We start from the raw sequence: 55,713 nt of genomic DNA, 5'->3' as shown, positions 1-55,713 counted from the left end.
CGCATAGCGCGAGGCCCGTGCCGATCACCAGCGGAAACACGTTGGGGCCGACCGGCTGCCCCGGCACCGGCGGCAGGATGTAGCCGCCATAGGCGGCGGCCGCGCCAAGCACGACGAGAAACGATCCCGTGACGGAGTCGGGAAGACGCATGGAAAGGGGTCCTATGAGAAATGCACTTCCTCTCCCCGCGCGCGGGGAGAGGCGATCAGAGCATCGCAGGCGCAGATCACGCCTTGCTCAGTCCTGCGGCCTTCATCGCTTCGCCCATCTGGGCGTCGCCCTTGTCCATGAAGCCCGCGAACTGGCCAGCATCGCCCCACACCGTGCCGAAGCCGCGGTTGCTCATGAAGTCCTTGAACTCGGCGGAGTCGTAGACCTTCTTCAGCGCCGCGGTGAGCTTGGCTGCGATCTCCGGCGGCAGGTTCTTCGGTGCGCCGATGCCGCGCCAGGCGCCGGTGGCGTAGTCGATGCCCATCGCCTCCTTCAGCGTCGGCACGTCCTTGAAGATCGGGTTGCGCGCCGGCGCCATGATGGCGAGGCTCCTGGCCTTGCCGGCCTCGATGATCGCGCGGGCTTCCGGCACCGAGCATGTGGTGAGGTCGAGGCCGCCGGCGGCCAGATCCTGCATCGCGGGGGCCGCGCCGTTCGACGGGACCCAGGCGACCTGGTTGGCGGGCAGGCCCATTGCCTGCATCCAGCCGACCAGCGCCAGATGCCAGATGCCGCCCTGGCCGGTGCCGGAGGCCTTGAACTTGCCGGGAGGGGCCGCCTTGATCGCCTCGGCAAGCTCCTTGACCGTCTTGTAGGGCGAGGACGACGAAACCTGGATACCCGGCGGATCTTCATTCATCAGGGCGAGCGGGGTGTAGCTCTTCGGCGTCAGATCGGTGAGGCCCTGCCAATGCATCATCGAGATTTCGACGGTGAGCATGCCGATGGTGTAGCCGTCGGGCTGCGCGGTCGCGATCGCGCTATGGCCGACCACGCCGGAGCCGCCGGTGCGGTTGACCACGTTGAAGGGCTGGCCGAGATCTTTTTCGAGCAGGGCTGCGACAATGCGCGCGGTTGCGTCGGTGCCGCCGCCAGCGCCCCAGGGCACGATCACCGTGACGGGGCGCGCCGGATAGGCCTGCGCAAGTGCCGGCTTGAAGCCGAATGCGGCGGATGCTGCAATTGCAGCGGTGGAGGCCGCAAACGTGCGGCGCGAAATCTTGGACATCAATGCCTCCCAGCGGCGCCCGTGACACCGGGCGCTCTTGTCAATGGCGGCATTCTAGTCGGCTTTGCAGCACGGCTGCAAGGTAGCGCTACCAACGCCTTGTGAGCAACGTTGGCGGGGCAAGACAGGCTTACTGCCCATCGTCCTCGTCGCCCTTCGGCCGCTTGCCGCCGAAGATCCGCAGCCCTTCGGGCGTGAGATAGGGCTTTAGTGTCTCCCACGGCACAAAACCGACATATGCGCCCTCGGCATAGGCACCGACGGCGTAGGGCGGATAGTGGAAGGTGAGGCCAGAGCTCTTCCCGGCCTCGGTCGACGGGGCGAGCGTCACCGCGCCGATCTTCAGGAGACTTGGCTTGAGATCCTTGTAGGGCTCGTCGGCCGGCGTGTCGGTCACATCGCGCTTTTTCTTTTCGATCTTGAGCGAGGCGATCACGGCTTTCAATATCGCCTTCATCGCCGGGCCGTCGTCGGCAGTCTCAATGAAGAATGGACGGATCGAGATGCGTTTGTTCTCGGTCTTGTCCCACAGGATCGTGTTGACGTCGGAATTGGGATGCGCGCCGTGGGTGTCCGTGTAGTCGTTGCGGAGCACGCTGATATAGCGGTCGGCGACGACCGAGCGGATTGAATATTTGCGCTCGAAGTCCCAGCCCCCATCCCTGAAGAGGATCGGGTCGGTCTTGCGCGTGGCTGCCGCTTCCGCCGCGCTTTTCTCGAGCCACTTTCTCCCTTCTGCGAGAGAATCGGCCGCGAGCGCCGCTTCCGCCTTGATCGGGTCGTCGAGCAGGACCCGTGCCTCGATGTTCTTGTTCTTGAGAACCGCATCGGGCTTCCGATCGGCGGCGAGGGAAGGAGAGGCGAAGGAGATGATTGTGATGGCCGAAAGGACGGCGATGGTGCGCAGGGCCAGGCTGGCGCGCGCGCTTGCACGATATCTCACTTCAGTACCCCCGCATTTCCATTTCGATCTGCCGACAGGTCACGCCGGCACGTAATCATAAGCACACAAGATGAACCGGCGCCGAACGCGGAACGCGAACACCGGGTCGCAAGATTGGTCGCGGCAGCATGCCTGCCGGTTTGATGGCTGAAAGCGCCTAAGCGGCGGCGGGTTTACTCCGCCGCCTCGCTATGCCCGAGCCGCGCGTTGAGCTTGCGGATCAGCTCCTCGGCCGCGTCTGCGATCACGGTGCCGGGCGGGAAGATCGCCTCGGCGCCGGCCGCGTAGAGCGCGTCGTAGTCCTGCGGCGGCACCACGCCGCCAACGATGATCATGATGTCGTCGCGGCCCTGCTTCTTCAGCGCGGCCTTGAGCTCGGGCACCGCGGTGAGGTGGGCAGCGGCGAGCGAGGAGACACCGAGGATGTGCACGTCGTTCTCGACCGCCTGCCGCGCGGCCTCATCGGCGGTCGCAAACAGTGGCCCGATGTCGACGTCAAAGCCGATATCGGCAAATGCCGAGGCGATTACCTTCTGGCCGCGGTCGTGGCCGTCCTGGCCGATCTTGGCGACCAGGATGCGCGGGCGGCGACCTTCGGCCTCCTCGAACGCATCGATCAGCGCCTGAACCTTCTCGACCTGGTTGCCCATGCTGGACGCCTCCCGCTTGTAGACGCCGGTGATGGATTTGATCTCGGCGCGGTGGCGGCCGAACACCTTCTCCATCGCGTTCGAAATTTCGCCGACGGTCGCCTTGGCGCGCGCCGCGTCGATCGCGAGCGCCAGCAGATTGCCGTTGCCTTCGCCGGCCGAACGCGTGATCGCGGCGAGCGCGGCATCGACGTCCGTCTGGTTGCGCTCGCTCTTCAGTCGCGTCAGCTTGTCGATCTGCAGCCGGCGGACATTGGTGTTGTCCACCTTGAGGATGTCGATCGGTGCCTCGTCGGTCGGCTTGTACTTGTTGACGCCGATCACCGCCTGCTTGCCGGCGTCGATGCGGGCCTGGGTCTTGGCCGAGGCCTCCTCGATGCGCAGTTTTGGCACGCCGGCCTCGATGGCCTTGGCCATGCCGCCGAGTTCCTCGACCTCCTGGATGTGGCCCCAGGCCTTGGCGGCGAGGTCGCGCGTCAGCCGCTCGACGTAATACGAGCCGCCCCAGGGATCGATGATCCGGGTGGTGCCGCTCTCCTGCTGCAGGAACAGCTGGGTGTTGCGGGCGATGCGCGCCGAGAAATCCGTCGGCAGCGCCAGCGCCTCGTCGAGCGCGTTGGTGTGCAGCGACTGGGTGTGGCCTTGCGTCGCCGCCATCGCCTCCACCGTCGTGCGCATCACGTTGTTGAAGACGTCCTGCGCGGTCAGCGACCAGCCCGAGGTTTGGCTGTGCGTGCGCAGCGATAGCGAGCGCGGGTCTTTCGGATTGAACGGCTTGAGCAGCTTCGCCCACAACAGGCGCGCCGCGCGCATCTTGGCGACTTCCATGAAGAAGTTCATGCCGATCGCCCAGAAGAACGACAGCCGCGGCGCGAAGCGGTCGACGTCGAGGCCCGCGGCAAGACCGGCGCGCAGATATTCGACACCGTCGGCGAGCGTATAAGCGAGCTCGAGGTCCTGCGTCGCACCGGCCTCCTGCATGTGATAGCCGGAGATCGAGATCGAATTGTATTTCGGCATCTTCTGCGAGGTGTAAGCGAAGATGTCCGAGATGATCCGCATCGAGGGCGCGGGCGGATAGATATAGGTGTTGCGCACCATGAACTCTTTCAGAATGTCGTTCTGAATGGTGCCTGAGAGTTTCTCCGGCGGCACGCCCTGTTCCTCGGCGGCCGCAACATAGAGCGCGAGGATCGGCAGCACCGCGCCGTTCATGGTCATCGACACGCTCATCTGATCGAGCGGGATCCCCGCGAACAGCGTGCGCATGTCGTAGATGGAATCGATGGCCACGCCGGCCATGCCGACGTCGCCGCCGACGCGCGGATGGTCGCTGTCATAGCCGCGATGGGTGGCGAGATCGAAGGCGACCGAGAGGCCCTTCTGTCCCGCAGCCAAGTTGCGGCGGTAGAACGCGTTGGAATCCTCCGCCGTGGAGAAGCCGGCATATTGCCGGACCGTCCAGGGCTGGTTGACATACATGGTCGGGTAGGGGCCGCGCAGATACGGCGCGATGCCCGGATAGGTCTCGAGGAAATCGAGCCCGGCCAGATCCGCCTCGCCATAGGCGGGCTTCACCAGAATGCCCTCAGGCGTCAGCCACGGCTCGGCGCTGCCTGACGGCGCGGTGGTTGCGGTCCGCTCGAAGGCGACGTTTGCGAAATTGGGAATGCGGCTCATGGCTTCAACCATATCATCAATCATGGTCCGGATGCTGATGGCTGACGATGGTCGCCATCTTCTCCGGCCCGTAATTCTGCTGCGTGGTCTGGCTCGGCAGGTTGGCGATGCCGACCACCCAGCCGAGGCGGGATTCCGTTCCGTACTGCCGTGTCGGCACCACGTGGTCAGGGCGATCGAAGGCGCCGGTCATGATCTCGATCCGCTCGCCGTCGATGCGGCCGAAGCTCAGCGGCGTGCCGCAGGCCGCGCAGTAGCCGCGATCGGCGATCGAGGAGGAGCGGAAGAACGACGGTTGGCCCTTGGTCCAGGCGAAGTCGGTTCGGTTGATATCGGCAAAGGAGGCGAACGGCGCGCCGCTCGCCTTCTGGCACATCCGGCAATGGCAGATCGAAATCTTGTTCGGTGTCGCCGTCAGCGCAAAGCGGATCGCGCCGCATTGGCAGCCGCCGGTGAGCACGGGTTTGCTGGCTTCGGTCATGCCTGTTCCATCCGTCGATAAGCGTCCTGCAACGTGGCAAGCGCATCGCCCCCGGCGAAGACAAAACCCGTGACGCCGGCGGCCCGCAGCACCGCCTCAGCTTCAGTCGGGCGGCCCGCCAGATAGATATGTCGGCTGCCTGCCGATTGCAGGGCCTTCGCCGCGGCCTCGGCGTGTTCCGCATAGACCTTGTCGCTGGAACAAACGCAGGAGAGCTCGGCGCCCGAGACCTTGAACGCGGCAGCCAGCTTGGCTGGATCGCTAAAACCCTCGCTGTCGACGGCCTGGATGCCGCCGGCCTCGAACAGGCTCTTGGCGAAAGTCGCGCGCGCCGTGAAATCGGCGGGCGTGCCGAGATTGGCGAGGAACACCTTTGGCCGCGCCCCGCGCGCCTTCAGGGCCGCATCGGATTTATCGCGCAGCGCTTCGAACGGTTCCGCCAGCCGGATCGGCGGCAGCGCATCGAACTTGTATTTCTGCTCGCCGTAAGGCGGCAGCGCGACCGGCGTCGCCTTCAGCACCGCCGTCTGGCTCTCATGCAGGTTCGGAAACTCGCTGGCGCCGGTCAGCACGTCGCGGCGCTTGGCGATGTTCGCATCGCGCGCCTTGCGGGCTGCGGCGACCTTGCTTTGGAACACGCCTTGCTGGAGCGCGGCGAAGGCGCCGCCGGCTTTCTCGCTCTCCTGGAACAATGCCCAGGCGGCGTCGCAGAGCTGCGCGGTCAGCGTCTCGATGCCGCCGGCACCGGCCGCGGGATCGCTGACCTTGGCGAGGTTGCTTTCCTCAAGCAGCAGAAGCTGGGTGTTGCGGGCCACGCGGCGCGCGAACGGATCGGGCAGGCCGAGCGCCAGCGTATGCGGCAGCACGGTGATCGCATTGGCGCCGGCGAGCCCCGCGGCGAACGTCGCCATCGTCGCACGCAGCATGTTCACATAGGGGTCGCGCTGCGTCAGCATGCGCCAGGCCGTATCGGCGGCAATGAACAGCGGCTTTGGTGCGAGCCCGCAGGCGGTCTCAATGCGTGCCCACAGCAGCCGCAGCGCGCGGAATTTCGCCATGGTCAGGAACTGGTCGGCGTCGGCGGCGAGCCGTGCATAGACCATGCCCTGCGCCTGCTCGAGCGGAATGCCCGCGCCCTCGATCGCGCGCAGATAAGCAACGTCGCAGGCGAGCACGAAGGCCAGCTCCTGCACCTCGGAGCCGCCGGCATCGTGGATCACGCGTCCGTCGGCGGAGGCAAACGGTCCCTTGAAGCCCAGCGCTGCAAGGCCCTTGATCGCACCGGTGACGGCAGGCGCGATCTCCTCCCAGGTGTACGGGCTATGGCCCCACACCGCCCCTGCCGCGAGCGGGTCGAGCCCGAAGCGGATATTGCAGGCGGCGGGATCGAGACCGGCGCTCTTCACATATTCCGCGACATGGATCGCGGCCATCCGCGACTGCGGACCGATCTCGAGCTCGATCCCGATGCCGGCATCGAGATGAATGCCCTTCAAGACCTTTGCGACGGCATCGGCCGAAGGTTCCAGGCCGAAACCGCGAGCACCATTGGCGCCGGCGAACACCAGCGCAAGCCCCGTCGCGCCGTTCTCCAGATCCTGCAAGGCCTGCGCATTCGCGAGCGCCGCATCGGGATGGTCGATCCGCTGCACGATCTGCCAGGGCGCTGCCGCCGGACGGCCCGCCACGGGCGCAACGCCCTTGGCGCGCGGATAGAGCGGATCGATCTTGATGCCGTCATAGGTCTTGCCGACCAGCTTCTCGAACGGGGCGCCCTTCAGCACGCCATCGACCAGCTTGCGCCAGTCCTCGGCCGATGCCTTGGGAAAATCCGCCGCCAGCGGCAGGTCGTCAGTCACGGAGGTCATACGGCCAGGGGCTCCCGAAAATCTTGTTGTTCGCAGGCGAAATTGCCACGCCGGGCCGCCCCTGCAAACGGTTGTTTTCAGTTAACCGGTATCCGGAAGCCGCTCAATGCCTTGCGTCGAGACGCTGGCAAGCCCGTCACGCACACGAATGCCTGCGATGACGCGGTCGGGCGCGATTTCGGCCAGCGGCACCAGCACGAAGGCGCGCTCGAACAGGCGCGGATGCGGTAGAGTCAGGTCGGGCTTGTGCAGGGATACGTCGTCATAGGCGATCATGTCGAGATCGAGCGTGCGCGGCCCCCAGCGCCGCTCCTTGTCGCGCGTGCGGCCGAATTTCTGCTCGACCTTCTGCATCACGAACAGCAACGCGTGCGGATCGAGATCGGTCTCGATCTCGACGCAGGCATTGATGAAGGGATCCTGGTCCTCGTCGCCCCAGGGCGGCGTCGCATAGTCGGACGAGCGCGCGATCACCGCGGCTTGCGCCATGCCGCAGATATGGGCGATCGCCTTCCTGAACGTCGTGCGGACGTCGCCGACATTGCCGCCGAGGGCGATCAGCACGCTTGCCATATCAGGGGTGCCGCGAGCGCGTCAGCATGATGCCGACGTCGTCGAAGATCGCCGCGATCGGCGCGTGCGGCTTGTGCACGGTGATCTTGACGGCGCGGATGCGCGGGAAGTGCGACAGGATGGCATCGGCGACCGCGCCGGCCGCGCGCTCCAGCAGCTTGTAATTGGTGTTCTTGAACGCTGCCGTCGTGGTCGCCACGACCTCGGCGTAGGACACCGTGTCGGCGAGCCGGTCGGAGCGCGCCGGCTCCGACAGGTCGGTGTAGAGCTCGAGATCGATGACGAAGCGCTGGCCGACTTCGGTTTCGTGATCCATCACGCCGTGGCGGGCATGGATCGACAATCCGGTCACGAAGATCGTATCGGTCATTGCGTGTTCTCTGGCTTGCTCTCGATTGCGTGTGCGACCCGCAGGGCCTGCAGGGTCTCGGCGACGTCGTGGGTCCGGATGATCCTGGCGCCGCGCTGCGCGGCGATCAGATGCGCGGCGATCGAGCCGGCGAGCCGCTCTTTCGGCTCCGACGGCGACACCGAGGCGATGAAGCGTTTTCGCGAGGCGCCAACGAGGATCGGCAGGCCGAAGATGTCGAGCTCGCGCAAGCGCGCAAGCGCGGTCATGCTCTGCTCGGCGGTCTTGCCGAAGCCGATCCCGGGATCGAGCACGATCTTGTCGCGCGCGAGGCCGGCCTTCGCGGCGGTATCCAGCGAGCGCAGGAAGAAGGCCTTCATGTCGGCGACGATGTCGATGGCGGGATCGACGCTGTCGCGGTTGTGCATGACGATGACGGGCACCCCTTTCGCGGCGATCAGCGGCGCCATGGCGGCATCGCGCTGCAGGCCCCAGACATCGTTGGCGATCGCCGCGCCCTGGTCGAGCGCGAAGGCCACGACCTCCGCCTTCATGCTGTCGATCGAGACGGGAACGCCGAGCGCAACCACGCCTGCGAGCACCGGCTTCAGCCGGGCCAGCTCCTCTTCGGCCGTGACGGCCTTGGCGCCGGTATAGGGCCGGGTGGATTCGGCGCCGATATCGATGATGTCGACCCCGGCGGCAACCATCGCCCGCGCCCGCGCCAATGCCTGCTCGGGTGCGATGAACGCGCCGCCGTCGGAGAAGGAGTCCGGGGTGACATTGAGCACGCCCATCACCGCCGGAATCGGCCGCCCCACGAGCGTCCGCAGCACGTCGGCCCCGGCCGAGCCGGCCGGCGGGACGGAGGGGGAGGGCGAGGCGTTCATGCCGGTGGCTTTAGCGGTCGGGGAGGGGGAGTTCAAGGCGGGATTGGGAGCGTCGATGGTCCGCGCATTCCCCTCAGCGTCGTCCCGGCGAAGGCCGGGACCCATACCGCGAGACCTATCGATGCGGAGGGGCGGAGTATCGACTTGTCTTCGTCAAACCACTTCCCGTGGTTATGGGTCCCGGCCTTCGCCGGGACGACACCGAAGATTGGCGCGCTGTAATCGTATGCGGGCGGCGCGTAGCTAGTACGTGATCTTCGGCGGAAGCTTCTTGGCCTTGGCGATGATGTCGCCGACCGACTTCTCCGACGGCAGGATGCGGACGAGCTTCCTCTTCTCGTTGGCCTCGCGCATGCTCTGGGCGAGCCTCGCCGGATTGCGATAGGCGAGCTCGCGCACGGTGGTGACGCCGGCGGCGCGGACGAGGCCGACCTTGGCCCGGCCCATGCCGGGGATGCGCATGTAGTCGGAGACGTTGGCCCATTCCAGCAGCAGCTGCTCGCTGATGCCGGTCTTGGCGGACAGCGCCTTGCGGCCCTTCACGGTCGAGGCCGCCTCGAGCAGCGCGTCGGTGGTGCGGATGCCCTGCGCCTTCAGCTTGTTGGCGGCAAAGGCAGGCAGACCCTCAATCTCTGAGATCGGATATGTCATGATACTCGATATGAAAAGCGTCGCTCAGGCGAATTGGCTGAGGCCCGGCGTCCCCGCGATGATCTTGCCCATCTGATCCGCTCCGATTTTGTCTCGGCCGTAGCGGAAAAGTTCACGGGCAATGGACTGAATCTCGGACATGCCGAGGCCGAGCCCCATCAGACGCGTGCCGACGGCCATCAGGCCGCCGCCCATCAGCCGCGACAGTCCGCCGCCGCTCTTGGACGCCTCGATCGCCGCTTCCGCACCGGGAATCTGATTGATCAGGGCTTCGACGTTCTCGGCAGGGCCCTCGTTGCGGAGGAAGCCCAGGATAATGCCGACGGTCTTTTCAGCGACAGCACTATCTATGCTGGCGTTCGTCGCCAGCCGTCCGATCAGCTCGTCCATATGGCCTGCCCCTCAGCCGGTTCACATGCCGGAGTATTGTTTTCGAAAATGATCTTGAGCCGGTGCGATGTGAAATACAAGCGATGAACGCGGCCAACGTTCCGATTCATTCCCGAACGCGCGAAAAGTGTTGCAGCGATGCAAGAGCGGAGATGGAATCAGCAGGAAATTGCCGCGGTGCGAACGCCTCGTTCCTACTTTCGGCTGATGGCGTCCGGCTGTTTCCGACAATGTCGCATGCTCGGGCCGCGTTGAACGGTTTTAATCGGCGCGTGAGATGCGTTAAACTACGGAACTGGTGCATTCGAGTTTCAATACGCGAAACTCGGCAGAGAGATCAGAGAGAAGTATGACCGCACAGGACAGCACGCTCGGCGACACCGACGACAAGATCTTCGTCGGCAAGGGAAACGAGCAGGCATGGTTGACGCTGGCGCTGGCCAATCGCCATGGCCTCGTCACCGGCGCAACCGGAACCGGTAAGACGGTGACGCTGCAGGTCATGGCGGAAGGATTTGCGCGCGCCGGTGTCCCGGTCTTCGCCGCCGACATCAAGGGCGACCTCTCCGGCATCTCCGAGGTCGGCGAGGCCAAGGATTTCATCGTCAAGCGCGCCACCGAGATGGGGCTGAAATTCCAGCCTGATCAGTTCTCGACGGTGTTCTGGGATGTGTTCGGCGAGCAGGGCCACCCGGTGCGGGCGACCGTCACCGAGATGGGGCCGTTGCTGCTCGCGCGCATGCTCGACCTCAACGATGTGCAGGAAGGCGTGCTTAACGTCGCATTCCGCGTCGCCGACGACAACGGGCTTACCCTCATCGACATGAAGGACCTGCGCGCGCTGCTCGACGCCATCGTTCCGGAGGCCGGCAAGAAGGGAGCGGACGCCGAGGAGAGCCCGCTCGGCGACATCAAGAAGGAGGCGCAGGGCTTCGGCAACGTCACCAAGGCCACAGTCGGTACCATCCAGCGCCAGCTCCTGGTGTTGGAGAACCAGGGCGGCACCAAATTCTTCGGCGAGCCGGCGCTGACGCTGAAGGACTTCATGAAGACCGACCGCGACGGGCGCGGCATGGTCAACATCCTGGTCGCCGACAAGCTGCTCCAGAGCCCGCGGCTTTATGCGACATTCCTGCTGTGGATGCTGTCGGAGCTGTTCGAGGAGCTGCCTGAGGCCGGCGACCTGCCGAAGCCGAAGCTGGTGTTCTTCTTCGACGAGGCCCATCTGCTGTTCAACGACGCGCCCAAGGCGCTGATGGACAAGATCGAGCAGGTGGTGCGCCTGATCCGCTCCAAGGGCGTCGGCGTCTACTTCGTGACGCAAAATCCGATCGACGTGCCGGACCGCGTGCTCGGGCAGCTCGGTAACCGGGTGCAGCATGCGCTGCGTGCCTTTACGCCGCGCGACCAGAAGGCGGTTGCGGCCGCGGCCCAGACCTTCCGTCCCAACCCGAAGCTCGACACCGCCAAGGTGATCATGGAGCTCGGCAAAGGCGAGGCGCTGGTGTCCTTCCTCGAAGGCAACGGAACGCCGGCCATGGTCGAGCGTGTCATGATCCGGCCGCCATCGGCCCGGATCGGGCCGATCACGCCGGAAGAACGCAAGGCGATCATGGATGCGAGCCCGGTGAAGGGCAAATACGACACCGCCATCGATTCCGAATCCGCTTACGAGATGATTCAGAAGCGCATTGCCGGCACCGCGGCGACGGCCGACGGTCCGGCCGGCGAAAGCGGCGGCGGCATCCTCGGCCAGATAGGCTCGATCGTCGGCGGTATCTTCGGCACCAATGTCAAGCGCGGCCGCCTGTCGACGGGGCAGGTCATCGCGCGCGACGTGACGCGATCGGTGACCAACCAGGTGATCGGCGGGCTGGCCGCCAATGTCGGCAAGTCGATCGGCGGCCAGCTCGGCGGCTCGATCGGCCGTACCCTGGTGCGCGGCGCGCTCGGCGGATTGCTGCGCCGGTAGGCAGCGCGCCCTGTTTGGGGGCAGTCTCGCTTCATCACAGAGGGGCGTCATGCCTTGGCATGACGCTGCGGTCGCCTTGGCTCATCACGGCCATCACAATTTCAGGTGAGGGGGCTGCGCAAGCCTTCCGCGGTCTGCTACGTCCTGTGCCTTCGCCCGACCGGACTTTATTTTGTGGCCTCGACCGACCCATTTCCCAAGCCGGATGCGCCGAGACGCCCCTCGTTGCGTGCGCCGCTGGACCTGCTTTTCCTGCTCTGCTGTCTCATCCTGACCGCCGACGTTCTCGTCCCCGAGATCTTCGGCCACGGCAAGACCAAGGACTATGCGCTGTGGTATTGGGCCGGGCAGCAGGTGCTGCATGGCGGGGACCTCTATCCCAGCGACTTCGGCTACAAGTTCGAATTCATCTATCCGCCGCTGCCGGCGATCCTGCTCGCGATCCCGAGCTGGTTCGGCAAGGTCCCGCTCTACATCGTGCTGTCGGTGCTGAATGCGATGGCGTGGTGGTACACCGGGATTCTCTCCAACGTCATGACCGGCTCGGGCCGCAAGCCCGGCCCCTGGCTGGAGGCGCTGCCGGCTTTCGTCACCGTGACCTTCGTGTTCGACATGTTCGACCTCGGCCAGCCCAATCTCGTCCTGTTGGCGATGATGCTCTACGGCTTCTGGTGCTTGCAGCATCAGCGCTCCTGGCTCGCAGGGTTCATGTTCGCGCTCGCCACCGCCATCAAGGTGTTTCCGATCGCGGTGCTGCCGTATCTGGTCTGGCGGAGGAAGTGGGCCACAGCCGCCGCGACGGTCGTCTTCACCGGTATTCTTCTCTATGTCGTGCCGGCGCCGATCCGCGGTTTCGAGCGCAACGCGGCCGAGATCAAGACCTGGTATCAGGGCATGGTCGGCTCGAGCTCGGAAAAGGGCTTTGGCCAACGCGAGGAGCAGAACTGGTCGTGGGTCAACCAGTCCATCATTGCGGTCACGCATCGCCTGGTCCGGCCGATCAACTACAATCAGGAAGATCCCGACAAGCCGCCTCGCACGATGAATGTCATCGACGTCGACTACAAGACGGCGAACCTGATCGTGCTAGCCGTCTCGGTGCTGCTCGGGCTCGGTTTCGTTGCGGTCATGCCGTCGCAACGACGGCGGACGGCGCGCTCGGATGCCGAGGAGCTCGGCATCCTGTTCTGCCTGATGACGGTGGCATCGCCGCTCGCGCGGCAATACTACTTCATGTGGCTGTTCTTCCCGATGACGGTGCTGATGCATCGCGCCGCCTTCGACGAGCGGGTCAATGTGCGGCTGGGAACCTGGCTTGCGCTCGCCGCCGCCGGCATTCTCATGCTGCTGTCGCTGCCGCCGTTTCCGAACGTCATCCAGGCCTGGGGCAATAACCTTCTCGCCACCGCGATTCTGGCGGGTGCGCTTGCATGGCACATCCGCCATCCCTCGGTTGCGGCTGGCTCCAGCGCCGCAGCGGCGTTACAACCCCAACCACCCTAGGACTCAAAAGTCAGGAATCCGGCCATGGCCAATGCCCAGCTTCAATCCGTGCTCGATCACATCGACAAGGACTTCGACAACAGCCTGGAGCGCCTGTTCGCGCTGCTGCGTATCAAGTCGATCTCCGCGGATCCGGCCTTTGCCAATGACTGCAAGGCGGCGGCCGACCATCTCGCCAGGGACATTGCAAGCCTCGGCGTCGCCACCGAAGTGCGGCCGACCGCCGGCCATCCCGCCATCGTCGGCAAGACCGCCGCAGGCGGACGCCCGCATGTGATCTTCTACGGCCATTACGACGTCCAGCCGGTCGATCCGGAAAATCTCTGGCACCGTCCGCCGTTCGAGCCCGTGGTCACCGACCACGCCGACGGGCGCAAGATTATCGTCGCGCGCGGCGCCGAGGACGACAAGGGCCAGGTCATGACCTTCGTCGAAGCGTGCCGCGCCTGGAAGAAGGTGACGGGCTCGCTGCCGATCGACATCACTTTCCTGATCGAAGGCGAGGAGGAGGTCGGCTCGAAGAATTTCGTGCCGTTCATCGAGGCCAACAAGAACGAGTTCAAGGCCGACTACGTGCTGGTCTGCGACACCGGCATGTGGGACCGCAACACGCCGGCGATCACGACCTCGCTGCGCGGCCTGCTCTATGAAGAGCTCAAGATCACCGCCGCCAATCGCGATCTGCATTCCGGCGTGTTCGGCGGCAGTGCGATGAACCCGATCCGGGTGCTCACCAAGATTCTCGGCGGCCTGTTCGACGACGACAATCGCATCACCATCCCCGGCTTCTACGACGGCGTGAAGGATTTGCCGCCAGATATCCTCGAGCAGTGGAAGAAGCTCAACCTGACGCCGGAGATGTTCCTGAAGCCGATCGGGCTGTCGATCCCGGCAGGTGAAAAGGGGCGCCTGCTGATCGAGCAGGCCTCCTCGCGTCCGACCTGCGACGTCAACGGCATCTGGGGCGGCTATATCGGCGAAGGCTCCAAGACGGTGATCCCCTCGCATGCGTCCGCCAAGGTCTCGTTCCGCCTGGTCGAGGGGCAGGACCCCGCGAAGATCCGCAAGGCCTTCCGCGACTACGTGACGGCCCGCATTCCCGGCGATTGCAAGGTCGAGTTCGGCGACCACTCCTCCGCGCCCGCTGTCGCGCTCGACTGGAACATGAAGCCGCTCGCCGCCGCCAGCAAGGCGCTGACGGAGGAATGGGGCAAGGAGACCGTGCTGATGGGCTCGGGCGCCTCGATCCCGATCGTCGCCGACTTCAAGCGCACGCTGGGCCTGGACTCGCTGCTGGTCGGCTTCGGCCTCGACGACGACAACATCCACTCGCCGAACGAGAAGTACGATTTGAGGAGCTTCCAGAAGGGCATCCGCTCGTGGGCAAGGATCCTCGCCGCGCTCGCAGAAGTGAAGTAGCCACAGTGCCGTAGGGTGGGCAAAGGCGCGTAGCGCCGTGCCCACCAGCTCTCCATGATTACGAAGAACGTGGGCACGCTTCGCTTTGCCCACCCTACGAGACCTCCATCCGTCATTGCGAGCGAAGCGAAGCAATCCAGAAATCCCTCCGCGGAAGCAGTCTGGATTGCTTCGTCGCAAGAGCTCCTCGCAATGACGGCGGAGACCAAAACAAAAACGCCGCCCGGAATTGGGCGGCGTTTCATTCCAAAAGGCGTAGAGGTTAGTTGACGGCTACCCTACACCAAACTCGTGAAAATCTCAAGACCGGTAGCCCGGCAGCTCGCGATCGAGCTTGCGCAGCAGCGGCGGCCAGACGAGGTTCGTCGCGCGCAGCTCGGCGCGGTCGCGGTTGGCGAGCAGCTCGGTGTTCTTCTCGATGGCGATCTCCTCGACCGGATAGACCGGCGTGCCCAGCGCGCGGGTACGCACCTGCATCGAACAGGCGCGTTCGAGATGGTACATGCGCTCGAAGGCGGAGGCGACCGAGCGGCCGACCGTCAGCGTGCCGTGGTTGCGCAGGAGCATGTGGTTGTGGTCGCCGAGGTCCTTCTGCAGCCGCGGCCGCTCGTCGTGGTCGAGCGCGATGCCTTCATAGTCGTGATAGGCAAGATCGTGGGTGACGAGCTGGGCGGTCTGGTTCAGCGGCAGCAGGCCTTCGGCGCTGCTCGACACCGCGGTGCCGTCGAGGGTGTGGAGATGCAGCACGCAGATCGCGTCCTCGCGCACCTCGTGGATCGCCGAATGGATGGTGAAGCCGGCCGGGTTGATGCTGTACTCGCTCTCGGTGAGCTGGTTGCCGTGCAGGTCGACCTTGACGAGGCTGGAGGCCGTGATCTCGTCGAACATCAGCCCGTAGGGATTGATCAGGAAGTGATGGTCGGGGCCGGGTACGCGCGCGGAGATGTGGGTGTCGACCAGGTCGTCCCAGCCATAGAGCGCGACGAGACGATAACAGGCGGCCAGATTGACCCGTTGCTGCCACTCCGCCTCCGTCATGTTCGACGGCACTTCCTTCAGGCGCGCTTCTGCTGGTGACATGGTGATCTCTCCGAACCTCGTTGTTGCGGAGAGGGAGCGTAGACGCGGTCTGGTGCGGCGGCAAGGCGCTGGAAGCGCGGCAGTTCAGCGTGGCCGGCATGCTTGTCCGCCGTAGCTCGGAGAGCGAAGGCGCAAGCGATAATGCCCCCGGATGTCGCTGCGCGCATCCGGGCTACGAGATCGTCCCGAAATTCGGAACCGTGGGAGAAAAATCTTACGGCGCCGGGATCGACAGCAGGCTGGAAATGCCGCGACCGCGGATGTCGTAGACGCGGGCGAACACGACGTCGTCGCGCTTGATCTCGACCATCACGGGCGCGGTGAGGCCCTTGCAGTAGAACTCGCCGAGCGTCATGGCGAAGTCGGCCGCGTTGGAATCCCAGCCGATGGTGAAGTCGGGCCCGAGCGCCACCTGCGCCGGCCGCTGCGGACCGCACACCGCGACCTTCCACTTGCGGTTGGCCGGCGGCACTTCCTGGCGCTCGACCAGCTGCTCACGCAGCTCGTCGGACGCCTGCTTCAGTGCGAGGCCCCAATAGTCCAGCATGAAGCGGTCGTCGGCGCCGCGCACGGTGCCGGCGATGTGGTTGAAGTGGGTGTATTGATAGGGATGCAGCCGGATCATCTCGGCGAGCGAGAGCGCGAGGCCGAAGCAGAAGGTCGCGAGCACCACCGGCTGCCAGGTGCGGTGGTTGGCGCGCAGGCGCTCCATGGTCCAGGCGAAGGCGACGCCGCCGAGCACCGCCATCGGCGGGATCACGAAGACGAAGTGGCGGATGCCGTTATAGAGCGCCGGACGCTTTACCATGGCGATCGCGAGCGGCAGGGTCGCGGCCAGCGTCAGCATCAGCAGGATGGTCTTGCGGCGGGCCGGAACGTCGCCGCGCGGCAGCATCGCGAAGGTGCTGACCACGGCGCCGCCCATCAACACCAGCATCACCTCGGGCAGCTGCAGCGCGAACAGCGTCGGCAGATACGACCAGGGCATGTCAGGCACCGACACGATCGCGCCGTCGAACATCTCCTTCCACGGCTTCTCGAAGAAGTGCGAGAAGTAGGTCAGCGCCTCGAAGGGATTGCCGGGCTCCATGATCGACCACGGCCAGATCAGGCCCATCAAGAGGTAGCCGAACACGAGACCGGGCAGCAGCACGTACACGACATGTGCGAAGCGCCGGACCGACTCGCGCAGCCCTTCGGTGCGAAGCTCCTCCAGGAACAGCGGGATGAAGCCGATCATCGCGTAGACCAGCGAAAGGCCGCCGAGAATGCGCGTGCCGAGCGCGAGGCCGGCACCCAGGCCGACGATCAGGATCGTGCGCGGCGAGGGCTGCGGATATTCCTCGGCGAGCCGGACGAGGCCGAGCATGAGGATGATCATGGCGACCGCGAAGGGTGCATCCTTCGGGTTCATGAACATGTGGCCGTAGAAGATCGGACACAGCGCGAGCAGCAGGAGCGCGGCGAGGCCGGCAAGGGGCCCGCCGATGCGGCGGCCGAGCCGCCACGTCACCGCAAGCCCGATGACGCCGACGATGGCGCCGACCAGGCGGCGCGTCTCGAACAGCTCGAGCGGAATGACCTTGTGCAGCAATGCGGCGACCATGTCGAAGCCGCCGCCATACATATAGAGGTTGGCGAAGGAGAGCGCCGCGGTGTCCTTGAAACCGGAACCGAACATGCGCAACAGCAGGTCGGCATATTCAGCGTGGGTGTAATCGTCCCAGCCAAGTCCGTAGTCGCGGAAGGTCAAGCCCGCGATCACGGCGACCGCGGCCAGCACCAGCATGGCGAGATCGTCGCAAGTCCGCTCGACCGAGCGCCGCAGAGGCGTGTCGATCGCCGAAGTCGTGATGGATGTCATGGCTATTGGTGACCCGGAATCCCCTCTTGGCCCAGCTGGCGCGCGCGGGCCATTTCCCCGGACTCCGTATAGCGCAGTTCCATTACCAAGTAATTGGGCATTATGGCTAAATTCCTGATGCGACGCAGCAATTCCTTGCAACCGGGAGCAGACTAGCAGTAGCGATCCGTAGCTGAAGGGAATGTGAATAAGTCCCTGATTTCTCTCTCTTTAGGAACGCTGCCAACAATTCGCCGTTGGCGAGGAACACAGTATGACGGTATCGTGGCGTAGAGTTAGAGGATGTCGCGTGTGGATGCGCGGCCTGGGGTGGGTTCGATGACCTTGGCATTGTTGATCGCGGGCATCGTCGCCGTCGTGGCGGGCCTCCTTGCGGTCGCGTTTGGCTTTTCCGTCAGGGAATTCAGTCTCGGCAGCACCCTCATAATCTCCGGCACCATTGGCGTCTGCTCCGGAATGTTACTGGCCGGCCTCTACGTCGTGATCGCGGAGCTGAAGGGCATCGCGCGCCGTCTGGCCGGCTCCGTCGCGCCGTCCGAGGTTCGGGTCAGGCCCGTGCTGCCGGGCCTCGCGGTGCCGGGCGCAGTCGCGCCCGAGCCGGCGCCCCCCGCCATGCGGGCCGAGCCGGCCGCTCCGCCATCGCCGGCTGCGGCCCCGCCATGGCAAGGCGAGATCCCCATGCGCGACCGTCCGCGCGCCGAGCCGCCGGCGGAACCTCAACCTCCCCCGCCGCCCGCAACGCCCGAAGCGCCGCGCCGGCGTAACCTGATGTTCGCCTCGACCTCGCGCAAGGAGCGCGAGCGTGCGGAGGCCAAGGCCTCAGAGGGCTCGCCGTTGCCGGCAGAGCCCGCCGCACCTGCCGCGGCGGACGCGCCGCCCGCGAGCTTCGACGACGCCTGGCCGAAGCCGGACCGGATGCGCCCGCCGGAACCGCCGGCTGCCGCTCGCCGTCCGCCGCCTCCGCCGCGCTCGCCCTCGACCTTCACCGAGGCTGCCCCGCCGCCACCGCCTGCACCCGAGCCGGAGCCTGCGCCCGAGCAGCCCTCCGTCACGGTGCTCAAGTCCGGCATCGTCGACGGCATGGCCTATTCGCTCTATTCCGATGGCTCGATCGAAGCCCAGATGCCGGAAGGCATGATGCGCTTTGCCTCGATCGACGAGTTGCGCGCGCATCTCGACCAGCGGTCATGACATCTGCCGCTGCCAAGTAAAGCGCGGCCGTTCTTGTTGTTTGGTCAGTCCTCAGTTCATATTCGCCAGTCGTCGCATTTTTGCCGAACGTATTGTTGACAGGAAATACTTTGGCGTCGTCAATCCCAGGCGGCGCAAGGTCCAGGGAAGGGGCGGCCCATGTCGGATGCCGGGGCTAAGAATTTCATCGAGCTGACGGCGAGCATCGTGTCGGCCTATCTCGGCAACAACCCGACGCCGGCCGCCGAGATTCCGAACCTGATCAGCCAGGTTCACGGCGCGCTGGTGCGTGTCTCCACGGGCCGCACCGAGGCAGCGCCGCTCGAACCGGCAAAGCCTGCGGTGTCGCTGAAGAAGTCGATCGCGCCCGACTATCTGGTCTGCCTCGAAGACGGCAAGCGCTTCAAGTCGCTGAAGCGCCATCTGCGCACCCAGTACAACATGACGCCGGAGCAGTATCGCGAGAAATGGGGCCTGCCGGCCGACTATCCCATGGTCGCGCCCAACTACGCGGTGGCCCGCTCGCAACTCGCCAAGCAGATGGGGCTAGGGCAGCAGCAGCGGAAGAAGGGGAAGTAGCCCAGTTCGAGATCCCGTAGGGTGGGCAAAGGCGCGCAGCGCCGTGCCCACGAATTCTTGTTGAGTGGTCAGAGTCTAGGACGCTTCCGCCAGCGCCTCTTTCGCATCGGTCTTGATGCGCTCGACCATCGAGCGCAGCCCGTTAGAGCGCTGCGGCGTCAGATGATCGCGGAAGCCGAACTCGTTGAACACGGCGATCGCGTCGGTCTCGAGGATGTGCTGCGGCGTGCGGCCCGAATAGAGCGCGAGCACGATCGCAACCAGCCCGCGCACGATATGGGCGTCGCTGTCGCCGCGATATTTCAGGATCGGCGCACCGCCGTCGCGGTCGACCATCTTCTGCAGCCAGACCTGGCTGACGCAGCCGTTGACCTTGTTCTCGGCGGAGTGCTCGGCCTCCGGCATCGGTTCCAGGGTGCGGCCGAGCTCGATGACGTACCGGTAGCGGTCGTCCCACTCGTCCAGAAGCTCGAAATTGTCCCTGATTTCGTCGATCGTCGTCATGTTGGCCTAGGGTTCCCCTTTGAGGCCAATATAGGGATGCGAAGTCCCGAAATCGATAGGATTTGAGGCCTAATTCGCAGGCTGCGGGCCGCGCCATTCCAGCGCGAGGTCGTCCTGGCTCAGGGTGTCGCGCGGCGCCTCGCCAGCGGCTGCGTCGCCTTCGCCGGCCATCGCGATCGAGCCGGTGTGGTCGGGCGCCTTCTTGGTGTCGGGCTTGCCGCCGTCGTTCTTCTCGTTGGTGATCTGCTCTTTCTTGTCGTTGATGATCTGGTAGAGCTTCTTCGCGCCGTCCTGGGCGCGCTGGCCGATGATGGTCGCGGCCTGGCCGCCGACCTCGCAGGCCGCCGGCTGGCGCTTGCAGAACTGGGTCATGTCGGAGACGGCCGCGGTCGCAGCCTGCACCGCGTCGGCAGCGCCGATCTGCGGCAGCTTGTCCGATTCGGGCGTCTTGTCCCGCGGCAGGAGCACCAGCACCAGCCCGAGCCAGAATGTGATGCGGAGCAGAAAGCGCATCCTTGTCGACCTGTATGTTAGATCCCGCCGCGGCGATCTCCGCGAAGAGTTCGGACCTAGCAACTCTCGATAAATCGCAAGTGATTGCCTTGAGCTTAATTCGCGGAAAATTTACGCAAAAATCTTTGCAAGGCGCGGTCTCGTAAATTTTCCATTGATGCGAGGGGCCCGTGGCCTTCCGGGGCCCGTGCATCCACCAATTCGAAACCATGCGGAGGACGGTGAAACCCTGTGTTCACCATCCTCGCCGAAGACGTCGTCAAATCGTCTAAAAAGCGTCGCGACGACATGGTGTCCGGCTGCTTGCCGCGCCGCCTTAGCACTCGTTTAAGGTCGCTCTGACACGGTGGCTCAACGACAAGGAGGCGTTCCCGGCGCGTCTTCTAAAGACGATTGAGCCGAAGCGCGAGACCCGTGACAGTTTTGAGTATCATCCGCGATTGTCTCGATGCGCTGCTGCATCCCTCCGCGCGTTACGATGCGCTGACGCGAGCGCGCCATCGTGCCTTCATGGCGCCGCGGCTGCTCGGCAGCCTGGCAGCGTTCGCCGCATTTCCTGTTTATCTTGCCATGCGTGGCGCGCCGAGCGCGGTCGAGGTCGCGGCCTTTGCCTGGCTGATCGCGCCGATCATGCTGTCCTGGTTCCTGTCGCGCACCGGCCGCTATGAAGGCGCCCATGTGCTGTCGTCGCTGGCGCTCGCCGGCCTGATCATGGCGGTCGCAATCACCACCGGCGGCATCGCTTCATTCGCCGCGGTCTGGCTGGTCGTGGTGCCGCTTGAAGCGGCGCTGTCGGCCTCGCGCCGCGTCGCTGCCTTTGCCTCGCTGCTCGCGCTGTCCTGCGCCGGCATGCTGATCCTGGTCAGCCAGTTCGGCTGGCTGCCGGTGGAGGAGCCCAGCACTGCCGAGCGCGGCGTGCTGATGGCCTTCGGCGTGGCCTCGGCCACTCTTTATGCTGCGGGCCTTGCCTTCGGCGCGGAATCGCTCGCGCGCACCAGCGTCGCGCTGCTGTCGCGCGAGGAGGAGCGTTATCGCCTGCTCGCGCGCAACATGAGCGACGTCATCTCGCGGCATCAGCGCAACGGCGCGGTGCAGTTCATCTCGCCGGCCGTCGAGGCCATGCTCGGCATGTCGGTGACGCAGCTGCACGGCCACGGCCTGTTCGACCGCGTCCATGTCGCCGATCGTCCCGCCTATCTCACGGCGCTGTCCGATGCCGCGCGCGGCGACGTGCGCAGCGTCGAGTTCCGGTTACGGCGCGAGCCTGCCGGCTCGGAACGCGGCCAGATCGACTTCATCTGGGTGGAGATGCGCTGCCGGCCGCTCGACCAGGATCTCGGCCGCGATCCCTCCCGCGAGGCCGAGGTCGTCGCCGTGATGCGCGACATCACCGATCGCAAGCTGTCCGAGCAGGCGCTCGACCAGGCCCGCAGCGCGGCGGAAGCCGCCGATGCGGCCAAGACGCGCTTCCTCGCCACCATGAGCCACGAGCTGCGCACGCCGCTCAATGCCATCATCGGCTTCTCCGAGATGATCGCGCAGGAGCAGACCCTGATGCTGGGCGCTAGCCAGCGCAAGGAATATGCCCAGCTCATCAACGATTCCGGCCAGCACCTGCTCTCGGTCGTCAACGGCATCCTCGACATGTCCAAGATGGAATCGGGCAATTTCGAGATCGCCTCCGAGCCGTTCGCGCCGCGCGCCTCGCTGCTGCATTGCTGCAATCTGCTGGCGCTGAAGGCGCGGGAGAACGGCGTCGATCTCGTTACCGATGCGCCGCAGGACCTGCCGGTCATGACCGGCGATCCCAGGGCGTTCAAGCAGATCGTGCTCAACCTCGTCGCCAACGCCATCAAGTTCACCGAGCGCGGCGGTCAGGTCTCCGTGACGGCCTCTGTGTCGGCCTCGCAGCTCACGCTGCGCATCAGCGACACCGGCGTCGGCATCGCACCCGACGACCTCAAGCGCATCGGCGCGCCGTTCTTCCAGGCCGGCAAGACCTACCAGCGCCGTCACGAAGGCACCGGCCTCGGGCTCTCCATCGTCAAGAGTCTCGTGGCGTTGCATCTCGGCGAAATGACAGTACAAAGCAGACTGGGGGAGGGCACCGCCGTCACCGTCAAGCTGCCGCTCGTCTACACGCCGCCGCAAGCCAAACCCTTCGATGGCAAGACGGCTGAGAGCAAGGTCGCGACATTGACGCCGGTGCCGCGCCAGGAACTCCAGGATCAACTTCACGACCAACCCGCTCCGGTGAAGAAAAGTGCCTAAGAAGTCTGCCAACGACGAAGCTGCCCCGCGCCGCCGTGGTGCCAAGGGTGGCGCCAAGGCTGCGGTCATCGACGTCGAGACCGAGCGCAATCTCGTGATGCGCGTGCTGTTGCACAGCCCCAAGGACACGCTGGCCGGCCTCGTGGCCGTCGCCGCCATCGGCGCGATCGTCGCCAATGCGCTGTTCCTGCAGACCGGTCGCCATCCGGCGCCGATGTTCGGCACCGTGATCAATCTTCCCGCGCCCTCGTCGGTGCCGCTGTCCAATCCCATGCCGCGTCCGCGCCCCGTCGGCGCCGATACTTCGCCGCTCGAGCCGAAGGCGACCGAGTTTCGCGTCGAGCCCAAGCCTGCCGAGCGCGCCGCCGAGAAGCCCGGGGAGAAGCCGGTCGAGGCGACCGCATCGACGCCGCGTGCAGGCAACGATCCCATGACCAATCTGGTCAAGGCGACGACCTCGACGCCGCCGTCCGCGATCCGTCCGCCGGCGCCAATCCCGCAGCAGAACCCGGCCGCGCGGCGCATCGCCGGCGTGCAGCGCGCGTTGTCCGAATACGGCTATGGCAATCTGAAGATCACGGGCACGATGGGCGGGGATACCCAATCCGCGATCCAGAAATTCGAGCGCGAGCACAGGATGCCCGTCACCGGCCAGGTCTCCGACCGCCTGCTGCGCGAACTCGCCGCCGTGATCGGCCATCCCGTCGAATAGGCGCACCTGCAGTCTTCCTTGACGCGGATCAATCGTCCGCGCGACACCCGCCAGGAGCACGCCAGCCATGCGCCCGCGCGATTTGTCCGGGATCAATGACGGGCGGCGGCATCAGGGAAGATCATCTCTCATCCTCATCAAGGAAGAGAGGTCATCATGTTCAAGGTCTCGATTCTCGTCTGGATCATGCTGGGCACCACGCTGGCGGGTGTCAGTCTGATCGTGGTGCTGATGGTGCCGAGCCTGGCCGCGGAGGCGATCAAGAACATCCCCTATGCCGTGGCCTCGGGATTTGCACTCGCAGTGCCGCTGTCATACCTCGTCGCCCGCCAGATCGAGGGCGGATCCGGCACCCGCAAGGCGTAACACGCATAAGCCGGACTGGCGGCGCGCCTTGCACTGGCTTATCGTCCGATTCATGCGTTTGAAATCAAATATCTGGGTCGCCGCTTACCTGCGCCGCTGTCAGACCGAGGGCGTGTTCGGCGCGGTGCGCCGCCGCGGTGCCGAGGAGGCGGGCGCGGTGTTCGTGAAGGTGTCGCTGCTCGACGGGCATGCGATGCTCTACGTGCCGGCGCCGCAGACCTCTTATGACGACGGCCGCCCGGTCGACCGCTTCTTCGTTCCGGTGGCGCAGCAGCCTCTGCCGGAAAACACCATCGAGGAGCGGCTGACCAAGGAGCTCCGCTTCGATCCGGATGCCTGGATCGTCGAGACCGAAGACCGCGCGGGGCGGCATTTTCTCGAGCTGGCGAAGACTTAACCTCCGTCATTGCGAGCATAGCGAAGCAATCCAGAGTCTCTCCGCGGAGGGATTCTGGATTGCTTCGTCGCAAGAACTCCTCGCAATGACGGGATTGGAGCGTGCGCACCCCTTACTCAGTGGGGGCGACGCTCTACCGCTCCGACGACCCGCCGGTACCGGTCTTCACCCCGGGCGCGGAGCCCGGCTGCGCGCCCGGACGCGTCTGGCTCGCGCCGGCACGGGCGCGCTGGCGTTCGCCGTCGTGCAGCGACGATTGATATTTGGCCCGCGTCACCGCGAGCGTCGAGCCGCGCCAGGCGGCCAGCATCACCAGCGCCGAGCGGTCGTCGAGGCGATCGTAGAGCCGCGACAGCCGGTATACCTCGTTCACGGAGGTGCCGATCGCCGGCTTGAAGAACAAGAGGATGCGCTGGAAGTTCGGGCTCGGCATGTCGAGCGCGCGCGCAGCGACCGCGAGCGCCTCGCCGCCGGCATCGTCGACGATCTGCGCCGCGACGCGCGAGGGCAGGATCAGGCTGTCGCCGAGCTCGAGGGTGAAGCTCTCGACGTCGCCGGCGATCGCCGCCATCTCCAGGATCTGGATCGCGCGCTTGGCGCGCACGGTCGGAATCCGCGGCGCCGCCTTCAGCGGCGTCTGCGCCAGATTGTGCAGGATCAGCGCGCGCTCGGAGGCGGCGGCGCGGAAGAACATGTCGTGGATTTCGGCGGCGTCCTTCGGCTGCATCGCCATGTTCGCGGCCATCCGCAGCTCCGCGTCGGTCGGCGTGCGGGCCGGGGCGGGGGCGACCGGCGGCGCGGGGATCTCGCGTGCGAGCGGAACCCGGCGGCCTTCCTGGGCCGCGACCAGCCCGAGCTTCTGCAGGATCGGCACCGGCGTCTGCGGATAGATCGCGAGCTTCGCCTTGACGGCCGCGCGCGTCGCATCGTCGACCTGGTCGATCAGCCGTGTCGCAAGCTCGACGAACTGGCGCTGCTCGTCGTCGCTGTGGACGCGCGTCTGGACATAGAGGTCGGTCAGGACGCGCAGCAGCGTCGGCCGCACATCGACGCCTTCGCGACGGGAGAGGGTCATCAGCCCGTCGAATCCGGGAAACAGCGACTTGGTCATGGAGGCGTACGCAACTCGGGAAAGATACTTGGAGGCGAGCCTAGCGCAGGTTCCTTTAAAGGCTCGTTAAGGAAAACGAGGCGTGAAGCAAACCCTTCAATTCAAAGCGTTGTCGTGCCGCAACGGGACGGCGTGGAGTCGCCCGTGCGGTTACGGTCCAGGGGCCTCGTTTACACCCCGTTAACCATGAACTGATCTTAATGAGCGCCATGTTGCAGGGGTGTATTTGATCGCGCGGCAATTGAGAGAGCTGACATGGGGACCATCATCGAATTTCCGGCCGGTCGCCGGGTAGGCTCGTCGGGGGACGTGACGCCGCGCGCGGACATGGGAACGATTCTGATCCTTCCCGTCATCCGTATCGAGCGCGAAGCGGACGAAACCAGCGGCGATCGCGGACCGGAGCAGGGCACAGCGCCGGGACGCCGCCGTCGCCGTCGCTGACGGCCGGGCCTTTGCAATGCCGGACCGCATCCGCCATATCCGGCCTGTCGTATCGGCCCTCCTGCTCGCGCTGCTGGCTGCGACGCTGGGCGCCTGCAGCGGCGGAGATTTCGGCCGCACCCGTGCCGACATGCGCAGCGACGACATGCATGCCTGGCTCGGCAGGGAAGCCACCGGCAGCCTCGGCCTGAAGGCCTCGCAATTCCAGCTCACCGACGAGGAGCGCCAGCTCCGCGACCTCGCCTATCCCACGATCGAGCCGCCGCTGTCGCGTCCGGCCTGGAAGAGCGTGTTCGGCGACTACAAGGCGCTGCCGTCTCCGTGGCGGCAGAAGATCGTGTTCGACCGCACCATGTACGGCCGCACGCTGATCGACGAGCCGCACCGCTCGCATTCTTCGCGCTATGCGCAGCTGATCGAGGACGTCCGCAACGACATCACCCGCTTCGAGCCGTTCTTCGCGTCCGCGATCCGCGTCATCGATCTCGACAGGAAGCGCGATGCCAGCATGGCGCGCGTCTCCGCGCTCTCGCCGCGAGAGAAGGACGATGCGGTCGCGCGCATGCAGGAGAACTCGCTGATCGTGCAGTGGGTGCAGCAGTGCCTGGAGCAGCGCGTCTCCTCCTATCGCTGGGCGCTGGAGCGCCTGGTGATCCAGGCCCCCGACGGCATGGCCGCCGACGCCGACCGCCTGATCGGCGAGCTTGCCGCCCAGACCGCCAATCCGCCGGTCATCAGCCAGCCGCCTTACGGCCGCGCGGTCGTCTCGAAGGGCTGAGCGCGCGTCGCCGCGCTCACATCCTTTGGGTCACGAGTTTGAGCGCACCGGCAATGCCGGTGGCGACGACCAGGATCACGGCCATCCCGATCATGCCGGCGTTGAAGGAGCCCGTCGTGTCTTTCAGGAAGCCGACCATGTAGGGTCCCACGAAACCGCCGAATGCACCCACCGAGTTGATGAAGGCGATGCCGCCAGCCGCTGCGGCACCGGTCAGGAAGCCCTGCGGGATCGTGTAGAACACCGTCCGTGCCGAGATCGTGCCGATCAGCGCCAGCGTCAGGCAGGCGAGTGCCGGAATCAGCGAGGTGAAGACGACGGAGAGCGCAAGGCCGAGCGCGCCAAGGATCAGCGCGGCCATGAGATTGTAGATCTTCTGCCCTTTCCGGTCGACGACACGCGCCCACAGCAGCATGCCCATCGTCGCGAACAGGTAGGGAATTGCCGAGAGCCAGCCGACTTCCATGTTGGTCAGGCCGTGGCCCTTCAGGATCAACGGCAGCCAGATGCCGATGCCATAGGACCCGATCGTGAAGGCGAAGGTGATCGCGGTGAGCATCTGCACCCGCGTATCCTTCATGGCGGCCCACAAATCTTTCCTGGGCTTGTCGTGCTTGTCCTCGGCCAGTGCGGAGACGAGCGCGTGCCGCTCCTCCGCCGTGAGCCATCGGGCCTGCTCGGGCGTGTCGGCGAGCACAACGAGGCATAGAAGCCCGAGCAGGCAGGCCGGGAGGCCTTCGACCAGAAACATCCATTGCCAGCCGGCGAGCCCCCAGAAGCCATCCATCCCGAGCAGCGCCGCCGAGATCGGACCGCCGAGCAGCGAGGAGAGCGGCGTTGCCGCCATGAACAGGGCCAGCACGCTGGTGCGATGCTTTGCCGGAAACCAGATCGAGATGTACCAGATCACGCCCGGGAAGAAGCCGGCTTCGAACACGCCGAGCAGGAAGCGGATCAGGTAGAAGCTGTATGGGCCTGTCGCGAACGCGGTCGCCGCCGCGGCAAGGCCCCACGTGATCATGATGCGGGCGAGCCATCGCCGCGCGCCGAACCTGTACATCATCATGTTGCTGGGAACTTCCAGCAGGCAGTAGCTGAAGAACAGGATGCCGGCGCCCCAGCCGAACTGCGTGGCGCTGAGGCCGATATCCTTGTTCATTTGCAACGCAGCAAAGCCGACACTGGTGCGATCGAGATAGTTGAAGAGATAGGCGAGGCCCAGCAGCGGAACGAGGCGCCAGGTGTTCTTGGAAATGGCGCTTGCGAGCAGCCTTGCATCCGGACTGCGTTCTGCGAACGATCCGTTCGCCGTAATCTCGGTCATGCGCCGATCCTCCCTGTGGTTTTGGCCAGTTCCCCCCAGGAGGCCCGGCTGTGTTAGGTTCAGACATGCCAGACCGAACGGACGATGGTCCAATCGCTAATGTTTTGGAATCGATAACCGGGAGGAAGAAGTGGACCTTCGCGACCTCACCTATTTCGAGGTGATTGCCGATCTCGGCCATATGGGGCGGGCTGCCGACAAGCTCGGCCGCACACAGCCCGCGCTGACCAAATGCATCCAGCGGCTCGAGGAAGCGGTGGGCGCCGATCTGTTCGAGCGGACGGGGCGGGGGATCACCCTGACGCGTGTCGGCGAGGTGCTGTTGGCACGTGCGCGGCGCATGCGCGAGGCGATGGAGGAATCGTTGCGCGAGGTCACGGACTTCGCCGCCGGCACCGCCGGTCGTGTCGGCATCGGCTGCGGCGCGACGATGGGCGAGTATTTATTGCCGCAGATCTGCCGCGCCATCATCGCGGACGCGCCGGGCCTTGCGATCGAGGTGCAGATCGGGATGAGCGGCGTGGTCCGTGCGGCGCTGCGAGAGCGCATCCTCGACCTCGCGATCGGCCCGATCCTGCCCTCCGACGAGCAGGAGTTCGCTCACGAGGCCTTCGGCATGGACGACGTCGTCGTCGTCGCCGCCAAGGACCATCCGCTCTGCGGCCAGCGGCTCACCATCCAGGATCTGGTCGCCTCGAAATGGGTGCTGCCGGCCCGCACCGTCGCGATGCGTCAGTGGCTCGACAACGTCTTCGAGGCGCATGGCCTGCCGCCGCCCATGGTCCAGATCGAAACCAACTCGATCACGACATTGCCCAAGCTGATCGCCGACACCGCGCTGCTCAGCTTCACCTCGACGCGAAACCTTCATCCGCTTCGGTTGGGTAGCCAGCTCGACCGCTTGATGATCGACACCACGACGATGCGTCGGCCGCTCGGCTTCGTCACCCGCCGCGATGGCTATCTTTCTCCGGCGGCGCAGCGGGTGGTCGGCCTGCTCAAGGCCAAGGGCCGCGACTTCCTCGAACAGGTGACGCTGCCGGGCATGACGGATGATGCTGCGGCCATGCCGGCCATCGTGGTCAACCGGACCGAGCGAGCCCATAAACGCGTGCGGCAGTCCCACTGAACAGGCTCGTCCGGTCGCTTTCGCTGGCACCGCGCGTCAGGCGTTTGAACGCGTTCCACACCGTTCCGTAGCCATACGAGCCCTTGTCGACCGGGAAATTGCTCTCGAACATGCAGCGCCCCGCGCCGAACGCCTCGATGCAAGTTTCGATGTAGGGCCGCCAGGCCGCGGCGAGGATTTCCGAACTTGGCGGGACCTCGCGCGTCTCGGAACCGAATCCGTTGATCCGCATGCCGAGACCGCCGAGCTTGACGCAGGCATTCTCGCAAGCCGCGAGCTCGCGGATCGCGCGCGACCATGTTGCGAAGATCTCGTCGCGCCGGTCCTTGTAGGGTCCGATCCCCACGATCCCGCCGAGATGATCGAGGACGATCCTCGTCTGCGGAAAGGCGCGCGCGAGCTCGGTCAATTCAGGGATTTGCGGATGGAACAGCCACGCGTCGAACGCGAGCCCCAGCGGTGCCAGTCGCGCAAACCCGGCGCGAAACGCGCCATCGGCGAGCAGGCCCGGCGGGCCGGCACTCAGCGGATTCATCAGGTTGCGATCGGCGTCCCACACGGTGATGTGCCGGATGCCGCGAAATCTCTCGGGAGCTGCGGCGACGTGGGCCTCCAGCACACCTGCCACGTCGTCTCCGAGACGCAGATCGGCATGGCCGACGATGCCGGCGCAGAGGCGATGCGGACCGTATTGGCCGCTCGCGCTCATCGCCGCGACGCCATTGACGAACTCGGTCTCGCCGACGACGCGCATGGCGGCCGGTCCGTCTGCCCTGTACATCGCCTGGCACTGCACGAAGACGCTGGCCGTGACATTGTGGCCGCTTGCCGCGACGTCCGCGAGATATTCGTCGAACAGATATCTCCAGTTCGGCCGGTCCCAGAGATGATGATGGGCATCGATGATCGGCAGATCGGGTTCGAGCGCTTCCTCGGCGCCGCGTGCCAGCCAATCCGGCCTGACGGCGAGATAGTTGCTGCTCACTTAGTGAAATCCCGCGGAGCCGGCCCGGTGTAGCGATAGGGGATGCCTCGCGGCATCGGGCCCTTGATCCGGCCGCCTTGCTGCGACTGTTCCCAGGCATGTGCGAGGATGCCGACCGAGCGCGAGAGAATGAACAGGCCGCGCCCCAGTGCGGGCGCGAAACCCAACTCCGAATAGATCACGGCGGTGGCGCCATCGATGTTCATCGGAATCTTGCGGCCCTTGCGCTGCTGCATCACCTCCTCGACGCTGCGGCCGATCGCGGCGAAGCGGCCGGACACGACACCATTCTTCCGGGCGGTGTCCACGAGTTCGAGCAGCCGGGGCGAGCGGGGATCGACCGGGTGGAAGCGGTGTCCGAATCCCGGCACGATTTTTCCGTGCTCGGCGATGAAGGCGTCGAGACCCTGTTCAACGGCCGATCTCAGCGCGACGCCCGCATCCTGGCGCTTCGTGATGTCTGCATACAGCTCCATGCATTGCTCGCCGGCACCACCGTGAATGTCGTCCAGCACGTTGACGGCCGAGGCCATCGCGCCGTTCAGGGGAAGCCCGCAGGTCACGGCCATCCGCCCGATCGCGATCGATGGTGCCTGCGGGCCGTGGTCCACGGCGGAAACGAGTGCGGCCTCCAGCAGCGCGCCTTGCTCAGGGCTCGGCAGATCGCCCTTCAGCATCAGCCATATCATCTGCGGAAACGACACCCGGCCGATCAACTGCTCGATCGGAAAGCCGCGGAAGCGGATCACGCCCGGTTTCATGTCGATGATGTCGGTCGACCACCATTCTGTGGCCTTCTGCAGCAGGTCTGCGGCGCTTTGATCGGTCATGGCATCTGTCCTCGATTAGGTGCTTGAAGTCTCGGCGCGCGCCTTCAGGTCGGGCATCTTCACGGTCTCCTTCACCGTCGGCCGGTTATCGAAGGCGACGACGCCACGCCGGCCGAGCGCCTCGATCTCGCTATCCGCGAAGCCGAGTTGTCTCAGCCATTTCCCGGTGTCCTGGCCGAGGGCGGGTGGCGGCGACGGTTCCGGATAATCCGTCTCGAGCCGAAAGCCCGGGCGGGTCACGCGCATGGTCTGGTCGCCCGTCACCGTCGCGTTCAGGCGTTCGACGAACTTGCGGCCGGTGATCTGCGCTTCGTTCAGCACCTGCGGCACGCTCAGTACGCAACCCGCCGGAACACCGCTGGCGTTGAACAGCGTCTCCCATTCGGCGGCGGATTTGGCGGCGAGAGCGGCTTCGAGCTCGCGCTTGAGCGCTGCGCGATGGTCCTTGCGTGATTGCCGCTCGCGAAACCGTTCGTCGGTCTTGAGCTCCGGCCGGCCGACGATGTCGCACAGCGCCTCGTATTGCTTCTGCTCGTTGGCGGCGATGTTGAGCGGCCCGGAGCCGGTCGCGAACGTGCCTGACGGCGCCGCCGTGAAATTCTCGTTGCCAATCGGCTGCGGGTCGACGTTGCCGTTGAGATGGTTGGACACCACCCAGCCCATCGCAGCCAGGGTCGATTCCAGCAGCGAGACGTCGATCAACCGCCCGCGCCCCGTCTGCCGCTGCTCGACGAGCGCGGCCGCGATCGCAAAGGACGCGGTGAGGCCTGCGATGGTGTCGGCGATGGGGAAGCCGGTGCGCAGGGGCGCGGTCTCGGCATCGCCGGTGACGCTCATCACGCCCGACAGTCCCTGGACGATCTGGTCGTAGGCGGGCCGGCCGGCCCAGGGGCCGTCCTGTCCGAAGCCGGAGATCGCGCAGTAGACAATGCGCGGATTGCGTTTTGCCAGCACCTCGTAGCCGAGCCCCAGCCGTTCCATCACCTTCGGGCGAAAATTCTCCAGCACCACGTCGGCGGTCTCGACGAGGCGCAAGAAGATTTCCTTGCCTTCGTCGGCCTTGAAATCGATCGCGACGGATTGCTTGTCTGCGTTCACCGCGACGAAGGACAGTCCCATGAGCTTCTTCGCCATCGCCGGATCGGCGCCGAGCCGGCGCGCGAGATCGCCGCCCTTGGGATTCTCGACCTTGATCACCTCGGCGCCGAGACGTGCGAGCTGATAGCCGCAGAACGGACCGGCCAGCACGTTGGAAAGATCGAGGATGCGAATGCCGGCGAGGGGCAATGTCATGCGAGGTTCTCCGGATGGCGAATGGGTGGGATCAGACGAGGCCGAGCCAGTGCCACCAGGTCGCGGCGCACAGGGCATAGAGCAGGCAGGCGACGACGCAGACGATCACGCCGACCTTCGGGAAGTCCTCGACGCGCAGGCGGCCGGTGCCGTAGACGAGGATGTTCGGCAGCGTGTTGTAGAACATCAGCAGCGGGTAACCGCCGATGATCATGCCGGCCGGCAGCGCCAGCGCGACCGGATTGACGTTTGCTGTCGTGGCCATCGCCAGGATGATCGGCAACAGGGCGGTCGCCATGGCCGTCGTGCCGACGAACATCACGTGCATGAACTGCACGATGAACATCACGGTGACGATCACGACCAGCGCCGACGCGCCGGCGAGGCCGAGCGCATGGAAGATCGAATTGGCCAGCCAATTGGCAGCGCCGGTCTTCAGGAGGATATCGCCGAGCGAAACGCCGCCGCCCGCAATCAGCAGCACCTGCCAGGAGACGCCCTTGTTGGCATCGCTCCAGTCCATCACGCCGAAGCGCGGCAGGAACAGTAGGCACGCGCCCATCAGGCAGACGACCGTCGTGTCGAGCCCGGTCAAGCCCTGCGTTGCCCACAGCGAGGTCACCAGAACGAACACGGCGAGAGCGCGCCATTCGGCTGACGACATCGGCCCCATCGCGGTGAGGTTCTGGGCGATGCGGGCATCGGCCTGCTCATGGCCTGCCTTGAACTCCGGCGGGAAGACGCGCTGGATCACCCACCAGGTGAACAGGGTCATGACCAGGGCCGGCGGAAATCCGTAGAGCAGCCATTCGGCATAAGTGATGGTGTGTCCGCTCGCCTTGGCGACGAACTCGACCGTGACGGGGTTCGGCACCGTTGCCGTCAGCACGCCGGCGCCGATCGTCGCATTCGTCATCGTCAGCGTGAGCAGCAAATTGATCGCGAAGGGCGAGCGCGCACCGGTGCCGAAGATGGCGAGGATGCTGAGGCATTCCGGCAGCAGGATCGCCGTCCGCGCCGTCGACGAGGGAACGAGAAAGGCGAGGGCGATGTTGACCAGCGTCACGCCGAGCGTGATCCGGGTCGGCGCACTGCCGAACCGCGCCAGGATAACGTAGGTGATACGCTCGGCGAGCCGGGTCTTCACCATGGCCGTCGCGAGGATGAAGGCGCCGACGATGAGGTACACGGGCGAGGCGGAGAAGCCGTCGAGCGCGGTGCGAAGCGGCGCCGTGCCGGTCAGCACCGCAAGCGGCACGACAGCCAGGCTGGCGATGGCCAGCGGTATCGCCTCGGTCAGATAGAGCACGAAAATGCCGCCGAACAGTGCCAGCGCCTTGTGGCCCTGCAGGGACAGCGTCTCGGGCGTCGGTGAGAGCCAGACGGCGGCGGCAACGACGATGGCGAGGGGAACGCCGATCGCCCTCAGCGTGGCCTCCAGCGATCGCGGCGCATGCGCGCCCGCCTCCGCGTGAGCGTGAGATGACACGAGTTTTCTCCCTGTCGAAGCATGCGGCGACGGATCGATGCCATCACGGTTTTGAAAGCCGTGCTTCGCGGTGGGAGTAGCGTGCCCGCCGAGCTTGCGTCCAATTGCAAGTTTTCAGGAGACCATAACCGGCGGGAATGTGTGGTCGGTCAGTGCCGGCGGGCGGGAGCCTTCCGGGCCGGCTTGCGCCGTTGCGCCTGCAGCTTGCCGATGAAATCCTTCAGCGCATCCGCCAGCGGCGCTGATGCGCGATAGGCCAGCCCGACCTCGCGCCTGACCTTGACCTCGATCTCCCTGATCGTGACATCAGGATTGCCTTTCGCGACGCCTTCCGGGACGATGGCGATGCCGACGCCGGCGGCGACCAGCGCGATCGCCCAATCTTCCGACTGTGCGATCGCCGCCGTCTGGCGCCGCTGTGCATTGCGGCCGAAGAATGCGCTCTGCTCGCAATGGCAGCGGTCGATCAGCGGGACCTCGGCGAGGTCGGCGGCACGGAGCTTGTCCTTGAGCGTCAGCGGATGCGAGGGCGGCAGGGCCGCCACATAGCGCTCGCTCCACAGCGGCACGAAATGCTCGTCAGTGCGCAGCATGGTCTTCGCGATGATCCGCGCATCGGCGCGCTCGTCGCTGCCGACGAGGCGGAGCGCGATGTCGCTGCGTGCCGTCAGCGGCTTCAGCAGCGCGATCGTCCGGGGCACGTCGAGCGTGCGCATCAGGCCCAGCGTCACATTGGTCCTGCTCGCCGGCTTCCGGAACAGGCTGCGCGCGGCATCGGCCTCGTCGATGATGCGGCGGGCGAGGGTGTGAAACTGCTCGGCCGAGGCGGTGGGCGCGACGCCCTTCTTGTGCCGGATGAACAGCGTGGTGCCGAGCTCGGCCTCCAGGCTGGTGATCGCGGTCGAGATCGACGGCTGCGACACGAAGCAGGCCCGCGCCGCGGCGGTCAGATTGCGCTCGCGGTAGACGGCGGCGAAGTAGCGAAGCTCGCGGATGTCCATAGGTATAGCCTAGAGATACCATAAATATCGGATATTTTACCTATGGATAGTAGGATGACAAGATCGCCCCTGTTGCAACCAGCAGGGACGCACGATGAAGATCCATCATCTCAACACCGGCACCATGTGCCCGATCGGCCGCCGTCTGGTGAACGGCACCGGCAGCCTGTTCCAACGCGCGCGGCTGGTCTGCCATTGCCTGCTGGTCGAGACGAACGACGGGCTCGCTTTGGTCGACACCGGCATCGGCCTCGGCGATATCGCAGAGCGAGACCGGCTGGGCCGGCGATGGCTGCGGCAGACCGCGCCAAAGCTCGATCCGGCGGAGACGGCCGTGCAGCAGGTCAAGGCGCTCGGCTTTTCACCCGCCGACGTGCGCCATGTGCTGCTGACCCATCTCGATCGCGACCACGCCGGCGGCGTGCCCGACTTTCCCCATGCCGCGATCCACGTCCACCGCGCCGAACACGACATGGCGGTGCTGCGCAAGCCTGCGCCGCCCGAAGGGCGCTACGTCACGGGACAGTGGAGCCATGGGCCGCGCTGGGCCTTCTATGGCGAGGACGGCGAGGACTGGTTCGGCTTCAGGGGCGTGCGCGCGCTCGGCAAGGAGGCGGACGTGCTGATGATCCCGCTCGCCGGCCACACGCTCGGCCATTGCGGCATCGCGGTGCGCTCGGGCGACACCTGGCTGCTGCATGCCGGCGACAGCTATTTCCACCACGCCCAGCTCGACGCCGCGCCGCGCGTTCCCTTGATGCTCGGCCTGTTCCAGCGCAAGGGCGACATGGACCGCAAGATGCGGATCGCCAACCAGGCGCGGCTGCGCGCGCTGAAGCGCGATCACGGCGACCGCGTCAGAATCGTCAACAGCCACGATCCCGCCGATTACGAGCGCTGCCGCTGCGGCGCGCATTGAGCGCGCGCCGGCGCCTCAGCGCTGCCCGTCGTGCACGGAGATCTCGGATGCCTTGAGGCCGCCGATGCGCGCGTGGGGGCGGCCGCCGGTGGCCATCACGAGGCCGAAGGCGATCTCGTCACGGCGCGGCGCATCCCACAGCGTCATCTCGGCGGTGCCGAAATGGCTGCGGACATAGGCGGCGTGGATATGGCCGAGCGGCACCATCAGGCGCGTGCCGGCGCCGCCGATGGTCTTCGCTGCAGGGACAATGGCCTTGGGCTGACCCAGCACCTCGCGCATGCCATGGCCGCCGGCCTCGTGCCAGACGGCGCCATGCTCGAGCTCGCCGTCCTCGCCGACGATGATGCCCTTGCCATAGGCTTCGATGCGCTCGGCGCCGCCGAGCTGCGCGATCAGGCGCGTCGCCAGCTCGCGCCCGAGCTCGCGTAGGGACGCCTGGAACGGCATCAGGTCGGGCTCATAGCGGCCCGCGAAGGGATTGCGGATCACCGCAATCGCCGTACCGATCAGCAGCGGCTTCTCCAGCCGGGGGCCGCGCTCATGCCAGACGGTTTCGACGTTGAGCGCGGTCTTGCGAATGTCGTGGGACATGCCGCGTCTTACGCCTCGTCCACGACGGGATTGCTGAGCACGCCGATATTCTCGATCTCGACTTCCACCACGTCGCCGGGCTTGAGAAACACCGGCGGCTTGCGGGTGAAGCCGACGCCGGCCGGCGTGCCGGTGGCGATGACGTCGCCGGGGACGAGGTCGAAGATGGTGGAGCAATATTCGATCAGGCGCGGGATCGAGAAGATCAGCATCGAGGTGTCGGAGGACTGTACGGTCGCACCGTTGACGCGCGTCTCGAGCTTCAGCCTGGTGGGATCGCCGATCTCGTCGGGCGTGACCAGCCACGGTCCGAACGGACCGGTGCCGACGAAGTTCTTGCCGGAGGCGATCTGCTGCGCATGGCGCTGCCAGTCGCGCACGCTGACGTCGTTGTAGATCGAATAGCCCGCGACGTGATTCCAGGCGTCAGCCTGGCTGATGTGGCGGCCGCCCTTGCCGATGACGACAGCGAGCTCGCCCTCCCAGTCGAAATTGTCCGAGACCTTCGGCCGGATCACCGGCGCGTTGTGCGCGACCTGGGAGCGCCAGACGCGCAGGAAGATCGGCGGAAACTCCGTGATCTCGCGCTTCATGCCGAACGCCACCGCCTCGTTGTGGTGGTCGAGATAGTTGCGCACGGCGCAGACGATCTTCTCGGGCCGCGGGATCACCGGCAGGTATTTGATGTCGTTCAGCGCAATCGTCGGCTTGTGCGCGGCGACGATGGCCTCGCGCGCCGCGTAGTCCTTGCTGCCGAGGAAGTCCGCCAGCGTCGGGTACTGGGGCAGGGCGCGGCCGAGATCCACCACGCTGTTTTCGACAACAGCGCCCCAGCTTTCCCGGTTTCCGTCCAAGAATGACAGCAGCTTCATGGTTTCGCCCCAAGGGTTCGTATTTTCGATGCTGTCTATTATTTTCGAAAATGCGCCGGCGCGCAAGCCCGCCGTGGCCGAAAATGTGGCCGCGCGATTATTCGGCGTCGAGCAGATGGCCGGCGTAGGTCGCTACGTTGTCGGAGGTCGAGCGGATATGCGCCTCGATCAGCTGCACGGCGAGGTCGGCATTGCGCGAGATCGCGGCCTGCATGATGGCCTGGTGCTCGCCGGCCTTGTCGCGTGGCCGTGGCCGGAAATTGGCCGAGAGGTGCCGGTAGCGCTCGGCGCGGTCGAACAGCTCGGCGCGAATCGCGAGCAGCGTTGCCGAGCCGCAGGCGGAGACCAGCGCCTGGTGGAACTGGCGATGGGCGATCTTCCATTCGGGGTCGCGCAAGGGATGCTCGGGATCGCGCTGCTCGATCCGCTTCAGGCGGTGCAGCGTCGATATCACTGCGATTTCCCAATCGTCGTCGCCGCGCTCGATCGAGCGGCGGATCAATTCAACCTCGATCAGCACGCGCGCATCGGTGACCTCCACCAGATCCTGGCGGCTGACCGGTGCGACGCGAAATCCGCGCTGCTCTTGGGCATCGACCAGCCCTTCGGCGGCAAGCGCGGTCAGCGCCTCGCGCAGCGTCGTAAAGCTCGCGCCGAAGCGCTCGCGCAGCACGTCGAACCGCAGCGGCTCGCCGGGGGCGAGGCCGCAGGCAATGATCTCCTCGCGCAGCCGATGGGTGATGTCGGCGGCAATGGTCTTGCCGAATTCCTTGCGAGGGCGAATGGCGCTGTCGGGCATGGCTCTGCCAATGAATCGATGCCTCAAGATGCCGCGCCAACGACCATCTTGCAATAATTTTCGTAAACGGTATGATTTTCGAAAATGTGGGTTTGGGAGGCCATGGAATCATGAGAGCGGTGCTGGTGCGTCAGCCGGGTGGGCCGGATGCACTTGAAGTGGTCGAGCTTCCGGTGCCTGCGCCGGGCGCCGGCCAGGTGCAGATCCGGGCCGAGGCCTTCGGCGTCGGGCAGCCCGACGTGCTGATCCGGCGCGGCGTCTACAAGTGGATGCCGCCGCTGCCGGCCAATCCCGGCAACGACGTCGCCGGTCGCATCTCCGCGCTCGGCTCCGGCGTCGAGGGCTTTGCGATCGGACAGAAGGTGCTGCTGAGCGCGCGCGATCTGTCCCAGCGCGGCGGCTGCTACGCGGACTATGTGATCGCGCCGGCGGATGCCGTTCACGCACTGCCCGACAATGTCGATCTGCAAGCCGCCGTGTGCCTGTCGAATTATCAGGTCGCCTACGCGCTGCTGCACGAGTGCCGCCATCCGCGCGCGCCGGCGAGTGCGCTGGTGATCGGCGCCGCCGGCGGCGTCGGCACCGCGCTGGTGCAATTGGCAAAGCTCGCCGGCATGACCGTCATCGGCACGGTCTCGACCGAAGAGAAAGCCGCGTTCGCGAAGGCGAACGGCGCCGATCACACCGTCTTCTACCGCGGCGAGGACGTGGTGGCGCGCACGCGCGAGCTGACGAAGGGCGAGGGCGTCGGTCTCGTGCTCGATCACGTCTGCGGGCCGGAGTTCACCGGTTATCTCGGCGCCCTCGGCAAATGGGGCACGCTGCTGTCGTACAACGCCTTCGCAGGCCTTCCGGAAGAGAATCTGATGGCGGCGATGCGTGGTCATCTCGACATCTGTCCCGCCGTGCGCTGCTTCTCCTTCCACATCTACGACCACGATCGCGACGGCCGCCGCGCCCTGATGCGCAGCGTGATCGAGGCGCTGGGCCGCAATGCGATCAAGCCGGCGATCTCGGCGGTGCTGAAGCTCGACGAGGTCAGGAAGGCGCATACGCTGCTGGAGCAGGGCTCCGCGCTCGGCAAGATCATCATGACGCCGTGAGGGGATGGACCGCACGATGACACAAGCACCCATTGCACGCTTCACCCGGCTGCGGCACGCGACCTTCACCTCGCCCGATCCGGAGCGGCTGCTCGACTATTACCGCGGCGTGATCGGTCTTGGCCTCGTCGCGCGCGACGGCGGCCGCCTGTTCCTCGCCAATGATTGCGAACAGCTCTCGCTGGTGATCGAGCCCGGTGACGCCGCGCTGAAGAGCATCGCCTTCGAGTTATCGCCCGACGTCCAGCTCGAGGCGCTGGGCGCCGCGCTGAAGCAGGCGGATCTGCGGCCCGAACTTCACAGCGATTCCCTGCCTGGAATCTCAAAGCTGCTGTCCTTCAGCGACCCCGAAGGCACGCGCTTCGAGCTGATGCAGGGCTGGACCCCGACGCCCGCGCAGGAGCGGATCGGCGGCCTTGCGGTCGCCAAGCTCGGCCACGTCGCGCTGCGCACGCCCGATCCGAAAGCCGCGTCGGACTTCTACGCCAACGTGATGGGCCTGCGGGTCTCAGATTGGATCGAGGATCGCTTCGTCTTCATGCGCAGCGGCTTCGAGCACCACACGCTGAATTTCGCCCGCGCGGACGTGCGCAGCCTTCATCACGTCGCCTTCGAGCTGCGCGGCCCCACCCACATGCACCAGGCCTGCGATCACCTCGCGCGGCACAAGCTGCCCGTGCTGTGGGGACCGGTTCGCCACGGCCCCGGCCACAACACGGCGATCTACCATCGCAATCCCGACGGGCATCTGGTCGAGCTGTTCTGCGACCTCGACCGCATGACCGACGAGGCGCTCGGCTATTTCGAGCCGCGCCCGTGGCATCGCGATCGTCCGCAGCGCCCGAAAGTCTGGGTCGGGCTGCCGCGCGACGTCTGGGGCATGGCGCCATCGCCGGAATGTACGGAGTTCGCGCGCTAGCGCATCTGGGTTCGAACGGAAGACCGCCGCACACGCTTGCGGCCAAGACATAACAATCGAAGGGGAGAAGCATCCATGCTCTGGATGAAGCGGCTTGCTGCGGCCATTTTTCTGCTTGGCAGTTTTCTTGGTACCGGTCTCACGGCGCCCCCTGCGTCGGCGGAAACCTACCCGTCGCGCCCGATCCGCCTGCTGCACGGCTTTGCCGCGGGTGGTGCGGCCGATACGCTGTCGCGCATCGTCGCCGACGGGCTCTCGAAGAAGCTCGGGCAGCCGATCATCGTCGAGGCCAAGCCGGGAGCGGGCGGCAACATCGCGGCAGACGCGATCGCGAAGGCCGCGCCCGACGGCTACACGATCGGGCTCGTCACCGGCGCGCACGCGATTTCCGCGGCGACCTACAAGAGCCTTGCCTACCAGCCGGCCGAGAGTTTCGAGATGATCTCGACGCTGGTCTATTACGCGCTCGTCATTGCTGTGCGCAGCGATCACCCCGCAAAATCGCTCGGCGATCTCATCACCATCGCCAAGGAGAAGCCGGGCGCGCTCAGCTTCGGATCGGTCGGCTTCGGCTCCACGCATCATCTCGCCGGCGAGCTGCTGAACGCGACCGCCGGCGTCGAAATCGTGCACGTGCCCTATCGCGGCGATTCGCAATCCATCACCGCGCTGCTCGGCGGCGAGGTTCCGGTCATCGTCGGCACGCCCGTCCTGCTGGCACCGCAGATCCAGAGCGGCGCGATCCGCGGCCTCGCGGTGACCTCGCCGACGCGCACCGCGCTGCTGCCCGATGTTCCGACCGTGCAGGAAGCCGGCATCAAGGGCTACGACGTGCGCACCTGGGCCGGCCTGCTGGCCCCGAAGGGCACGCCGCCCGCGATCATGGCGACGCTCAACGCGGCAACGCTCGAGGTGCTCAGGGATCCCGACATCAGGCAGCGCCTGGAGACGGCCGTCGGCGGCGAGGTCCGCGGCAGCTCGCCGGCGGAGATGAAGGCGCTGATCGAGACCGAGATCACCAAATGGACCGGCGTGGTGGAGCGGGCGAAGCTTCCGAAGATCTGACCGGCAATCGCGGTGTGCGCAGCCCCGGCGGAGCAGCCGCGCTCACGAATGCTTGACCATAATCAAGGAATGCCTTGCGCCCCGGAGTATGTTAGTCAGGACCGGTTCCGGCCCGAAAGGTAAGTCGATCGAGATGCGGCTCGTCCGTACCATCCTGGCATTTGCCATCGCCATCTCCCTGGCGATGCTGCCCGTTGGCGCGTCCGCTTCCGGCCTTGCGACGTCGCCGGACGACATGCAGATGGCGATGCAGATGGGTGGCGGCGCCGACATGTCGATGGACGAGTGTTGTCCCGACATGAAGGGAACGGGCTCCCAGCCTGCCGGCTACAAGTGCGGCATGGGCTTCTGCTGCGTCGGGGGCATCGTCGCGCTTGGCGACGTCCGCCCGCTGGCCTTCGCATTCCCCGCCGTGGCTGCAGGCTCAATCGCCATTCCCGCGGATCAGGTCGTCTCCGTCCGCGGCGGCAGCCCGCCTTTCCGACCTCCTCGAGTCTGATCTCCCGACAGCCAGACGCGCGCAAGAAGACTTGTGCGCGACGATGACTGACGCGCGCGCCCAATGCGCCGCGGCGGAAGATCAATTCATGAGGACAGGACTATGCATTTCAAACTCAGCACCGCGGCGCTCGCCGCCACCCTTTCGTTTGCCGCATCGGCGGCGATGGCCGGCGCCGGCGACTATGCCTTCGAGCCCGTCAATCCCGAGATGAAGAAGGGCGAAGACGTCACGCTCGCCCTTCGCCTCGTCAACAAGAAAAGCGGCAAGCCGGTGCCGGATGCCGTCATCTTCAAGACCCGCGTCGACATGGCGCCGGATGGGATGGCCGAGATGGAGTCCGCGGTCGCACCGCTGCCGTCCAAAGAGCCGGGCGTCTACGCCTTCAAGACGGACATGCCGATGGCCGGCCGCTATCAGGTGACCTTGTCCGCGAAGGTGCAGGGCGAGCCTGAGACCGTGACCGGCAAGGTCGTCGTCACGGCGACGAAGTGAGCCTTCGGGCGCCGCCGGACGGCGCCCGAACTTCTCTCTCCATTTTACAGAAACGCGCGCTTCCCGCAGCGCGCCGAGACACGCCATGAAAACGCTACGTCTTGTGACGATCTTCGTGCTGGGTGCAGGTTTGCCTTTGGGCGCCTATTGGTCCCTCGGCAATGGGCATTGGCTGGCGCACGCCGAGATGGGCCCGGCTGCGTCCGCCGCGAACCGCACGCCGCTCTATTACCGCGATCCCAGCGGGGCGCCGGTCTGGTCGGCAGGACCGAAGAAGGACGATCGCGGGCGAGATTATCTGCCGGTCTACGACGACGGTCAGGCGACGTCCGAGCCCGCCAAGCAGCCGCAGGCCAACTCGTCGCGCCGAATTCTCTACTACCGCAATCCCATGGGCCTGCCCGACACCTCGCCGGTGCCGAAGAAGGATCCGATGGGGATGAATTATATCGCCGTCTACGAGGGCGACGAGCCTGACGACGGGACGGTGAAGCTTTCGCCGGGCAAGATCCAGCGCACGGGCGTGAAATCCGTGCCCGTGGAGCGGCGCCCGATCCAGGTCGCGATCAAGGCGCCCGGCACGATCCAGCTCGACGAGCGCCGTGTGTCCGTGATCGTCATGCGCGCCGAGAGCTTCGTCCAGAAGGTCGCCGACGTCACCACCGGCACGCGCGTCAAGGCCGGCCAGCCGTTGATGGAGATCTACAGTTCCTCGATCGCGTCCGCAGCTGCGGAATATCTCGCGACGATCACCTCGAAGACCGTCGGCGGTGTCGAGATCTACGGCCGCGGCTCGCGGCAACGGCTGGTCAATCTCGACGTGCCCGATGGGGTCATCGCAGAGATGGAGAAGACGCACGTCGCGCCCGTGACGGTGCGCTGGTCGGCGCCGCGCGACGGCATCGTGCTCGAGCGCAATGCCATCGAGGGCATGCGGGCCAATCCCGGCGACGTCCTGTTCCGGATCGCGGACACCTCGCTCGTGTGGGCGCTTGTCGACGTCGCCGAGCGCGATCTCGGAAACATCGCGGTGGGCCAGCGCGTGGCGGTCAGGGCGCGCAGCTTTCCCGGGCGGACCTTCACCGGGACAATCGCGATCGTCTATCCGCAGGTGAACCGCGATACCCGCACCGTTCGTGTCCGGATCGAGCTCGCCAATCCGGACGCGGTGCTGCTGCCCGACATGTATGTCGATGCCGATATCGACACCGCCGATGCCGCACCTGTCCTCGCCGTGCCCGACAGTTCGGTGCTCGACACCGGCGCGCGCCAGGCCGTGCTCGTCGACAAGGGAGAAGGGCGCTTCGAGCCGCGTGAAGTGAAGCTCGGCCGGCGTGGCGGCGGCTATGTCGAGATCAGGGATGGCCTCAGGGAAGGCGAGGCCGTGGTCACCTCAGCCAACTTCCTGATCGACGCGGAGAGCAACCTGAAGGCCGCGCTCAAGGGTTTTGCTGAGGCTGCGCCACGGGCCAATGGCAATGCGGCGGGAGAGCAGAAATGATCGCCCGCATCATCGCCTGGTCGGCGCGCAACCTGCTGCTGGTGCTGTTCGGCACCGGCTTTGCGGCCGCGGCCGGCCTCTACGCGTTGCTTCACCTGCCGCTGGATGCGATCCCGGATCTCTCGGATACGCAGGTCATTGTCTACACCGAATATCCCGGCCAGGCGCCGCAGGTGATCGAGGATCAGGTCACCTATCCCCTGACGACGGCCATGCTGACCGTGCCGAGATCGAAGGTCGTGCGCGGCTTCTCGTTCTTCGGCGTGTCGTTCGTCTACGTGATCTTCGAGGACGGCACCGACATCTACTGGGCGCGCTCGCGCGTCATGGAATTCCTCAACGGTGCGGCGTCGCGGCTTCCCGCCGGCGTCACCCCCACGATCGGCCCGGACGCCACCGGCGTCGGCTGGGTCTATCAGTACGCCGTCGTGTCGAAGGAGCTGAACCTCGCCGACACCCGCACGATCCAGGACTGGAACTTGAAGTTTGCGCTGGCCAAGGCCGAGGGCGTCGCCGAGGTCGCCAGCATCGGCGGCTTCGTCAAGCAGTACAATGTGGTGCTCGACCCGCAGCGGATGCGCGATCGCGGCATCAGCATGCAGAAGATCCGCGAAGCGATCCGGGCCAGCAACGCCGACGTCGGCGGGCGCACGGTCGAACTCTCGGAGTTCGAATACGTCATCCGCGGCAAGGGCTACATCAAGAGCATCAACGATCTCGGCAACATCGTGCTGAAGGCTTCCGGCGGCACACCGGTGCTGCTGCGCGACGTCGCCAATGTTGAGCTCGGTCCCGACGAGCGGCGAGGGATCGCCGAGCTGAACGGCGAGGGGGAGGTCGCAAGCGGCATCGTGCTGCAGCGGTTCGGCGTCAACGCCCTCGACGTCATCGAGAACGTCAAGAAGCGTTTCACGGAGATCGCGAGCAGCCTGCCGAAATCGGTCGAGATCGTCCCGGTCTACGACCGCTCCGGCCTGATCTACGCCGCCATCGACACGCTCAAGCACACCCTGTTCGAGGAGAGCGTGGTCGTCGCACTGGTCTGCATCGTGTTCCTGCTGCACGTCCGCAGCGCGCTCGTCGCGATCCTGATGCTGCCGGTCGGCGTGCTGATGGCGTTCGGCGCCATGAAGCTCCTGGGGCTCGGATCGAACATCATGAGCCTCGGCGGCATCGCCATCGCGATCGGCGCCATGGTGGATGCCGCCATCGTCATGATCGAGAACGCGCACAAGCATCTCGAACGGGCCGAGCCCGGACGGTCGCGCGTGGACATCCTGATCGAGGCGGCCTCTGAGGTCGGACCCGCCCTGTTCTTCAGCCTGCTGATCATCACCGTGTCGTTCATGCCGATCTTCACGCTGGAGTCGCAGGAAGGACGGCTGTTCAGCCCGCTGGCCTTCACCAAGACCTTCGCGATGGCCGCGGCGGCCTTGCTGTCGGTCACCCTGGTGCCGGCGCTGATGGTGATCTTCGTCCGTGGCAGGATCGTCCCGGAGAGCCGGAACGTCATCAACCGCTTCCTGATCTGGATCTACCGCCCGGTGATCAAGGGCGTGCTGCGGGCCAAGCCGCTGGTGATCCTCGCCTCGCTCGCCGTGCTCGCCGTGACGGTCTGGCCGGCGCGCCAGCTCGGCACCGAGTTCATGCCGACGCTGAATGAGGGCACGCTGCTCTACATGCCGACGACATTGCCCGGCATCTCCGTGACGAAGGCGGCCGAGCTGATGCAGACGCAGGACCGGATCATCAAGTCCTTCCCCGAGGTCGCCTCGGTCTACGGCAAGGCGGGACGGGCGGCGACGGCGACCGATCCGGCGCCGACCGAGATGTTCGAGACGGTGGTCAACCTGAAGCCAAAGGAGCAATGGCGTCCCGGAGTGACCGTCGACAGCCTCGTCGCCGAGATGGACAAGGCGCTGCAATTTCCGGGTGTCTCCAACGCATGGACCATGCCGATCAAGGCGCGGATCGACATGCTGTCGACCGGCATCCGCACGCCTGTTGGCGTCAAGGTGATGGGCACGGATCTCGCCGAGATCGACCGCCTTGCCAAGCAGGTCGAGCGCGTGATCAAGGCTGTTCCCGGCACGTCGTCGGCCTATGCCGAGCGCGGCATCGGCGGCTACTATCTGGAGATCGTCCCCGATCGCGAAGCGCTCGCCCGTTACGGCATCCTGATCCAGGACGTGCAGGACACCATTGCCTCGGCGCTGGGCGGTCAGACCGTCACGACGACCGTCGAGGGCCGGCAGCGGTTCACGGTGAACATGCGCTACCCGCGCGATCTCCGCGACAATCCCAAGGCGATCGCCAGCGACATCCTGGTGCCGATGCCGGCGGGCGGCGCTGTGCCCCTCGGCGAAGTGGCCAAAATCGAGCCCGCGCGCGGGCCGACGTCGATCCGGACCGAGAACGGTCAGCTCGCGACCTACGTCTATGTCGACATCCGCGATCGCGACATCGGCAGCTACGTCGCCGATGCGCAAGCCGCGGTGCGCGACAGCGTCCAGTTCCCGCCTGGCTATTACGTGGTGTGGAGCGGCCAGTACGAATATCTGCAGCGGGCCGCCGCGAGGTTGAAGATCGTGGTGCCGGTGACGCTGACGATCATCTTCCTGCTGCTCTACCTGAACTTCAGGGCCATGACCGAAACTCTCATCGTCATGCTGTCGCTGCCGTTCGCGCTGGTCGGCGGCATCTGGATGATGTGGTGGCTTGGCTTCAACCTGTCCGTCGCCGTCGCGGTCGGCTTCATCGCGCTCGCCGGCGTCGCCGCCGAGACCGGCGTCGTGATGCTGATCTACCTCGACCACGCGCTCGCCGAGATGAAGGCGGAACGGAGCGCCGCGGGACGAGCTTTGACACGGCAAGATCTCCACGACGCCATCATGACGGGTGCGGTCGAGCGCGTCCGGCCCAAGATGATGACGGTGGTCGCCATCATGGCCGGCCTGTTGCCGATCATGTGGAGCACCGGCGCCGGGTCGGAGATCATGCAGCGCATCGCCGTGCCCATGATCGGCGGAATGATCTCATCGACGCTGCTGACGTTGATCGTGATCCCGGCGATCTTCGGTCTGGTGAAGGGACGGGGGCTTCCTCCCGGCGAGCGGGCGGCTGGCGCCGAGGAGCACGCCGCCGCGGCGAGCGGACTACGCCCGCCGCAAGCGGCGGAGTAGGTTCGACCCGCCGCCGCGGCGCGGCGCCGTCCCAGCGACGTGTTCGTTCAGCCGGACCGCACGTGCCGGCTCTGCCGGAAGCGCTGCTGCACGGTCCGCGCGATGGCCGCCGGCGCTTCCTCGGGGATCGCAAAGCACGAGCTCGCGTTGATCTCGCATAGCACGTAGCTGTCGGCGCCGGTGGCCGTGCGCGGTCCGTACAGGAAGTCGGCGTCCCAGATAACGGGCAATGACGGCTCGTCGATGCCGAGCGTCGCCATCATCTGCGGCGTCCACTCGTCCTCCATCGATCGCCGCAGCGCCTGGAACTGCGGGGCGTCGGGTCCGTGCATGATCCGCGGACCCGGCTGCGCTTCGGGCGAGTCCGGTCCCTCCGGCGGAGGCGGGATCAGGGCCTTGATCTTCTGGTGTCCGAAGCCTGCGACCTTGGCGCCGCTCATGTAGCAGCGGATCATGCCATCGGGCAGGCGCGGCTGAAACGCCTGGTCGATGATGCAGCCGCCCCAGCCGAAATACGGCTCGCATCGCGCGAGCAGCGCGTCGAACGGCATGTCCTCCGGTGTGCTGCCGCGCTGCGCATGAAGCACCCGGACCATGCCGTCGGCGTTGGGCAAGGCCTCCACCTTCCAGACGCCTTGGCCGCCATTGCCGCGATTTTGCTTGAGCACGCGCGGCCCGTCCGCCCGAAGGCGCGACGGAAACTCGGTGCGGAACTTCGCGGCGGTGTCGTAGCGATGCGTATCGGTGCCCCAGCCGAGATGACGCGTGCGGTAGAGCACCTCCTTGACGCCCATCTTCAGGATGACGTCCGGATGCGCGCTCACCCACGGCCCTTGCGCCGCGACGTCGCGCAGCAGGGCATCAAGCTCGGCGCGCGTCTTGCCCTGATGGATCGGATCGACCCAGACCAGCACGCCGTCGGCGGCGAGCAATTGATCGCGGACGGTCCCTGCAAAGCTCTCGTCGTAGATCGCCGGAGCTGCATCGATGCCGGCGTCCGCGAGTGCCTCGAAGACGCGGACGAAGCGGCTGTTCTGTGGCGTCGTATCCCGGCGGGCGGCAGCATCGCCGCGCGAGAGGATGGCTACGGTCTGGCGTTGAGGGGAGTGACGTTGAGGGGAGTGACGTTCGGTGTCCATGCGCAAGCTCCACGAATTTGCGTGCTGCGCAGAGCTTGGACCTGGGTCTCACGGGGAGTCTGCATGGTCCCCATGCGGGCCACCTTACGTGAGATGGTCTTCAGGTTTCAAGAGCGACGGCGTGGTTCCAGCGGCGCGCAAAATTCTTTGTGACGACCCGCGGGGAGGGGCGAGTTGACAGCCTTAGTCGCCCGAGCTTCTACTCAGGCTTATCGGGGATGTGCGATCTCCCCGTGAGGCGACATGCCCAAGAATCGCGTCCTGACCTTCACCAAGGACGCCGCATGTCATTCATCACGTCAACTTCGGCTTGCAGGTCCGGCGCGCTGCGCCGGCTTTGCCGATGCGCGTCACTTTGCGAAACGGGCTTCACCCTGGGGCGAGGACACGACCGGGAGAACGACCATGCGCATACGGACAATTGCTCGGGCTTTCCTCATTCTCGCTTTGACGGGCGGCGCGTCGGCCGCCCGCGCGCAGGATGTGGACTGGCAGAAGGTCGATGAAGCGATGGGCCGCAAGCCGGTCGTGACCGGCGACGTGCATCGCTATGGTTTCCCACGCACCGACCTCAATGTGACGCTCGACGGCGTGACCATCAAGCCGGCGCTGGCGCTCGGCGGCTGGGTCGCTTTCAAGCCTGCCCATGGCGGCGCCATGGCGATGGGCGATCTGGTGCTGCTCGAGTCCGAGATCAATCCCGTCATGCTGAAGATGATCGCGAACGGGCTGGAGATCACGGCCGTGCACAATCATCTGCTCGGCGCCAGCCCGGCGACGTTCTACATGCACGTCGCGGGTCACGGCGATCCCGTCGGGATCGCAACTGCGATCAAGGAGGGTCTCGCCGAAAGCAAGACGCCGCTCTCAGTGCCGGCCGCAGCTGCTCCGCCACCGGCCGTCGATCTCGACACCGTGCAGCTCGACCAGATCATCGGAGTCAAAGGCCAGGCCAATGGCGGCGTCTACCAGTTCAACGTTCCTCGCCGCGATCCGGTCACCGAGCAGGGAATGCAGCTGAGCCCGGTCGGGCCACTGGGCGTGGCCATTGCCATCAACTTCCAGCCGACCGGGGGCGGCAAGGCGGCCATCACCGGCGATTTCGTGCTGACCGGCGACGAGGTGAACCCCGTCATCAAGGCGTTGCGGTCGCACGGCATCGCCGTGACGGCGCTGCACAGCCACATGCTGGATGAGCAGCCGCGCCTGTTCTTCATGCACTTCTGGGCCAACGACGATGCCATCAAGCTCGCCAATGGCTTGCGCGCCGCGCTCGACAAGACGGCGAGCACGAAGAGCTGACGCGAAACCGAGCCGCTCGTCTCGCTGCTACGGTTGCGGAGGATAGCGGTCGAACGTCGGCAGCTCGTGCGCGTGTTCCATCCAGCCAAGGCGCTCGGCGACCTGGATGTGCATGGTCGCCGGGACGGCGTCGGGATTATCGTAGGTCGCGCTCTGGATGTCGATGATTCCAGGCAGCATGCTGGCGTTGACATAGAACAGGCCGGTGCCGCAATTGCCGCAGAAGTGCCGCCGCCCATGTTCCGAGGAATTGTAGACCTTGGGCTCGCCCCTCGTCACCTTGACGGCGTCATCCGCGTACATCGTCCAGCCGACGACCGGAGCGCCGGCATGGAGCCGGCAATCGCGGCAATGACACAGCGCGTGAACAATCGCTTCGCCCTCGACCTGGTAGCGTATTGCGCGGCAGTGGCAGCCGCCGGTGATGGTGCTCATGCGTTCCTCCGATCGATCACAGGATTTCAGATCGATAGCTTCCGCGACTTGCTGCTTCAACGGCGCAGTCGATCTTCGATTGCGTCCTACTGTCGCGTGACAGCTCCTGCCACGATTTACGATGCTTTCTCGATCGCAAAGAGGGCGGTGTGGACTGCCGGAGGACGAGGTCAGAGTTCCTTCGATCCTTCGTCGGCGTCATCCTCGTCGTCCCCGAGGATCGTCTCCGACAGCAGCGCGGCGGCCTTCTGCAGCGGAGCGATGAACCGATCGAGTTCCGTGAAGCTCACGCGCGCCACTGGAACTGACACGCCGAGGCACGCAATCAGCTCGCGATCCGGAGACAGGATCGGAACGGCACAGCCGACGACACCGCGCACGTATTCCTCATTGGTCTTGGCCCAGCCGCGCTTGCGCGTCTCCTCGAGCACCTGCATCAGGCTGTCGATGTCGACGATCGTGGTCTCGGTGTATTTGGTAAGCGCCAGGGCGCGGCACAGCTTCTCGCGCGCCCGCGCCGGCAGCCGGCTCATGTAGATCTTGCCGGTCGAGGTGCAGTGAAGCGGCGCCGCTTCACCCGGATTGAATTGCAGGCCTTGCGGCTGCGACACGCGCACGCTGTCGACATAGGCAACGACATTGTCGCGCACGACGCCGATCTCGCATTGCTCGCCGATCTCCGCCGCGACCGCGCGGAGCACGGCGTGCCGCCGCGCGGTTCGAAAGGCCGCGCCGATGACCTTGGCCGACAGCGTGACGAGCTGGTTGCCGACCACGTAGCGCTTCGTTCCCACGGCTTTCTGCAGCAGCCCGCGCTGCTCCAGATTTCCGATGAGGCGGTGTGCCGTGGGCAGCGGGAGCGACAGCGCGCTGGCGATTTCCGCGACGGAGACGGCCCGGACCTGGGTGGCGACATGGCCGACGATGGCGAACGCCCGGTCGAGCGGACCGTCGGATGTGGTTTGCGGCATAGGCTCTCTCGATTTGCGATCTCAATAAATTATCATTTTTCGGAATAATTACTATTGAAATATGAAAATTAGTCTTGGCCGAGCCGGGGAATTGCTCATATCGTTGGCGTCATCGAGAAGTGATCAGGTTTTGTGCAGCGCATTCTCGGTCCGCCGGGTGCGCGCTCATCGGGAGAACGGGATGTCTCGCCATTACGACGTCGAAGCCGTGCGGAAGGAGTTTCCGGCAGCCGAGCGGATCACCTATCTCGACTCCGGCTTCCAGACCCCGCTCGCGCGTCCCGTCAAGGCGGCGATCGATCGCTTCCTGAACGAAGGTCTCGAGACCGCCGGCCCCAAGAGCGTCTGGCTCGACCGCGTCGAGCAGACCCGCTTGAGGGTGGCGCGGCTCTTGGGCGCATCGGCCGACGAGATCGCCTTCACCAAGAACACCTCGGAGAGCATGAACATCGCCGCGAACGCGCTGCCGCTGCGCGCCGGCGACAAGGTCCTGATGATCCATGGCGATCATCCGAACAACGCCTATGCGTTCCTCAATCTGCAGCGCAAGGGCGTGACCGTCGCCTTCGTGCCGATGACGGAGGTCGTGAACGCCGACAGCCTTCGTCCCTACATCGATGCGAGCACGAAGGCGATCTCGATGTCGCAGGTGACGTTCCACGCCGGTCACCGTTTCGACGTCGAAAGCATCGGCGCCCTTTGCGCGGAGAAGAATCTCTATTTCGTCGTCGACGTGATGCAGGCGATCGGCGTCGTGCCGATCGACGCCAAGGCGATGCGCGCGACCTTCATCGGTTCGGGCAGTCACAAGGGGCTGCTGGTGCCGCAGGGGCTGGGCCTGCTCTATTGGGACAAGTCGAGGGTCGAGCTCGAGCCTTCCTACCTCGCGGCCGCGAGCCTTGCCGAGGTCCCGGCCGATCTCATCGCGCGGCCCGACAGGCTGGAGGCCGCCCCGAGCGCGCGCCGCTTCGAGCTCGGCAATTTCAATCTTCCGGCGATCCACGCCCTCGGCGCATCGCTCGACATGATCGAAGCGCTGGGCATCGAGAATATCCAGAACCATTGCTTCGATCTCGGCGACCATCTGATCTCCCGGCTCGATGCGCTGGACGTTCGTCTGGTCGGTCCCCGCGACCGGCAGCATCGCGCCCCGCACATCTACGTCATCGCGCTGCCCGCCGCCGAATGGCTCGGCCATTTCGAGGAGAACGGGGTGCGCGTGTCGCCGGAGCGCGACGGCATCCGGGTGTCGTTCGGAATGTTCAACACGTTCGCCGATGTCGACCGCCTGATCGAGATCATCCAGCGGCGCGGCGTGAAGCCATCATCGAGGGCCGCTTGAGGCTGCTCATCAAGGAGACGTCCATGACGAAAGTTGCGCGTGTCTTGAGCCTTCTGTCCGGCTTCGCGGTGCTCAGCGTGATCAGCGGACCCTCCGCTGCTGCCGACAGTCCCACGCTCGCCAGGATCAAATCGAACGGCGCCATCACGATCGGCCATCGTGAGGCCTCGATACCATTCTCCTATCTCGGCCCCGACCAGAAGCCGATCGGGTTCTCGCTCGATCTTTGCGCGGCCATCGTCGAACGCATCAAGACGGAGACCGGGCTGCCCAACCTGAAGGTCAACTACGTTCCGGTGAACTCGTCCAACCGCATCCCGCTGATCCAGAGCGGCACCGTCGATATCGAGTGCGGCGGCACCGCGAACGACAAGAAGCGGCAGGAGCAGGTGTCGTTTTCCGTCGCCACCTTCGTCAGCCAGCCGCGCTGGCTGGTCAAGGCGGACAGCGGCCTGAAGACGGCCGGCGACCTCAAGGGCAAGACCGTCGTCGTCACCCAGGGCTCCAATGCCGTCGGATTCGCGCAAGCCGTGAATGCAAAGGATCAGCTCGGCTTCAACATCGTCCAGGCCAAGGACCATGCCGAATCCTTCCTGATGCTGAGTACAGGCCGCGCGGCCGCCTTCATGGAGGACGACATCCTTCTCGCGGGCCTCAAGGCTGCAGCTCCGAAGCCGGATGCGCTGATATTTCTCCCCGAGGGCTACGCCAAGATCTATTATGGCCTGATGTTCACGAAGGGCGATGCCGGCTTCAAGGCGCTGGTCGATGATGTCCTGTCCAAGCAGATGGCATCGGGTCAGTTCGAGAAGACCTACACGAAGTGGTTCACGAGGCCGATCCCGCCCAAGAACGAGAACCTGGCGTTCCCGCTGACGGTCGAGCTGACGGAGCGGATCGAGCATCCCAGCGACGCCGTCGACTAGAGCGTTTCGAGCGAGGTGGATTCCGGTTCGCGCCAGGAAACGGGTGAAACAGGAATCCGCTTCGTGGCCTTGCCGGAGACTGTCCCGCAAACCGAGCCCTGAGGTACGCCATGTTCGCAGTGCTTCTTGAACAGACCGCGGATGGCCAGCGCTACATCGATTGGCTGTTGTCGGGCCTCGGCTGGACGCTGGCGCTGGCGTTCTTCGGCTGGTGGATCGCCTTCGCCGTCGGGGTCGTCGTCGGCATCGGCCGCACCGTGCAGAACCGGGCCGTTGCGGCGCTCGCTCGCCTCTATGTGGAGATCTTCCGCAACATCCCCGTGCTCGTGCAGATGTTCCTCTGGTATTTCGTGCTGCCGGAGATCCTTCCCGTCTCGCTCGGGAACGCCATCAAGCAGATTCCGCCGCCTTGGGGATCGTTCTTCCCGGCGCTGGTGTGCCTGGGCCTCTACACCGCCGCCCGCATCGCCGAACAGGTTCGTGCCGGGATCGAGGCGCTGCCGAGAGGACAGGTCGAGGCGGCAAGCGCGCTCGGGCTCGGCGGATATCCGACCTATCGCTACGTCATCGTGCCGCAGGCGCTGCGCCTGATCATCCCGAGCCTGACCAGCGAGGTGATGGGCATCTACAAGAACACCTCGGTCGCGCTCACCATCGGCTTGATGGAGCTGACGGCGCAGGCCCGCCAGATCAGCGAAGCGACGTTCCAGACCTTCACGGCGTTCGGCGCCGCGACGCTCATCTACCTCGCGCTGGCGCTCATCGCCTATCAGGGCATGGCGCTGATCGACAGGGCGGTGCGCATTCCCGGCACGGGCCGCGCGGACGATGCGGCCAGGCAGGCCGCGCCGCGCGCCGCAGAGCAGCTTGATGCCTTGCCCGACGCGATGGAGGTCGTGAAATGAACAGCCTCGATTTCTCCATCGCGCTTCAGGCGTGGCCCTACCTCTGGTCCGGCCTGCTGTTCTCGCTGGCGCTGACCGCCGTTGCTTTCGTGGTCGGCCTGGTGCTCGGCACTTGTCTCGCCCTGGTGCAGCACTTCGAGGTGCCCGTGATCGGCCGGCTCGTCCGCGGCTATGTCGCCTTGATGCGGTCGATCCCGCTGATCCTGGTCCTGTTCTGGTTCTTTTTCCTGGTGCCGATCGTGCTTGGCCATCTCGGTGGCAACGGACGGCCGGTCCCGATCGGCGCGACCTGGACGGCGTTCATCACCTTCGGCCTGTTCGAGGCCGCCTATTATTCGGAAATCATCCGCGTCGGATTGCGCGCGGTGAACCGGGGACAGTTCGAGGCGTGCCAGGCGCTCGCACTCTCCACCTTCGACACCTATCGCTCCGTGATCCTGCCGCAGGTGCTTCGCGTCGCGAGCCCGATCATCCTGAGCCAGACCATCATCCTGTTTCAGGATACCTCGCTGGTCTACGTGCTGTCGCTCACCGATCTGCTCGGCGCGGCCTCCAAGCTCGCGCAGCTCAACGGCCGCCTCGTCGAGATGTATCTGGTCATTGCGGTGGTCTACCTCGCGATCAGCTCGGCGGCATCGCAATGCGTGGCCTCGTTGCGCAAGCGCTATGCGATCGCGGGAATGCGCCGCTAGCGCAGCGCACGGTCATCCTGGTCTTGGGAGAGGAATATGCATCAGCTCGCCGCAGGGAATAAGCCGGAGCTGTCCGCGTCCATCGTGGTCGTGGAAAAACTCGTGAAGCGGTTCGGCCATTTCACGGCCCTGAGCGACGTCAATCTCAGCGTCGGGGCCGGCGAGAAGATCGTGCTGTGCGGTCCTTCGGGCTCGGGCAAGTCGACGCTGATCCGCTGCATCAATCACATCGAGAAGCACGACGGCGGCCGGATCGTCGTCGACGGCGTCGAGCTGACCGACCGGATGACTGACGTCAACAGCATCCGCCGCGAGGTCGGCATGGTGTTCCAGAGCTTCAACCTGTTTCCGCATCTCTCGATCGTCGAGAACTGCATGCTGGCACCGATGAAGGTGCGCGGCCTGTCGCGCGCCGAGGCGCAGGAGCGCGCGATCGGTCTGTTGCGCAAGGTGCGCATCCACGACCAGGCGGACAAATATCCGGGGCAGCTCTCCGGCGGCCAGCAGCAGCGCGTCGCCATCGCGCGGGCGCTGTGCATGCAGCCGAAGATCATGCTGTTCGACGAGCCGACCTCAGCGCTCGATCCGGAGATGGTCAAGGAGGTGCTCGACACCATGGTGGAGCTCGCGAGGGACGGCATGACCATGGTCTGCGTCACGCACGAGATGGGCTTTGCCCGCGAGATCGCGGACCGGGTGGTGTTCATGGACCGCGGCACGATCGTCGAGGAGGCCGATCCCGAAACCTTCTTCCGCGCGCCCTGCACCGAACGCGCGAAGGATTTCCTCGGCCAGATCATCCATTGACTGGCAAGGGGGGCGAAGCGCCGGCGCGGCCTTTCTGATTGACGCCGGAAGGCGTCAAATCAGCAGGTCATGGTGCGCGGATGCGTTGCCGTGGTGACCGTTATTGACGTGACCGGCCGCGTTGTCGTCCAGTGTTTGCGGGGTCATTTGGGCGATGGCCTCGATGATCTTTTGTTGACCAGGCGGAACGTGCACATCGATCGGATCATTCTGCAGGCTCGTGGGAACGACCGCAACGAGAGTCGCAGAAGGTGCCACGTTGTCGAAGTTGAATACCGGTTCCTGGTCTGCGCCGACGGTCGCGACCGCGGCCGGCGGTGCGGTTTCTGATGCGGTAGTTGCAGGTTGCGCAGCGTGCTGCGAGTTGCCGTGGTCCCCGCTGTCGACCGTGGCGACGCTCGTTTCGACGGTCTCGGTAGCGTCCGGTGCGTCCGCGGAGTTCGAGTGGTCCGAGTTGCCGTGCTCGACGTCGCTCGCATCTGCCTTCTTCGCGAGCCCCGGCGGAAGGTCCGACGCCTGCTGCTCGGCGCTATTGCCGACGCCATTGCCCGGCTTGGCGTCAGCGTCAGTCGAGTCCGTCGCTGCCGTTTGCGTTGGCTCCGACGCTTGCTGCGAGTTGCCGTGGTCCGCGTTGTCGGCCGTGACGACGCTCGTTTCGACGGTCGCGGTGGCGTCCGGCGCGTCCGCGGAGTTCGAGTGGTCCGAGTTGCCGTGTTCGACGTCGCTCGCGTCCGCCTTCTTCGCCAGGCCTGGCGGCAGGTCCGAAGCCTGCTGCTCGGCGCCGTTGCCCGGATTC

The 55,713-nt window shown here is 65.7% G+C and carries 54 protein-coding genes and 1 pseudogene (1 of these 55 only partly in view); 26 read left to right on the top strand and 29 right to left on the bottom strand.

Going from position 1 to position 55,713, the window contains the following annotated elements:
* From A7X65_RS26840 to A7X65_RS26790, 11 genes are all read right to left on the bottom strand, one after another.
* Positions 1-151, bottom strand: the start of a protein-coding gene (locus tag A7X65_RS26840; protein ID WP_063690945.1) for a tripartite tricarboxylate transporter TctB family protein. 341 nt of this gene lie to the left of the window's left edge; 151 of the gene's 492 nt are visible here — the first part of the coding sequence; its start codon is at positions 149-151; its stop codon lies beyond the left edge, outside the window.
* Between the two features lie 76 nt (positions 152-227).
* Positions 228-1,220 (bottom strand): tripartite tricarboxylate transporter substrate binding protein, encoded by a 993-nt coding sequence (locus A7X65_RS26835; RefSeq protein ID WP_063690944.1) that lies wholly within the window; start codon positions 1,218-1,220, stop codon positions 228-230.
* Positions 1,221-1,350: 130 nt separating this feature from the next.
* Positions 1,351-2,127, bottom strand: a complete 777-nt coding sequence (locus A7X65_RS26830; RefSeq protein WP_245323963.1) for an RsiV family protein — start codon at positions 2,125-2,127, stop codon at positions 1,351-1,353.
* 209 nt (positions 2,128-2,336) lie between these two features.
* Positions 2,337-4,493 carry a methylmalonyl-CoA mutase gene (gene scpA / locus A7X65_RS26825; protein ID WP_063692524.1) on the bottom strand — a complete coding sequence of 719 codons (2,157 nt, stop codon included), beginning with the start codon at positions 4,491-4,493 and terminating at the stop codon, positions 2,337-2,339.
* 16 nt (positions 4,494-4,509) lie between these two features.
* Positions 4,510-4,974, bottom strand: coding sequence for a GFA family protein (locus tag A7X65_RS26820; protein ID WP_063690943.1), 465 nt, complete (start codon positions 4,972-4,974; stop codon positions 4,510-4,512).
* Complete coding sequence (locus A7X65_RS26815; RefSeq protein WP_063690942.1) at positions 4,971-6,842, bottom strand: methylmalonyl-CoA mutase subunit beta; 1,872 nt, start codon at positions 6,840-6,842, stop codon at positions 4,971-4,973. The genes A7X65_RS26820 and A7X65_RS26815 overlap by 4 nt, the downstream gene beginning before the upstream one ends.
* An 81-nt stretch (positions 6,843-6,923) precedes the next feature.
* Positions 6,924-7,415 carry a 2-amino-4-hydroxy-6-hydroxymethyldihydropteridine diphosphokinase gene (folK, locus tag A7X65_RS26810; protein ID WP_063690941.1) on the bottom strand — a complete coding sequence of 164 codons (492 nt, stop codon included), beginning with the start codon at positions 7,413-7,415 and terminating at the stop codon, positions 6,924-6,926.
* Between the two features lies 1 nt (position 7,416).
* Entirely contained in the window at positions 7,417-7,785 is a 369-nt protein-coding gene (gene folB / locus A7X65_RS26805) for a dihydroneopterin aldolase (RefSeq protein WP_063690939.1), read from the bottom strand.
* The gene (gene folP, locus A7X65_RS26800; protein WP_063690937.1) at positions 7,782-8,654 is read right to left on the bottom strand and encodes a dihydropteroate synthase; all 873 of its coding nucleotides are present in this window, start codon (positions 8,652-8,654) and stop codon (positions 7,782-7,784) included. Before folP ends, folB begins: the two co-directional genes overlap by 4 nt.
* Before the next feature lie 243 nt (positions 8,655-8,897).
* Positions 8,898-9,305: a DUF4332 domain-containing protein gene (locus tag A7X65_RS26795; protein WP_063690935.1), complete on the bottom strand. Its 408-nt coding sequence runs from the start codon at positions 9,303-9,305 to the stop codon at positions 8,898-8,900.
* Positions 9,306-9,329: 24 nt separating this feature from the next.
* Positions 9,330-9,695 (bottom strand): hypothetical protein, encoded by a 366-nt coding sequence (locus A7X65_RS26790; protein ID WP_063690933.1) that lies wholly within the window; start codon positions 9,693-9,695, stop codon positions 9,330-9,332.
* Positions 9,696-10,044: 349 nt separating this feature from the next.
* On the opposite strand from A7X65_RS26790, the gene A7X65_RS26785 reads away from it, so the two are divergent.
* The 3 genes from A7X65_RS26785 (at position 10,045) to A7X65_RS26775 (ending at position 14,589) form a co-directional block, all read left to right on the top strand.
* The gene (locus A7X65_RS26785) at positions 10,045-11,667 is read left to right on the top strand and encodes a helicase HerA-like domain-containing protein (protein WP_063690931.1); all 1,623 of its coding nucleotides are present in this window, start codon (positions 10,045-10,047) and stop codon (positions 11,665-11,667) included.
* Positions 11,668-11,892: 225 nt separating this feature from the next.
* The gene (locus tag A7X65_RS26780) at positions 11,893-13,170 is read left to right on the top strand and encodes a glycosyltransferase family 87 protein (protein ID WP_245323910.1); all 1,278 of its coding nucleotides are present in this window, start codon (positions 11,893-11,895) and stop codon (positions 13,168-13,170) included.
* Positions 13,171-13,194: 24 nt separating this feature from the next.
* Positions 13,195-14,589, top strand: a complete 1,395-nt coding sequence (locus A7X65_RS26775; protein WP_063690929.1) for a M20/M25/M40 family metallo-hydrolase — start codon at positions 13,195-13,197, stop codon at positions 14,587-14,589.
* Positions 14,590-14,889: 300 nt separating this feature from the next.
* Here A7X65_RS26775 and A7X65_RS26770 read toward each other — a convergent pair whose 3' ends face one another.
* Both A7X65_RS26770 and A7X65_RS26765 read right to left on the bottom strand, forming a co-directional pair.
* Positions 14,890-15,669, bottom strand: coding sequence for a class II aldolase/adducin family protein (locus A7X65_RS26770; protein WP_063690927.1), 780 nt, complete (start codon positions 15,667-15,669; stop codon positions 14,890-14,892).
* A gap of 214 nt (positions 15,670-15,883) precedes the next feature.
* Positions 15,884-17,533 carry a glycosyltransferase family 39 protein gene (locus A7X65_RS26765; protein ID WP_063690925.1) on the bottom strand — a complete coding sequence of 550 codons (1,650 nt, stop codon included), beginning with the start codon at positions 17,531-17,533 and terminating at the stop codon, positions 15,884-15,886.
* A 318-nt stretch (positions 17,534-17,851) separates the two neighbouring features.
* Here A7X65_RS26765 and A7X65_RS26760 point away from each other — a divergent pair, with 318 nt between their 5' ends.
* The gene (locus tag A7X65_RS26760) at positions 17,852-18,724 is read left to right on the top strand and encodes a hypothetical protein (RefSeq protein ID WP_063690923.1); all 873 of its coding nucleotides are present in this window, start codon (positions 17,852-17,854) and stop codon (positions 18,722-18,724) included.
* 159 nt (positions 18,725-18,883) lie between these two features.
* The gene (locus A7X65_RS26755) at positions 18,884-19,303 is read left to right on the top strand and encodes a Ros/MucR family transcriptional regulator (RefSeq protein WP_063690921.1); all 420 of its coding nucleotides are present in this window, start codon (positions 18,884-18,886) and stop codon (positions 19,301-19,303) included.
* A 75-nt stretch (positions 19,304-19,378) separates the two neighbouring features.
* Here the strand turns inward: A7X65_RS26755 and A7X65_RS26750 are convergent, their stop codons facing one another.
* Together A7X65_RS26750 and A7X65_RS26745 are read right to left on the bottom strand one after the other, a co-directional pair.
* A complete protein-coding gene (locus tag A7X65_RS26750; RefSeq protein ID WP_063690919.1) occupies positions 19,379-19,807 on the bottom strand; it encodes a SufE family protein in 429 nt (142 codons plus the stop codon).
* 69 nt (positions 19,808-19,876) lie between these two features.
* Positions 19,877-20,320 (bottom strand): DUF5330 domain-containing protein, encoded by a 444-nt coding sequence (locus tag A7X65_RS26745; protein WP_063690917.1) that lies wholly within the window; start codon positions 20,318-20,320, stop codon positions 19,877-19,879.
* A 414-nt stretch (positions 20,321-20,734) separates the two neighbouring features.
* On the opposite strand from A7X65_RS26745, the gene A7X65_RS26740 reads away from it, so the two are divergent.
* The 4 genes from A7X65_RS26740 (at position 20,735) to A7X65_RS26725 (ending at position 24,066) form a co-directional block, all read left to right on the top strand.
* Positions 20,735-22,591 carry a PAS domain-containing sensor histidine kinase gene (locus tag A7X65_RS26740; protein ID WP_063690915.1) on the top strand — a complete coding sequence of 619 codons (1,857 nt, stop codon included), beginning with the start codon at positions 20,735-20,737 and terminating at the stop codon, positions 22,589-22,591.
* A complete protein-coding gene (locus tag A7X65_RS26735; RefSeq protein ID WP_063690913.1) occupies positions 22,584-23,303 on the top strand; it encodes a peptidoglycan-binding domain-containing protein in 720 nt (239 codons plus the stop codon). The genes A7X65_RS26740 and A7X65_RS26735 overlap by 8 nt, the downstream gene beginning before the upstream one ends.
* A gap of 156 nt (positions 23,304-23,459) precedes the next feature.
* Positions 23,460-23,669, top strand: coding sequence for a hypothetical protein (locus A7X65_RS26730; RefSeq protein WP_063690911.1), 210 nt, complete (start codon positions 23,460-23,462; stop codon positions 23,667-23,669).
* Between the two features lie 52 nt (positions 23,670-23,721).
* Positions 23,722-24,066 (top strand): DUF1491 family protein, encoded by a 345-nt coding sequence (locus A7X65_RS26725; RefSeq protein ID WP_063690909.1) that lies wholly within the window; start codon positions 23,722-23,724, stop codon positions 24,064-24,066.
* Positions 24,067-24,199: 133 nt separating this feature from the next.
* Here A7X65_RS26725 and A7X65_RS26720 read toward each other — a convergent pair whose 3' ends face one another.
* Positions 24,200-25,177, bottom strand: coding sequence for a DUF2336 domain-containing protein (locus A7X65_RS26720; RefSeq protein WP_063690907.1), 978 nt, complete (start codon positions 25,175-25,177; stop codon positions 24,200-24,202).
* A gap of 255 nt (positions 25,178-25,432) precedes the next feature.
* On the opposite strand from A7X65_RS26720, the gene A7X65_RS26715 reads away from it, so the two are divergent.
* Positions 25,433-25,621, top strand: a complete 189-nt coding sequence (locus tag A7X65_RS26715; RefSeq protein ID WP_063690905.1) for a hypothetical protein — start codon at positions 25,433-25,435, stop codon at positions 25,619-25,621.
* 16 nt (positions 25,622-25,637) lie between these two features.
* Positions 25,638-26,399, top strand: a complete 762-nt coding sequence (locus A7X65_RS26710; RefSeq protein WP_063690903.1) for a hypothetical protein — start codon at positions 25,638-25,640, stop codon at positions 26,397-26,399.
* A gap of 16 nt (positions 26,400-26,415) precedes the next feature.
* On the opposite strand, the gene A7X65_RS26705 is transcribed toward A7X65_RS26710, so the two are convergent.
* Positions 26,416-27,723, bottom strand: a complete 1,308-nt coding sequence (locus A7X65_RS26705) for an MFS transporter (protein WP_063690901.1) — start codon at positions 27,721-27,723, stop codon at positions 26,416-26,418.
* A 130-nt stretch (positions 27,724-27,853) separates the two neighbouring features.
* Between A7X65_RS26705 and A7X65_RS26700 the strand changes: the two genes are divergently transcribed.
* The gene (locus tag A7X65_RS26700; RefSeq protein WP_082885082.1) at positions 27,854-28,852 is read left to right on the top strand and encodes a LysR family transcriptional regulator; all 999 of its coding nucleotides are present in this window, start codon (positions 27,854-27,856) and stop codon (positions 28,850-28,852) included.
* Here the strand turns inward: A7X65_RS26700 and A7X65_RS26695 are convergent.
* The 5 genes from A7X65_RS26695 to A7X65_RS26675 all read right to left on the bottom strand — a co-directional run bounded on the left by A7X65_RS26695 (position 28,806) and on the right by A7X65_RS26675 (position 34,450).
* Positions 28,806-29,837: an amidohydrolase family protein gene (locus A7X65_RS26695; protein ID WP_063690899.1), complete on the bottom strand. Its 1,032-nt coding sequence runs from the start codon at positions 29,835-29,837 to the stop codon at positions 28,806-28,808. The genes A7X65_RS26700 and A7X65_RS26695 overlap by 47 nt on opposite strands.
* Complete coding sequence (locus A7X65_RS26690; RefSeq protein ID WP_063690897.1) at positions 29,834-30,667, bottom strand: citryl-CoA lyase; 834 nt, start codon at positions 30,665-30,667, stop codon at positions 29,834-29,836. The genes A7X65_RS26695 and A7X65_RS26690 overlap by 4 nt, the downstream gene beginning before the upstream one ends.
* A gap of 15 nt (positions 30,668-30,682) precedes the next feature.
* Positions 30,683-31,960, bottom strand: a complete 1,278-nt coding sequence (locus A7X65_RS26685; protein WP_063690895.1) for a CaiB/BaiF CoA transferase family protein — start codon at positions 31,958-31,960, stop codon at positions 30,683-30,685.
* Between the two features lie 31 nt (positions 31,961-31,991).
* Entirely contained in the window at positions 31,992-33,449 is a 1,458-nt protein-coding gene (locus A7X65_RS26680) for an SLC13 family permease (RefSeq protein ID WP_063690893.1), read from the bottom strand.
* A gap of 149 nt (positions 33,450-33,598) precedes the next feature.
* Positions 33,599-34,450 (bottom strand): LysR family transcriptional regulator, encoded by an 852-nt coding sequence (locus A7X65_RS26675; RefSeq protein WP_063690891.1) that lies wholly within the window; start codon positions 34,448-34,450, stop codon positions 33,599-33,601.
* Positions 34,451-34,544: 94 nt separating this feature from the next.
* Here A7X65_RS26675 and A7X65_RS26670 point away from each other — a divergent pair, with 94 nt between their 5' ends.
* Complete coding sequence (locus tag A7X65_RS26670) at positions 34,545-35,369, top strand: MBL fold metallo-hydrolase (protein WP_063690889.1); 825 nt, start codon at positions 34,545-34,547, stop codon at positions 35,367-35,369.
* A gap of 15 nt (positions 35,370-35,384) precedes the next feature.
* Here A7X65_RS26670 and A7X65_RS26665 read toward each other — a convergent pair whose 3' ends face one another.
* From A7X65_RS26665 to A7X65_RS26655, 3 genes are all read right to left on the bottom strand, one after another.
* Positions 35,385-35,963 carry an amino acid synthesis family protein gene (locus A7X65_RS26665; protein WP_063690887.1) on the bottom strand — a complete coding sequence of 193 codons (579 nt, stop codon included), beginning with the start codon at positions 35,961-35,963 and terminating at the stop codon, positions 35,385-35,387.
* 8 nt (positions 35,964-35,971) lie between these two features.
* On the bottom strand, positions 35,972-36,835 hold the full coding sequence (locus A7X65_RS26660; RefSeq protein ID WP_063690884.1) for a fumarylacetoacetate hydrolase family protein: 864 nt from the start codon (positions 36,833-36,835) through the stop codon (positions 35,972-35,974).
* A gap of 97 nt (positions 36,836-36,932) precedes the next feature.
* Positions 36,933-37,634 (bottom strand): FCD domain-containing protein, encoded by a 702-nt coding sequence (locus A7X65_RS26655; protein ID WP_063690882.1) that lies wholly within the window; start codon positions 37,632-37,634, stop codon positions 36,933-36,935.
* A gap of 110 nt (positions 37,635-37,744) precedes the next feature.
* On the opposite strand from A7X65_RS26655, the gene A7X65_RS26650 reads away from it, so the two are divergent.
* The 7 genes from A7X65_RS26650 (at position 37,745) to A7X65_RS26620 (ending at position 46,398) form a co-directional block, all read left to right on the top strand.
* The gene (locus tag A7X65_RS26650; RefSeq protein ID WP_063690880.1) at positions 37,745-38,737 is read left to right on the top strand and encodes a zinc-dependent alcohol dehydrogenase family protein; all 993 of its coding nucleotides are present in this window, start codon (positions 37,745-37,747) and stop codon (positions 38,735-38,737) included.
* 16 nt (positions 38,738-38,753) lie between these two features.
* Positions 38,754-39,656 carry a VOC family protein gene (locus tag A7X65_RS26645; RefSeq protein WP_063692522.1) on the top strand — a complete coding sequence of 301 codons (903 nt, stop codon included), beginning with the start codon at positions 38,754-38,756 and terminating at the stop codon, positions 39,654-39,656.
* Positions 39,657-39,731: 75 nt separating this feature from the next.
* Positions 39,732-40,721: a tripartite tricarboxylate transporter substrate binding protein gene (locus A7X65_RS26640; RefSeq protein WP_063690878.1), complete on the top strand. Its 990-nt coding sequence runs from the start codon at positions 39,732-39,734 to the stop codon at positions 40,719-40,721.
* Positions 40,722-40,854: 133 nt separating this feature from the next.
* A complete protein-coding gene (locus A7X65_RS26635) occupies positions 40,855-41,220 on the top strand; it encodes a hypothetical protein (protein WP_063692521.1) in 366 nt (121 codons plus the stop codon).
* Positions 41,221-41,322: 102 nt separating this feature from the next.
* On the top strand, positions 41,323-41,715 hold the full coding sequence (locus A7X65_RS26630) for a FixH family protein (RefSeq protein WP_063690876.1): 393 nt from the start codon (positions 41,323-41,325) through the stop codon (positions 41,713-41,715).
* 85 nt (positions 41,716-41,800) lie between these two features.
* Positions 41,801-43,216: an efflux RND transporter periplasmic adaptor subunit gene (locus A7X65_RS26625; protein WP_063690874.1), complete on the top strand. Its 1,416-nt coding sequence runs from the start codon at positions 41,801-41,803 to the stop codon at positions 43,214-43,216.
* A complete protein-coding gene (locus A7X65_RS26620) occupies positions 43,213-46,398 on the top strand; it encodes an efflux RND transporter permease subunit (protein WP_063690872.1) in 3,186 nt (1,061 codons plus the stop codon). The genes A7X65_RS26625 and A7X65_RS26620 overlap by 4 nt, the downstream gene beginning before the upstream one ends.
* Positions 46,399-46,445: 47 nt before the next feature.
* Here the strand turns inward: A7X65_RS26620 and A7X65_RS26615 are convergent, their stop codons facing one another.
* On the bottom strand, positions 46,446-47,537 hold the full coding sequence (locus A7X65_RS26615) for a Cj0069 family protein (protein WP_063690870.1): 1,092 nt from the start codon (positions 47,535-47,537) through the stop codon (positions 46,446-46,448).
* Positions 47,538-47,942: 405 nt separating this feature from the next.
* Between A7X65_RS26615 and A7X65_RS26610 the strand changes: the two genes are divergently transcribed.
* A complete protein-coding gene (locus A7X65_RS26610; protein WP_063690868.1) occupies positions 47,943-48,839 on the top strand; it encodes a DUF1259 domain-containing protein in 897 nt (298 codons plus the stop codon).
* A 27-nt stretch (positions 48,840-48,866) separates the two neighbouring features.
* Here A7X65_RS26610 and A7X65_RS26605 read toward each other — a convergent pair whose 3' ends face one another.
* Positions 48,867-49,274, bottom strand: a complete 408-nt coding sequence (locus A7X65_RS26605; RefSeq protein ID WP_063690866.1) for a GFA family protein — start codon at positions 49,272-49,274, stop codon at positions 48,867-48,869.
* Between the two features lie 170 nt (positions 49,275-49,444).
* Positions 49,445-50,245 (bottom strand): IclR family transcriptional regulator, encoded by an 801-nt coding sequence (locus A7X65_RS26600; protein ID WP_063690864.1) that lies wholly within the window; start codon positions 50,243-50,245, stop codon positions 49,445-49,447.
* Positions 50,246-50,426: 181 nt separating this feature from the next.
* On the opposite strand from A7X65_RS26600, the gene A7X65_RS26595 reads away from it, so the two are divergent.
* The 5 genes from A7X65_RS26595 to A7X65_RS26575 all read left to right on the top strand — a co-directional run bounded on the left by A7X65_RS26595 (position 50,427) and on the right by A7X65_RS26575 (position 54,917).
* Positions 50,427-51,587: an aminotransferase class V-fold PLP-dependent enzyme gene (locus A7X65_RS26595; RefSeq protein ID WP_063690862.1), complete on the top strand. Its 1,161-nt coding sequence runs from the start codon at positions 50,427-50,429 to the stop codon at positions 51,585-51,587.
* A gap of 23 nt (positions 51,588-51,610) precedes the next feature.
* The gene (locus tag A7X65_RS26590) at positions 51,611-52,513 is read left to right on the top strand and encodes an amino acid ABC transporter substrate-binding protein (RefSeq protein ID WP_063692520.1); all 903 of its coding nucleotides are present in this window, start codon (positions 51,611-51,613) and stop codon (positions 52,511-52,513) included.
* Positions 52,514-52,623: 110 nt separating this feature from the next.
* Complete coding sequence (locus A7X65_RS26585) at positions 52,624-53,418, top strand: amino acid ABC transporter permease (RefSeq protein ID WP_063690860.1); 795 nt, start codon at positions 52,624-52,626, stop codon at positions 53,416-53,418.
* Positions 53,415-54,110: an amino acid ABC transporter permease gene (locus A7X65_RS26580; protein WP_063690858.1), complete on the top strand. Its 696-nt coding sequence runs from the start codon at positions 53,415-53,417 to the stop codon at positions 54,108-54,110. The genes A7X65_RS26585 and A7X65_RS26580 overlap by 4 nt, the downstream gene beginning before the upstream one ends.
* Before the next feature lie 36 nt (positions 54,111-54,146).
* Positions 54,147-54,917, top strand: a complete 771-nt coding sequence (locus A7X65_RS26575; RefSeq protein WP_063690856.1) for an amino acid ABC transporter ATP-binding protein — start codon at positions 54,147-54,149, stop codon at positions 54,915-54,917.
* 54 nt (positions 54,918-54,971) lie between these two features.
* On the opposite strand, the pseudogene A7X65_RS42810 reads toward A7X65_RS26575, so the two are convergent.
* A pseudogene (locus A7X65_RS42810) lies at positions 54,972-55,713 on the bottom strand (LuxR C-terminal-related transcriptional regulator); the annotation flags it as partial.

It is taken from the genome of Bradyrhizobium stylosanthis (genome assembly GCF_001641335.1).
GTDB classification, from domain to species: domain Bacteria; phylum Pseudomonadota; class Alphaproteobacteria; order Rhizobiales; family Xanthobacteraceae; genus Bradyrhizobium; species Bradyrhizobium stylosanthis.
This window is presented reverse-complemented; position numbering and strand designations above follow the sequence as displayed.

Coding starts and splice junctions, on each gene's coding strand:
- A7X65_RS26675 (WP_063690891.1), bottom strand. CDS start 34,450: ATGGACATCCGCGAGCTTCGCTACTTCGCCGCCGTCTACCGCGAGCGC.
- A7X65_RS26630 (WP_063690876.1), top strand. CDS start 41,323: ATGCATTTCAAACTCAGCACCGCGGCGCTCGCCGCCACCCTTTCGTTT.
- A7X65_RS26650 (WP_063690880.1), top strand. CDS start 37,745: ATGAGAGCGGTGCTGGTGCGTCAGCCGGGTGGGCCGGATGCACTTGAA.
- A7X65_RS26745 (WP_063690917.1), bottom strand. CDS start 20,320: ATGCGCTTTCTGCTCCGCATCACATTCTGGCTCGGGCTGGTGCTGGTG.
- A7X65_RS26605 (WP_063690866.1), bottom strand. CDS start 49,274: ATGAGCACCATCACCGGCGGCTGCCACTGCCGCGCAATACGCTACCAG.
- A7X65_RS26670 (WP_063690889.1), top strand. CDS start 34,545: ATGAAGATCCATCATCTCAACACCGGCACCATGTGCCCGATCGGCCGC.
- A7X65_RS26765 (WP_063690925.1), bottom strand. CDS start 17,533: ATGACATCCATCACGACTTCGGCGATCGACACGCCTCTGCGGCGCTCG.
- A7X65_RS26775 (WP_063690929.1), top strand. CDS start 13,195: ATGGCCAATGCCCAGCTTCAATCCGTGCTCGATCACATCGACAAGGAC.
- A7X65_RS26710 (WP_063690903.1), top strand. CDS start 25,638: ATGCCGGACCGCATCCGCCATATCCGGCCTGTCGTATCGGCCCTCCTG.
- A7X65_RS26625 (WP_063690874.1), top strand. CDS start 41,801: ATGAAAACGCTACGTCTTGTGACGATCTTCGTGCTGGGTGCAGGTTTG.
- folP (WP_063690937.1), bottom strand. CDS start 8,654: ATGAACGCCTCGCCCTCCCCCTCCGTCCCGCCGGCCGGCTCGGCCGGG.
- scpA (WP_063692524.1), bottom strand. CDS start 4,493: ATGAGCCGCATTCCCAATTTCGCAAACGTCGCCTTCGAGCGGACCGCA.
- folK (WP_063690941.1), bottom strand. CDS start 7,415: ATGGCAAGCGTGCTGATCGCCCTCGGCGGCAATGTCGGCGACGTCCGC.
- A7X65_RS26760 (WP_063690923.1), top strand. CDS start 17,852: ATGACCTTGGCATTGTTGATCGCGGGCATCGTCGCCGTCGTGGCGGGC.
- folB (WP_063690939.1), bottom strand. CDS start 7,785: ATGACCGATACGATCTTCGTGACCGGATTGTCGATCCATGCCCGCCAC.
- A7X65_RS26720 (WP_063690907.1), bottom strand. CDS start 25,177: ATGACCAAGTCGCTGTTTCCCGGATTCGACGGGCTGATGACCCTCTCC.
- A7X65_RS26750 (WP_063690919.1), bottom strand. CDS start 19,807: ATGACGACGATCGACGAAATCAGGGACAATTTCGAGCTTCTGGACGAG.
- A7X65_RS26730 (WP_063690911.1), top strand. CDS start 23,460: ATGTTCAAGGTCTCGATTCTCGTCTGGATCATGCTGGGCACCACGCTG.
- A7X65_RS26685 (WP_063690895.1), bottom strand. CDS start 31,960: ATGACATTGCCCCTCGCCGGCATTCGCATCCTCGATCTTTCCAACGTG.
- A7X65_RS26620 (WP_063690872.1), top strand. CDS start 43,213: ATGATCGCCCGCATCATCGCCTGGTCGGCGCGCAACCTGCTGCTGGTG.
- A7X65_RS26770 (WP_063690927.1), bottom strand. CDS start 15,669: ATGTCACCAGCAGAAGCGCGCCTGAAGGAAGTGCCGTCGAACATGACG.
- A7X65_RS26755 (WP_063690921.1), top strand. CDS start 18,884: ATGTCGGATGCCGGGGCTAAGAATTTCATCGAGCTGACGGCGAGCATC.
- A7X65_RS26790 (WP_063690933.1), bottom strand. CDS start 9,695: ATGGACGAGCTGATCGGACGGCTGGCGACGAACGCCAGCATAGATAGT.
- A7X65_RS26645 (WP_063692522.1), top strand. CDS start 38,754: ATGACACAAGCACCCATTGCACGCTTCACCCGGCTGCGGCACGCGACC.
- A7X65_RS26795 (WP_063690935.1), bottom strand. CDS start 9,305: ATGACATATCCGATCTCAGAGATTGAGGGTCTGCCTGCCTTTGCCGCC.
- A7X65_RS26615 (WP_063690870.1), bottom strand. CDS start 47,537: ATGGACACCGAACGTCACTCCCCTCAACGTCACTCCCCTCAACGCCAG.
- A7X65_RS26715 (WP_063690905.1), top strand. CDS start 25,433: ATGGGGACCATCATCGAATTTCCGGCCGGTCGCCGGGTAGGCTCGTCG.
- A7X65_RS26610 (WP_063690868.1), top strand. CDS start 47,943: ATGCGCATACGGACAATTGCTCGGGCTTTCCTCATTCTCGCTTTGACG.
- A7X65_RS26690 (WP_063690897.1), bottom strand. CDS start 30,667: ATGACCGATCAAAGCGCCGCAGACCTGCTGCAGAAGGCCACAGAATGG.
- A7X65_RS26595 (WP_063690862.1), top strand. CDS start 50,427: ATGTCTCGCCATTACGACGTCGAAGCCGTGCGGAAGGAGTTTCCGGCA.
- A7X65_RS26585 (WP_063690860.1), top strand. CDS start 52,624: ATGTTCGCAGTGCTTCTTGAACAGACCGCGGATGGCCAGCGCTACATC.
- A7X65_RS26705 (WP_063690901.1), bottom strand. CDS start 27,723: ATGACCGAGATTACGGCGAACGGATCGTTCGCAGAACGCAGTCCGGAT.
- A7X65_RS26725 (WP_063690909.1), top strand. CDS start 23,722: ATGCGTTTGAAATCAAATATCTGGGTCGCCGCTTACCTGCGCCGCTGT.
- A7X65_RS26835 (WP_063690944.1), bottom strand. CDS start 1,220: ATGTCCAAGATTTCGCGCCGCACGTTTGCGGCCTCCACCGCTGCAATT.
- A7X65_RS26785 (WP_063690931.1), top strand. CDS start 10,045: ATGACCGCACAGGACAGCACGCTCGGCGACACCGACGACAAGATCTTC.
- A7X65_RS26600 (WP_063690864.1), bottom strand. CDS start 50,245: ATGCCGCAAACCACATCCGACGGTCCGCTCGACCGGGCGTTCGCCATC.
- A7X65_RS26590 (WP_063692520.1), top strand. CDS start 51,611: ATGACGAAAGTTGCGCGTGTCTTGAGCCTTCTGTCCGGCTTCGCGGTG.
- A7X65_RS26655 (WP_063690882.1), bottom strand. CDS start 37,634: ATGCCCGACAGCGCCATTCGCCCTCGCAAGGAATTCGGCAAGACCATT.
- A7X65_RS26575 (WP_063690856.1), top strand. CDS start 54,147: ATGCATCAGCTCGCCGCAGGGAATAAGCCGGAGCTGTCCGCGTCCATC.
- A7X65_RS26820 (WP_063690943.1), bottom strand. CDS start 4,974: ATGACCGAAGCCAGCAAACCCGTGCTCACCGGCGGCTGCCAATGCGGC.
- A7X65_RS26665 (WP_063690887.1), bottom strand. CDS start 35,963: ATGTCCCACGACATTCGCAAGACCGCGCTCAACGTCGAAACCGTCTGG.
- A7X65_RS26660 (WP_063690884.1), bottom strand. CDS start 36,835: ATGAAGCTGCTGTCATTCTTGGACGGAAACCGGGAAAGCTGGGGCGCT.
- A7X65_RS26635 (WP_063692521.1), top strand. CDS start 40,855: ATGCGGCTCGTCCGTACCATCCTGGCATTTGCCATCGCCATCTCCCTG.
- A7X65_RS26580 (WP_063690858.1), top strand. CDS start 53,415: ATGAACAGCCTCGATTTCTCCATCGCGCTTCAGGCGTGGCCCTACCTC.
- A7X65_RS26815 (WP_063690942.1), bottom strand. CDS start 6,842: ATGACCTCCGTGACTGACGACCTGCCGCTGGCGGCGGATTTTCCCAAG.
- A7X65_RS26640 (WP_063690878.1), top strand. CDS start 39,732: ATGCTCTGGATGAAGCGGCTTGCTGCGGCCATTTTTCTGCTTGGCAGT.